Annotated in this window: 47 protein-coding genes (2 of these 47 cut by a window edge); 23 read left to right on the top strand and 24 right to left on the bottom strand. The window is 71.1% G+C overall.

The window, feature by feature from the left end:
- The 6 genes from ACJ7VY_RS03240 to ACJ7VY_RS03215 form a co-directional block, all read right to left on the bottom strand.
- On the bottom strand, positions 1-834 hold the 5' portion of the coding sequence (locus ACJ7VY_RS03240) for an O-antigen ligase family protein (RefSeq protein WP_409476359.1). 513 nt of this gene lie to the left of the window's left edge; only the first 834 of its 1,347 coding nucleotides appear in the window; it begins with the start codon at positions 832-834; its stop codon lies off the left edge, out of view.
- The gene (locus ACJ7VY_RS03235; RefSeq protein WP_409476358.1) at positions 815-1,927 is read right to left on the bottom strand and encodes a glycosyltransferase; all 1,113 of its coding nucleotides are present in this window, start codon (positions 1,925-1,927) and stop codon (positions 815-817) included. Before ACJ7VY_RS03235 ends, ACJ7VY_RS03240 begins: the two co-directional genes overlap by 20 nt.
- An 8-nt stretch (positions 1,928-1,935) precedes the next feature.
- Positions 1,936-2,133 carry a zinc-finger domain-containing protein gene (locus ACJ7VY_RS03230; protein WP_054663138.1) on the bottom strand — a complete coding sequence of 66 codons (198 nt, stop codon included), beginning with the start codon at positions 2,131-2,133 and terminating at the stop codon, positions 1,936-1,938.
- A gap of 318 nt (positions 2,134-2,451) precedes the next feature.
- A complete protein-coding gene (locus ACJ7VY_RS03225) occupies positions 2,452-2,586 on the bottom strand; it encodes a hypothetical protein (RefSeq protein ID WP_312348319.1) in 135 nt (44 codons plus the stop codon).
- Between the two features lie 156 nt (positions 2,587-2,742).
- Positions 2,743-3,384 (bottom strand): acyl-homoserine-lactone synthase, encoded by a 642-nt coding sequence (locus ACJ7VY_RS03220; protein WP_313228917.1) that lies wholly within the window; start codon positions 3,382-3,384, stop codon positions 2,743-2,745.
- A 151-nt stretch (positions 3,385-3,535) separates the two neighbouring features.
- The gene (locus tag ACJ7VY_RS03215; protein WP_313249227.1) at positions 3,536-3,907 is read right to left on the bottom strand and encodes a DUF4902 domain-containing protein; all 372 of its coding nucleotides are present in this window, start codon (positions 3,905-3,907) and stop codon (positions 3,536-3,538) included.
- Positions 3,908-4,052: 145 nt separating this feature from the next.
- On the opposite strand from ACJ7VY_RS03215, the gene ACJ7VY_RS03210 reads away from it, so the two are divergent.
- Positions 4,053-4,772 carry an autoinducer binding domain-containing protein gene (locus tag ACJ7VY_RS03210; protein WP_293765371.1) on the top strand — a complete coding sequence of 240 codons (720 nt, stop codon included), beginning with the start codon at positions 4,053-4,055 and terminating at the stop codon, positions 4,770-4,772.
- Positions 4,773-4,867: 95 nt separating this feature from the next.
- Here the strand turns inward: ACJ7VY_RS03210 and ACJ7VY_RS03205 are convergent, their stop codons facing one another.
- Entirely contained in the window at positions 4,868-7,159 is a 2,292-nt protein-coding gene (locus ACJ7VY_RS03205) for an NADP-dependent malic enzyme (RefSeq protein WP_104938090.1), read from the bottom strand.
- A 241-nt stretch (positions 7,160-7,400) separates the two neighbouring features.
- Between ACJ7VY_RS03205 and ACJ7VY_RS03200 the strand changes: the two genes are divergently transcribed.
- The 6 genes from ACJ7VY_RS03200 to gltS all read left to right on the top strand — a co-directional run bounded on the left by ACJ7VY_RS03200 (position 7,401) and on the right by gltS (position 14,511).
- A complete protein-coding gene (locus ACJ7VY_RS03200; RefSeq protein ID WP_409476357.1) occupies positions 7,401-8,636 on the top strand; it encodes an amino acid deaminase in 1,236 nt (411 codons plus the stop codon).
- A gap of 21 nt (positions 8,637-8,657) precedes the next feature.
- The gene (locus ACJ7VY_RS03195) at positions 8,658-10,013 is read left to right on the top strand and encodes a gluconate:H+ symporter (RefSeq protein WP_104938088.1); all 1,356 of its coding nucleotides are present in this window, start codon (positions 8,658-8,660) and stop codon (positions 10,011-10,013) included.
- Between the two features lie 15 nt (positions 10,014-10,028).
- The gene (locus tag ACJ7VY_RS03190) at positions 10,029-10,892 is read left to right on the top strand and encodes a MurR/RpiR family transcriptional regulator (protein ID WP_104938087.1); all 864 of its coding nucleotides are present in this window, start codon (positions 10,029-10,031) and stop codon (positions 10,890-10,892) included.
- Positions 10,893-10,895: 3 nt separating this feature from the next.
- Positions 10,896-12,317 (top strand): N-acyl-D-amino-acid deacylase family protein, encoded by a 1,422-nt coding sequence (locus ACJ7VY_RS03185; RefSeq protein WP_409476356.1) that lies wholly within the window; start codon positions 10,896-10,898, stop codon positions 12,315-12,317.
- A gap of 132 nt (positions 12,318-12,449) precedes the next feature.
- Positions 12,450-12,845, top strand: a complete 396-nt coding sequence (locus ACJ7VY_RS03180; protein ID WP_104938085.1) for a RidA family protein — start codon at positions 12,450-12,452, stop codon at positions 12,843-12,845.
- A gap of 454 nt (positions 12,846-13,299) precedes the next feature.
- Complete coding sequence (gene gltS, locus ACJ7VY_RS03175) at positions 13,300-14,511, top strand: sodium/glutamate symporter (RefSeq protein WP_104938084.1); 1,212 nt, start codon at positions 13,300-13,302, stop codon at positions 14,509-14,511.
- A 160-nt stretch (positions 14,512-14,671) separates the two neighbouring features.
- On the opposite strand, the gene ggt is transcribed toward gltS, so the two are convergent.
- On the bottom strand, positions 14,672-16,408 hold the full coding sequence (ggt, locus tag ACJ7VY_RS03170) for a gamma-glutamyltransferase (protein WP_409476355.1): 1,737 nt from the start codon (positions 16,406-16,408) through the stop codon (positions 14,672-14,674).
- Between the two features lie 296 nt (positions 16,409-16,704).
- Between ggt and ACJ7VY_RS03165 the strand changes: the two genes are divergently transcribed.
- Genes ACJ7VY_RS03165 through ACJ7VY_RS03155 form a run of 3 tightly spaced genes read left to right on the top strand, consistent with a single transcriptional unit; the run spans position 16,705 to position 20,673 of the window.
- Positions 16,705-18,486 carry a gamma-glutamyltransferase family protein gene (locus ACJ7VY_RS03165; RefSeq protein ID WP_409476354.1) on the top strand — a complete coding sequence of 594 codons (1,782 nt, stop codon included), beginning with the start codon at positions 16,705-16,707 and terminating at the stop codon, positions 18,484-18,486.
- Between the two features lie 16 nt (positions 18,487-18,502).
- Positions 18,503-19,711, top strand: a complete 1,209-nt coding sequence (locus ACJ7VY_RS03160) for an FAD-dependent oxidoreductase (RefSeq protein ID WP_313254118.1) — start codon at positions 18,503-18,505, stop codon at positions 19,709-19,711.
- Positions 19,712-19,767: 56 nt separating this feature from the next.
- A complete protein-coding gene (locus ACJ7VY_RS03155) occupies positions 19,768-20,673 on the top strand; it encodes a LysR family transcriptional regulator (RefSeq protein WP_104938081.1) in 906 nt (301 codons plus the stop codon).
- 8 nt (positions 20,674-20,681) lie between these two features.
- On the opposite strand, the gene alr is transcribed toward ACJ7VY_RS03155, so the two are convergent.
- The 4 genes from alr to ACJ7VY_RS03135 form a co-directional block, all read right to left on the bottom strand.
- Entirely contained in the window at positions 20,682-21,923 is a 1,242-nt protein-coding gene (gene alr, locus ACJ7VY_RS03150) for an alanine racemase (protein WP_409476353.1), read from the bottom strand.
- A gap of 46 nt (positions 21,924-21,969) precedes the next feature.
- On the bottom strand, positions 21,970-24,840 hold the full coding sequence (locus tag ACJ7VY_RS03145) for a TonB-dependent receptor domain-containing protein (RefSeq protein WP_409476352.1): 2,871 nt from the start codon (positions 24,838-24,840) through the stop codon (positions 21,970-21,972).
- A 66-nt stretch (positions 24,841-24,906) separates the two neighbouring features.
- Positions 24,907-26,019, bottom strand: a complete 1,113-nt coding sequence (locus ACJ7VY_RS03140) for a serine hydrolase domain-containing protein (RefSeq protein WP_409476351.1) — start codon at positions 26,017-26,019, stop codon at positions 24,907-24,909.
- 456 nt (positions 26,020-26,475) lie between these two features.
- Positions 26,476-27,729 (bottom strand): flavohemoglobin expression-modulating QEGLA motif protein, encoded by a 1,254-nt coding sequence (locus ACJ7VY_RS03135; RefSeq protein ID WP_409476350.1) that lies wholly within the window; start codon positions 27,727-27,729, stop codon positions 26,476-26,478.
- Between the two features lie 86 nt (positions 27,730-27,815).
- On the opposite strand from ACJ7VY_RS03135, the gene ACJ7VY_RS03130 reads away from it, so the two are divergent.
- Positions 27,816-29,129 carry a S41 family peptidase gene (locus ACJ7VY_RS03130; protein WP_409476349.1) on the top strand — a complete coding sequence of 438 codons (1,314 nt, stop codon included), beginning with the start codon at positions 27,816-27,818 and terminating at the stop codon, positions 29,127-29,129.
- Between the two features lie 105 nt (positions 29,130-29,234).
- Here ACJ7VY_RS03130 and rsgA read toward each other — a convergent pair whose 3' ends face one another.
- Positions 29,235-30,332 carry a ribosome small subunit-dependent GTPase A gene (rsgA, locus tag ACJ7VY_RS03125; protein ID WP_409476348.1) on the bottom strand — a complete coding sequence of 366 codons (1,098 nt, stop codon included), beginning with the start codon at positions 30,330-30,332 and terminating at the stop codon, positions 29,235-29,237.
- Positions 30,333-30,461: 129 nt separating this feature from the next.
- On the opposite strand from rsgA, the gene ACJ7VY_RS03120 reads away from it, so the two are divergent.
- From ACJ7VY_RS03120 to ACJ7VY_RS03105, 4 genes are all read left to right on the top strand, one after another.
- On the top strand, positions 30,462-31,733 hold the full coding sequence (locus ACJ7VY_RS03120; protein WP_161613239.1) for a pyridoxal phosphate-dependent aminotransferase: 1,272 nt from the start codon (positions 30,462-30,464) through the stop codon (positions 31,731-31,733).
- Between the two features lie 9 nt (positions 31,734-31,742).
- Positions 31,743-32,393 (top strand): SGNH/GDSL hydrolase family protein, encoded by a 651-nt coding sequence (locus tag ACJ7VY_RS03115; RefSeq protein ID WP_409476347.1) that lies wholly within the window; start codon positions 31,743-31,745, stop codon positions 32,391-32,393.
- Positions 32,394-32,416: 23 nt separating this feature from the next.
- A complete protein-coding gene (locus ACJ7VY_RS03110) occupies positions 32,417-33,088 on the top strand; it encodes a methyltransferase domain-containing protein (protein WP_409476346.1) in 672 nt (223 codons plus the stop codon).
- Between the two features lie 77 nt (positions 33,089-33,165).
- Positions 33,166-33,495, top strand: coding sequence for a DUF6172 family protein (locus ACJ7VY_RS03105; protein ID WP_104938074.1), 330 nt, complete (start codon positions 33,166-33,168; stop codon positions 33,493-33,495).
- 40 nt (positions 33,496-33,535) lie between these two features.
- On the opposite strand, the gene ACJ7VY_RS03100 is transcribed toward ACJ7VY_RS03105, so the two are convergent.
- Positions 33,536-34,795, bottom strand: coding sequence for a DEAD/DEAH box helicase (locus ACJ7VY_RS03100; RefSeq protein ID WP_409476345.1), 1,260 nt, complete (start codon positions 34,793-34,795; stop codon positions 33,536-33,538).
- Between the two features lie 40 nt (positions 34,796-34,835).
- On the bottom strand, positions 34,836-35,627 hold the full coding sequence (locus ACJ7VY_RS03095) for a polysaccharide deacetylase family protein (RefSeq protein WP_202626277.1): 792 nt from the start codon (positions 35,625-35,627) through the stop codon (positions 34,836-34,838).
- Positions 35,628-35,673: 46 nt separating this feature from the next.
- On the opposite strand from ACJ7VY_RS03095, the gene grxD reads away from it, so the two are divergent.
- Positions 35,674-36,600, top strand: coding sequence for a Grx4 family monothiol glutaredoxin (gene grxD / locus ACJ7VY_RS03090; RefSeq protein WP_293760810.1), 927 nt, complete (start codon positions 35,674-35,676; stop codon positions 36,598-36,600).
- Between the two features lie 198 nt (positions 36,601-36,798).
- On the opposite strand, the gene ACJ7VY_RS03085 is transcribed toward grxD, so the two are convergent.
- Positions 36,799-37,338 (bottom strand): DUF924 family protein, encoded by a 540-nt coding sequence (locus ACJ7VY_RS03085; RefSeq protein ID WP_056931999.1) that lies wholly within the window; start codon positions 37,336-37,338, stop codon positions 36,799-36,801.
- Between the two features lie 199 nt (positions 37,339-37,537).
- On the opposite strand from ACJ7VY_RS03085, the gene ACJ7VY_RS03080 reads away from it, so the two are divergent.
- From ACJ7VY_RS03080 to ACJ7VY_RS03060, 5 genes are all read left to right on the top strand, one after another.
- The gene (locus ACJ7VY_RS03080) at positions 37,538-38,947 is read left to right on the top strand and encodes an amidohydrolase (RefSeq protein WP_321989968.1); all 1,410 of its coding nucleotides are present in this window, start codon (positions 37,538-37,540) and stop codon (positions 38,945-38,947) included.
- Positions 38,944-40,209: an amidohydrolase family protein gene (locus tag ACJ7VY_RS03075; RefSeq protein WP_409476344.1), complete on the top strand. Its 1,266-nt coding sequence runs from the start codon at positions 38,944-38,946 to the stop codon at positions 40,207-40,209. The genes ACJ7VY_RS03080 and ACJ7VY_RS03075 overlap by 4 nt, the downstream gene beginning before the upstream one ends.
- 100 nt (positions 40,210-40,309) lie before the next feature.
- Entirely contained in the window at positions 40,310-41,254 is a 945-nt protein-coding gene (locus ACJ7VY_RS03070) for a DegV family protein (RefSeq protein ID WP_321989966.1), read from the top strand.
- A gap of 69 nt (positions 41,255-41,323) precedes the next feature.
- Positions 41,324-41,662, top strand: coding sequence for a hypothetical protein (locus ACJ7VY_RS03065; RefSeq protein WP_313228880.1), 339 nt, complete (start codon positions 41,324-41,326; stop codon positions 41,660-41,662).
- Positions 41,663-42,349: an ATP-binding protein gene (locus ACJ7VY_RS03060; RefSeq protein WP_409476343.1), complete on the top strand. Its 687-nt coding sequence runs from the start codon at positions 41,663-41,665 to the stop codon at positions 42,347-42,349.
- Between the two features lie 541 nt (positions 42,350-42,890).
- On the opposite strand, the gene fghA is transcribed toward ACJ7VY_RS03060, so the two are convergent.
- The 3 genes from fghA to ACJ7VY_RS03045 form a co-directional block, all read right to left on the bottom strand.
- Positions 42,891-43,721, bottom strand: coding sequence for an S-formylglutathione hydrolase (fghA, locus tag ACJ7VY_RS03055; RefSeq protein WP_409476342.1), 831 nt, complete (start codon positions 43,719-43,721; stop codon positions 42,891-42,893).
- Positions 43,722-43,772: 51 nt separating this feature from the next.
- A complete protein-coding gene (locus ACJ7VY_RS03050; protein ID WP_161613229.1) occupies positions 43,773-44,882 on the bottom strand; it encodes an S-(hydroxymethyl)glutathione dehydrogenase/class III alcohol dehydrogenase in 1,110 nt (369 codons plus the stop codon).
- Positions 44,883-45,018: 136 nt separating this feature from the next.
- Positions 45,019-45,294 carry a metal/formaldehyde-sensitive transcriptional repressor gene (locus tag ACJ7VY_RS03045; protein ID WP_104938063.1) on the bottom strand — a complete coding sequence of 92 codons (276 nt, stop codon included), beginning with the start codon at positions 45,292-45,294 and terminating at the stop codon, positions 45,019-45,021.
- 804 nt (positions 45,295-46,098) lie between these two features.
- On the opposite strand from ACJ7VY_RS03045, the gene ACJ7VY_RS03040 reads away from it, so the two are divergent.
- Both ACJ7VY_RS03040 and ACJ7VY_RS03035 read left to right on the top strand, forming a co-directional pair.
- Entirely contained in the window at positions 46,099-47,640 is a 1,542-nt protein-coding gene (locus ACJ7VY_RS03040; protein WP_313249264.1) for a ShlB/FhaC/HecB family hemolysin secretion/activation protein, read from the top strand.
- Positions 47,641-47,651: 11 nt separating this feature from the next.
- The gene (locus ACJ7VY_RS03035; protein ID WP_409476341.1) at positions 47,652-54,398 is read left to right on the top strand and encodes an MBG domain-containing protein; all 6,747 of its coding nucleotides are present in this window, start codon (positions 47,652-47,654) and stop codon (positions 54,396-54,398) included.
- Between the two features lie 283 nt (positions 54,399-54,681).
- Here ACJ7VY_RS03035 and ACJ7VY_RS03030 read toward each other — a convergent pair whose 3' ends face one another.
- The 5 genes from ACJ7VY_RS03030 to ACJ7VY_RS03010 all read right to left on the bottom strand — a co-directional run.
- Entirely contained in the window at positions 54,682-54,954 is a 273-nt protein-coding gene (locus tag ACJ7VY_RS03030) for a hypothetical protein (protein ID WP_409476836.1), read from the bottom strand.
- A 154-nt stretch (positions 54,955-55,108) separates the two neighbouring features.
- A complete protein-coding gene (locus tag ACJ7VY_RS03025; RefSeq protein WP_409476340.1) occupies positions 55,109-55,432 on the bottom strand; it encodes a hypothetical protein in 324 nt (107 codons plus the stop codon).
- Between the two features lie 254 nt (positions 55,433-55,686).
- Entirely contained in the window at positions 55,687-55,929 is a 243-nt protein-coding gene (locus ACJ7VY_RS03020; protein ID WP_240213438.1) for a hypothetical protein, read from the bottom strand.
- Positions 55,930-56,082: 153 nt separating this feature from the next.
- On the bottom strand, positions 56,083-56,718 hold the full coding sequence (locus tag ACJ7VY_RS03015; RefSeq protein ID WP_104938061.1) for a glutathione S-transferase family protein: 636 nt from the start codon (positions 56,716-56,718) through the stop codon (positions 56,083-56,085).
- 54 nt (positions 56,719-56,772) lie between these two features.
- Positions 56,773-57,326: the end of a glutamate--cysteine ligase gene (locus ACJ7VY_RS03010; RefSeq protein WP_409476339.1), read on the bottom strand. 826 nt of this gene lie beyond the right edge of the window; the window shows 554 of its 1,380 coding nt (coding positions 827-1,380); its start codon lies off the right edge, out of view; it ends in the stop codon at positions 56,773-56,775.

The raw sequence follows: 57,326 nt of genomic DNA, 5'->3' as shown, positions 1-57,326 counted from the left end.
GCGCACCTGGGTGGACAGCCCCGCCAGCAGTGCCGCGCCAAGCACCCCGGACAGCAGCACCAGGGCCATGCCCTTCCTGCCCAGCAGCCGCCAGCCGGAGAACAGCAGCACCAGCGCATAGGTGATCCAGGACGCGCGCGAACCGGCGAGCACGATCACCACCCCGGTCGGCACCGCCACCAGCAGCCAGCCCCAGCGTCCCCAGCGCGCGGCCGCGGCGAACAGCGCGAACGGCGTCAGGCTGGCGAGCACCTGCCCGAACTTGAGGTTGCACGGCCCGAACACGCCGCTGAGCCGGTCCGCCTGCGCCGCTTCCGCCGCGCTGCACAGGCCATGCCCGCTGGCCAGCCATTTCACCTGGTCCATCGACCAGAACAGCGGACTGCTGCCGGCCAGCGCCTGCACCAGCGCGTCGCCCACCCACAGCGCGACGACCACGCCCAATCCGGTGAACGTGACCCGGCGCCGGGCGTCGGTCGCCACGGCGGTGGCCACCAGCCACATGAAAGGCAGGTACCGCAGCCCGGCCGCTACCCGGCCCCAGGCACGGCCGGGATCGTCGGCATCCACCGCCGAGACCAGCTGCGGCAGCCAGTAGGCCAGGAACAGCGTGCATGTCAGCGCCCAGGCCGGAACGCTGAGCAGGGTGCGGCCGTCACCGGTGAAGCGGCGCCACAGCAGGGTTCCCACGGTGACCAGCGCGCCCAGCGACAGCAGCGCTTCGGCGATGCCCGGCGCCGGCCACGCCGCAACGCAGGCGATCACCCAGGCCGGGGCCCACCGCATCGGCAATGTCGCGGGCAGCAGGGAGGATTCAGCCGATGAGTTCGCCATAGACGTCCAGCGTCGCGCGCTGCATGGCCCGCAGGGTGTAGGGGAGGCGCCGCGGCAGCGACGGCGGATGCCGCAGCAGCTCCAGCGCGCGCGCCGCCAGGGCCGTGGCGTCACCCGGCGGCACCGCCCCGCTGGGCTGTAGTTCGGCGAGCAGTTCGCCGACCCCGCCGTGGTCCCAGCCCAGCACCGGGCGGCCTACCGCCAGCGCTTCGAGCACGGTGCGGCCGAATGCCTCGGGTTTGTCCGACAGCTGCAACACCAGGTCGGTGGCCGCATAGGCCTGCGCGATCCGGGGGGTCGGCTCGGTGATGGCGACCGCGTCGGCGATGCCCAGCGCCGCGGCCTGCTGCTCGAGTTCGCGCACGTACGCCTCGCGTCCCGGCTCACGCGCGCCGGGCATCCACAACCGTGCCGCCAGCCCCTGCCGCCGCAGTGCGGCCAGCAGGTGCAGCGCGTGCGCATGCCCCTTGAGGCGGGTGCCACGGCCCGGCAACAGCAACAGCGGCCCGTCACCGGCCAGCGACGGGTGCAGCGCATCCACCGCCTGCCGCGGGCGCCGGTCGGACGCCGCCACCTGCGGGAACTGCGCCGGGTCCACGCCGCGCGGGATCACCCGCAGGCGCTGCGGGTCGGTCGCCGGGTAATGCGCCAGCAGGTAGTCGCGCACGGTGTTGGACACGCAGATCACCCGCTCGCCACTGGCCATGATGGCGCTATAGCGGCCCGGCGAGTTGAGCCCGTGCATGGTCGTGACCCAGTGCGGGCGCCGTTCCCGCGGCAGACCGCGCAGCGCATGCCAGCCCAGCCATGCCGGCAGCCGCGAGCGCGCGTGCACGATGTCGGCACCGGTTTCGGCGAACAGCCGCCGCAGCGCCACCACGTGGCGCAGGGTCAGCAGCGACTTGCGGCCGATGTCCAGCGCCAGGTGTTCGGCGCCGCTGTCCAGCAGCGGCGGTACCAGGCGGCCACCGGCCGAGACCACGATGGCGCGGTGCCCTGCCGCCACCAGCGCCTGGGCGACCTCCAGGGTCGAGCGCTCGACGCCGCCGGAGTGCAGCGCCGGCAGCAGCTGCACCACGGTCAGGCGGCGCATGCGGGCGTTCAGTCGACCAGCACGAATACCGCGCCGCAATACGGGCAGGCGGCTTCGCCGTTGGGTTCGTTCTCGATCGGCAGGTAAACCCGCGGATGCGAGTTCCACAGCGCCATTTCCGGCGTCGGGCAGCTCAACGGCAGGTCGGCACGGTGCACGTTGTAGCGCTTCTCGGCGTTGGCGGGCGCGGCGGCGGTATGGCTCATGGCGTCATTCACACAGGAAAACCGGGACCGGCCAATTCTAGCAGCGCAGGCAGGGCATGGACCTCGCCGGATATGACCACGTGCCCTGCCCGGCGCCACTGTTTTCGACTGCCGGCGCCGCGCACCCGTCCGGGGTGGCCCGGCAGCCGTCGCGACGGCGGGGAGTCGCCGTGGCCCGCACCTTCGCTCTCACCGCGCTGTCGCCGCGCCGCCGCGCACGGGCCCCGGCCGCGTGCCGCGGCATTGGCCACCGCCCGGGAGTGGACCCTGACCGCGGTGCGGGTGTGGTCCGCCTGGTGCCGCCGGCGGACGCCCGGCTCAGGCCAGGATGCCGAGCAATCCCCCGACACCGATACCGACGACGGCACCGACGAACAGACCGGCCAGGAACTGCATCCGCAACGAATCGGAGACGCCGCGCCTGGCATCGTGCCCCGAAATCTTCTTGAACATGCCCCTTCTCCCGATATGAAAGAACGCGGAGGGGCGCGCCGAACGCGCACGAAGCGGGACCGCGCCCGCCTGCAACCTCCCTGTTCCCTCCGCATGGCGTTCCACGCCGGCCGGGAGGACGCGCCCATTGCCACGGCTCCCGAAGGCACTCCGGCCTCACGTCGATTTCACCCGAGATGTCCGTTTCCCGTAACTGTCAGAATTGACAGGTCCGGCGCGTTCCCCCGGCATCCACGGCGGCCGCCCCGCCAGTTCGATCCAGCAGGCGAAGGTCGGGTGGCCTTCGATCATCTGCGGCGGCGCGGCACGGTGGACATGAAAGCCGGTGCGCCGCAGCAACCGCTCCATCGCCAGCGGCGAAACGGTGATCAGCCGCTTGCCGCCGCGGCGTTCCACGTAGTCGGCCGCCAGCTGCAGGATGTCCACCGCCAATGCCGACGGGCGCTGTGGGCAGACGCCGGTGCGCGCGCCGCGCAGGTCCATCACCGCGAAGCGCGACAGCTCCCACACGTCGTCCGAGCAGGGCGGCGGCTGGCCGTTCATCAGCTGCGGGAACATCTCTCCCAACAGATACGGACCGGTGGTCGGCAGCAGGCGCGCGTAACCGACGATGTCGAGCTGGTCGTCGCGGACGATCACGTGCACGGTCTCGGGCCGGTCGAAGCGGTCGCGCTCGATACCCGGCGGCGTATCCAGCTGCCAGCCCAGGGTTTCAATGAAGACCCGGTGGCGGTAGCGGCCCAGTGCCTGCGTGAGCAGTGGCGACAGATCGCCCGCGCTGGCGAGGATGAATTCCATGACCCGCACCCCGGTTGCTGAAGGACGGGGACGAGTCTTGCAATGCAGCAATGGCGTGATAACTGTCAGGATTGACAGGTCGCGAAGGGGGCCCGGCGCGACCGCGCGGGCGTGCGATGCAGCGCATCGGGAGCGCCTGCCGCGCGGCGCGTCAGCGGAATCCGATGGCGTCGAGCACCACCGGCTTCCATTCCAGCGCATCGACCAGTTGCTTCAGGCAGCGCGCGGTATGCTGCGGGCCGATGTCCCGCCCCTGCTCATCGACCAGCATCACGTTGCTGCGCGGCGCGTCCCGGCAGGCGGCGGACAGCGGCCGGGCCAGTGTGTCGATGTGCCAGTCCCAGCCGATCGAGACGGCCGGCACCGAGGTGGTGGCCCATTCGGTGTAGCCGCTGATGTCGGTATGGACCGCGCCCGCGCCGGTACTGTCCGCTTCCGGGTCCAGCCCCGATACCAGGTGCACGAGCCGGATCTGGCCCAGGGCCCGCCGCGATAGGCGGATGTAACCGTCGTCCTCTGTCATTATGATGCGGCCTATGGCAGTGCAGGCGGCGGTACGCCGCGCCGGGCGGTGGGAGCCGCCAATCTAGAGGCAGGTCGCGGGCACGGGAAACTGTCAGTGCTGACAGTGGCCTCCGGCCGGGATCACGATTTCATCGAGGGCGGAAATGGAGGCGTGGCGGGAAGACCAACTCAATGCGCTGCTGGCCCCCGGGGGGCAGGACGACCTGTTCGGCACCATCGCCGGAATGGTGCGCGCGCTGGGCTTCGAGCACTGTGCCTATGGGGTGCGCGCGCCACTGCCGCTGGCGCAGCCGGAAATCGTGATGCTCAACGATTACCCGGAAGCCTGGCAGAAGCGCTACCAGGACAACGACTACCTGTCGGTCGACCCCACGGTCCACCGGGGCGCCACCTCGCTGGATCCGTTCGCCTGGACCAATGGCGAGGATCCGTTCGATCCGGCCGCCGGCTTCTGGGAGGACGCACGCCTGCACGACATCACCTGCGGGGTGTCGCTGCCGGCCCTGGCCGCCAACAGCGTGCGCGGCATGTTGACCGTGACCCGCGGCGGCGATGGCCTGGATGCGCAGGAACTGCAGGCGCGGTGGCCGCAGCTGCTGTGGCTGGGCCAGGTGGCCCACCACGGCCTGGCGCGGGAAATGCTGGCGCGCTGGCGCGCGACCTCGCGCGAGGCGATGAGCGAGCGCGAGATCGAGATCCTGCGCTGGGTCGCCGAGGGTCACACCAACCGCCAGATCGCCGCCCGCTTCAACATCACCGAGCGCACGGTCAACTTCCATCTCAACAACGCCATGACCAAGCTCGACGTCGGCAACCGCACCGCCGCGGCGGTACGCGCGGTGGTACTGGGCATCATCGCCTGACCCGGCGCCGGCGCTGCCGGTAGCCGCACCCGGTGCCACGGATGCGACAAGGCCGGCATGCGCCGGCCTTGTCGTGGATACCTGGGCGACACCGCTCAGGTGCCGCGTTCGGCTTCCATCTGCTTGCGGATCTGCGCATCGACCGCGGCGATGGCGGTCATGTTCAGCACGCGGCGCGAACTGGCGCTGCTGGTGAGGATGTGGACCGGCTTGGAGATGCCCATCAGGATCGGGCCGATCGCCACGCCGTCGGTGAACACCCGCACCAGGTTGTAGGCGATGTTGGCCGCCTCCAGGTTGGGCAGCACGAACAGATTGGCGCGCCCCTTGAGCGTGCTGTTGGGCAGCAGCTTCTCGCGCAGCGCCTCGTCCCACGCGGTGTCGCCCTGCATTTCGCCGTCCACGTTCAACCGCGGGTTGCGCTTGAGCAGCTGCTCGCGCACCTGGCGCATCTTCAGCGCGTCCTTGGAATCATGGCTGCCGAAGTTGGAGTGCGACAGCAGCGCCACCTTCGGCTCGATGCCGAACAGCTTCATGCGGTAGGCCGCCTGCAGCGTGGATTCGACGATCTGCTCCACGCTGGGGTCTTCCTGCACGTGGGTATCGACGAAGAAGAACACGCCCTGCGAGTTGATCACCCCGGTCATCGCCGAGGTCGAGCTGACCCGCGGCTCCAGCGGGATCACGCTGCGCACGTAGCCGAGCTTCTTGTGGAAGCGGCCGACCACGCCGCTGAGCATGGCGTCGGCCTCGCCGCGCGCCACCATCACCGCGGCGATCAGGGTCGGGCGCGAGCGCAGCAGGTTCTTGGCCGCGGCCACGGTGACGCCACGGCGGCCGGTGAGGCCGTGGTAGTACTGCCAGTACTCGTTGAAGCGCGGATCATCGTTGATGTTGGTGATCTCGAAATCCACGCCCGGCTTCATGCGCAGGCCCAGCCGCTCGATCCGCGATTCGATCACGTCCGGGCGGCCGATCAGGATCGGGAAGGCCACGCCCTCGTCGATCACGTTCTGCACCGCGCGCAGCACCACTTCCTCCTCGCCCTCGGCATAGACCACGCGCTGCTTGTCGGCGCGCGCCTGGTCGTAGACCGGCTTCATGAACAGGCTGGTGCGATAGACGAACTGCGCCAGCTTCTGCCGGTAGGCGGCCATGTCGGCGATCGGCCGCGTGGCCACGCCCGAATCCATCGCCGCCTGCGCCACCGCCGAGGACAGTTCCACCAGCAGGCGGCGGTCGAACGGGCGCGGGATCAGGTAGTCGCGGCCGAAGCTGGGGGTGTCGCCGCCGTAGGCTGCGCCGAGGTCGGACGCCTCCTTGCGCGCCAGCGCGGCGATGGCACGCACGCAGGCGACCTTCATTTCCTCGTTGATGCCGGTGGCGCCGACGTCGAGCGCGCCGCGGAACAGGTACGGGAAGCACAGCGCGTTGTTGACCTGGTTCGGGTAGTCCGAACGGCCGGTGCCGATGATGGCGTCCGGGCGCGCCGCACGCGCCACCTCCGGCATGATTTCCGGGGTCGGGTTGGCCAGCGCGAAGATCACCGGGTCCGGCGCCATGGTCTTGACCATCTCGGCGGTGAGGATGCCCGGGGCCGACAGGCCCAGGAAGATGTCCGCGCCCTCGACGATCTCGGCCAGGGTGCGCTTGTCGGTGTCGCGCGCATAGCGCGCCTTCTCCGGGTCCAGCCCTTCGCGCCCGGCGTAGATCACGCCGTCGCGGTCGAAGGCCAGCACGTTTTCCGGCTTGACGCCCAGCTCCACCAGCATGTTCACGCAGGAAATGCCGGCCGCGCCCATGCCGGTGGTGGCGACCTTGACCTCGCCGATCTTCTTGCCGGTGATGTCCAGCGCGTTGAGGATGGCCGCGCCGACGATGATCGCGGTGCCGTGCTGGTCGTCATGGAACACCGGGATGTTCATGCGCTCGCGCAGCTTGCGCTCGACCACGAAGCACTCCGGCGCCTTGATGTCCTCCAGGTTGATGCCACCGAAGGTCGGCTCCAGCGAGGCGATGATGTCGACCAGCTTGTCCGGGTCGTTCTCGTCGACCTCGATGTCGAACACGTCGATGCCGGCGAACTTCTGGAACAGCACGCCCTTGCCTTCCATCACCGGCTTGCCGGCCAGCGGGCCGATGTTGCCCAGGCCCAGCACGGCGGTGCCGTTGGAGATCACCGCGACCAGGTTGCCGCGCGCGGTCAGCTCGCTGGCCGCGGCCGGGTCGGCGACGATCGCTTCGCAGGCATAGGCCACGCCCGGCGAGTACGCCAGCGACAGGTCGCGCTGGGTGAGCATCGGCTTGGTGGCGGCGACCCGGATCTTCCCCGGCGGCGACATGCGGTGGTAGTCGAGGGCGGCCTGCTTGAAATCTTCTTTGGACATCGACGGGACTTGCTGTGGCTGAATGCCCGATTCTAGCGACTCGGCGACGACATGAACCGTTTCATCGGGGACTGCATTCAGGACCCGGCGCCCGATTTGGGATGCTGCTTCGCAACATTTCACGAAAATATTTTTCATTGTGCCGGTTATCTGCTACATAGAACGCTCTCCAGCGGGGAACATGGGGACATCATCAAAGTGATCCGGAATGGATAAAAAACAATTTCAGGACATGCCGGCCATGCTCCGGGGCAAGGGCCTGGGTGGCAACGGAGGCATGCTGCCGGCCACCACGGCCGGGCAACAGGGGTGGTCCATCCTGCACGAGCAGGTGAGCCTGCCCGCCGCGGTCCTGCTGCGTTCGGCGCTGCGGCACAACCTGGAATGGATGGGTCGCTTCGTCGCCGCTTACGGCGTGCAGCTGGCGCCGCACGGCAAGACCACGATGAGCCCGGAACTGTTCCGGCTGCAGCTCGACGCCGGCGCCTGGGGCATCACCGTGGCCACCGCACCGCAGGCACGCGAGGCCTGGCACGCCGGCGCACGCCGCATCCTGATCGCCAACCAGCTGGTCGGCCCGGCCAACATGGCGCTCATCGCCGGCCTGCTGGAAACCGGCGACACCGAGGTGTTCTGCCTGGTCGATTCGGCCGCCAACGCCGACGCATTGGGGCGCTGGTTCGACGCCCGCGGGCTGCGCCTGGACGTGCTGCTGGAAATCGGCATTGCCGGCGGCCGCACCGGTGTGCGCGACGAGGTACAGGCGCAGGCGGTGGCCGCGGCCGTCGCACGCTGGCCGCGGGCGCTGCGGCTGGCCGGCGTGGAGGTCTACGAAGGCGTGGCCGGCGACGAGGCCGGCGTGCGCGCGGTCCTGCGCCGCAGCGTGGAGACCTTCCAGCGCCTGCGCGACGGCCATGCCTTCGGCCGCGTGCCGGCGCTGCTGACCGGCGCCGGTTCGGCGTGGTTCGACGTGGTCGCCGAGGAGTTCGCCGCGCTGTCCGCCGACGCCGCGGCCGAGATCGTGCTGCGCCCGGGCTGTTACCTCACCCATGACGTCGGCGCCTACCGCCAGGCCGCCGCCCGCATCCAGGCCAGCAACCCGGTCGCGCGGCAGATGGGCACGAGCCTGCGCCCGGCGCTGCGGCTGTGGGCCTACGTGCAGTCGCGGCCGGAGCCGGACAAGGCCATCGTCGGGCTGGGCAAGCGCGACGCCGCGTTCGATGCAGGCTTCCCGGTGCCGGCGCTGCATTACCGCCCCGGCGATGCCATGCCCGGCGACGCGGCCGCGCACTGGCAGGTGACGGCGATGATGGACCAGCACGCGTTCCTGCAGGTACGGCCCGACGACGACCTGCGCGTGGGCGACATGCTGTGCTTCGACATCTCCCACCCCTGCCTGACCTTCGACAAGTGGCGCCACCTGCTGGTGGTCGACGACGACCACGTGGTGGTCGATGCGGTCACCACGCAGTTCTGAGCCGGCGCCGGACCGACACGCATGAGCCATGGACACCTGCTGCTGATCTACGCCGTGCTGGCGATCGTCGCGCTGATCGTGCTGATCGCCCGTTACCGGCTCAATCCCTTCATCAGCGTCACCCTGGTCTCGATCGGGCTGGCACTGCTGGCCGGCATGCCGGCGCCGGAGATCCTGCCCGCCTACGAACAGGGCGTTGGCAAGACCCTGGGCCACATCGCGCTGATCGTGGCGCTGGGCACCATGCTCGGCAAGATGATGGCCGAGTCCGGCGGCGCCGAGCGCATCGCGCGCACGCTGATCGCGCGCTTCGGTCCCGGCAACGTGCACTGGGCGATGATGCTGATCGCCTTCTGCATCGGCCTGCCGATCTTCTTCGAGGTCGGCTTCGTGCTGCTGATCCCGATCGCGCTCAACGTGGCCCGCCGCACCGGCGTGCCGCTGCTGCTGGTCGGCCTGCCGATGGTGGCCGGGCTGTCGGTGGTGCATGGACTGGTGCCGCCGCATCCGGCGGCGATGCTGGCCGTGCACGCCTATGGCGCGGACGTGGGCCGCACCGTGTTCTATGCGCTGCTGGTCGGGCTGCCGACCGCGGCGCTGGCCGGACCGGTGTTCGCCAGGGTGGTGGCGCCGCGGGTGGCGCTGCCGGCGCACAACCCGATGGAGGCCGCGCTGCTGGACGAGGGCCACGGCCGCATTCCCGACGACCAGCTGCCCGGCTTCGGCATCACCCTCGCCACCGTGCTGCTGCCGGTGGTGCTGATGCTGCTGGGCGGCTGGGCCGACCAGATCGCCACGCCGGGCTCGGCGCTCAACCACGGCCTGCGCTTCATCGGCCACTCGGTGGTGGCGCTGCTGCTGGCCACGCTGCTGAGCTTCGTCACCCTGGGGCGGATGCGCGGCTTCAACCGCGAGCAGATCCTCAGGTTCTCGCAGGAGTGCCTGGCGCCGACCGCCGCCATCACCCTGCTGGTCGGCGCCGGCGGCGGCCTCAACGGCATCCTGGTGCATACCGGCGTGGCCAGCCAGATCATCGACCTGTCACGCCAGTTCCAGCTGTCGCCGCTGCTGATGGGCTGGACCATGGCCGCGCTGATGCGCATCGCCACCGGTTCGGCGACGGTGGCGATGACCACCGCCTCGGGCATCGTCGCCCCGATCGCCGCCGCGCTGGGCTACCCGCACCCGGAACTGCTGGTGCTGGCCACCGGCGCCGGCTCGGTGGTGCTGTCGCACGTCAACGACGGCGGCTTCTGGCTGGTCAAGGAATACTTCAACATGTCCGTGGCCCAGACCTTCAAGACCTGGACCGTGCTGGAAACCCTCATCTCCGTCACCGCGCTGGCGCTGGTGGCGGCCCTTGCCGCCGTGCTCTGAACCGAAGAACCCACCATGTTCGACATCGTCTACGAACTGCGCCAACGGCTGCACGAATTCAGCCCGGTCGAGGTCCGCATCGCCAACACCATCCTCGCCGACGTCGATGCCGCCGCCCAGTACGGCGTGACCGAGCTGGCCGAGCGCGCCGAGGTCAGCGCCGCGGCGATCTCGCGCTTCGCCAAGACCCTGGGCTGCGAACACGTGCGCGAGCTGCGCGCGCGGCTGGCGTCGGCCAGCGCGGTCGGCAAGCGCTTCCTCGAACAGCAGAACGCGCCGCCGGTATCGGCGCTGTTCGCGCAGATCTGCGACGACATCCAGGCCAGCCTGCGCCACAACCTGGCCAACCTGCAGGAAGAGGTGGTGCAGCAACTGGCCGATGCCATCTGCCAGGCACGGCGCATCCACGTGTTCGGCATCGGCGGCTGTTCCACCGTGTTCTCCCAGGAACTGCAGAACCGGCTGATGCGCTTCGGCCTGCCGATCACCGCCTGCAGCGACGCGGTGGTGATGAAGATGACCGCCGCCATCCTCGGCCCGCAGGACCTGGTGCTGGCGTTGTCGGTCAGCGGCATCACCCCGGAAGTGATCTCGGCGGTGGAGATCGCCCGCACCTACGGCGCGCGGGTCGGCGCCATTACCCGCGCCGGCACTGCGTTGGCGGAACGCAGCGACTGGCTGCTGCCGATCAGCATCGAGGAAACCGATTTCGTGTTCAAACCCTCCGCCTCGCGCTACGCGATGATGCTGGCCATCGACGTGCTCGCCACCACCACCGCGCTCAACGGCGCCAGCGAGAACCACGAGCACCTGCGCCGCATCAAGCTGGCGCTGGACCGCTACCGGGGCGGCGACTCGCGCCTGCCGCTGGGCGACTGATCGATGCACGACGTACTGATCCGCAACGCGCTGGTGCTCGATGGCAGCGACCGCCCCGGCCGCCATGCCGACGTCGCGGTACGCGACGGCCGCATCGTCGAGGTCGGCGCCGTGGACGGCGGTGCCCGCCAGGTGATCGACGCCGGCGGCCGCGCGCTGGCGCCGGGCTTCATCGACGTGCACACCCACGACGACCTGGAAGTGCTGCGCAACCCGGGCATGGCCAGCAAGCTGTCGCAGGGCGTGACCACGGTGGTGGTCGGCAACTGCGGCATCAGCGCCAGCCCGGTGCGCATCCGCGGCGAGGTGCCGGACCCGATGAACCTGCTCGGCGAGGCCGCCGATTTCCGCTTCGCCGATTTCGCCAGCTACCGCCAGGCGGTGGAAGCGGCGTGCCCGGCGGTGAACGTGGCCGCGCTGGTCGGCCATACCGCGTTGCGCCAGAACCACATGGAGCGGCTGGACCGCGCCGCCACCTCCGCGGAGATCGCGGCGATGCGCGCGCAGCTGCGCGCCAGCCTGGCACAGGGCGCGCTGGGCCTGAGCAGCGGGCTGGCATATGGCTCGGCGTTCCACGCGCCGTCCAGCGAGGTGACCGAACTGGCGCGCGAACTGCCGTCCGGCGGGGTGTACGCCACCCACCTGCGCGACGAGTTCGGCGGCATCCTCGGCGCGCTCGACGAGGCGTTCGATGCGGCGCGTGCGCCACGGGCGGCGGTGCGCGTGTCGCACCTGAAATGCGCCGGCGTGGACAACTGGGGCCGCAGCCGCGAAGTACTGCACCGCCTGGACGCCGCGTCCGCCGACCAGGACGTGGCCTGCGACTGCTACCCGTACGCCGCCAGCGCATCCACCCTGGACCTGAAACAGGTCACCGACGCCTACGACATCCTGATCACCTGGTCCGCGCCGGAACCGGCGCAGGGCGGGCGCCTGCTGGCCGCCATCGCCGCCGACTGGGGGGTGACGCTGGCCGAGGCCGCGGTGCGCCTGCAACCGGCCGGCGCGGTCTACCACTGCATGGACGAGGCCGATGTGCGCCGCATCCTGGCGCATCCGCTGACCATGATCGGCTCGGACGGCCTGCCGCGCGATCCACGCCCGCATCCGCGCCTGTGGGGCACCTTTCCACGCGTGCTCGGCCACTACGCGCGCGACCAGGCGCTGTTCCCGCTGCATACCGCCGTGCACAAGATGACCGGCCTGCCCGCCGCGCGCTTCGCGCTGGGCGCGCGTGGCCGCATCCACGCCGGCGGCAGCGCCGACCTGGTGCTGTTCGACCCGGCGCGCGTGCGCGACACCGCCAGCTTCCACGATCCGGTGCGCGCGGCCGAAGGCATCGACGCGGTATGGGTCAACGGCAAGCTCGCTTATGACGGCAACGAAGTAATCGCGCGTCCGGGCCAGTTCATCGCGCCGAATTGAGGCCCCTCCCCCGATGGGAGCGGGGTCGGGGTGACGGCGCCGGGCTGCGCCGGAACCCGCGGCCGCGCCTGCGCGGCACCGTCTCCCAGGGCGGGACGGGGACAACATTTCCCTTCAACACAAAGGAATCCCATGAGCGACATCAAGCGTTACGGCGCCGAAGGCGGCGTCGGCCAGGGCCGGCAGCACATGCCGTTTTCGCGCGCGGTCGAGGCCGACGGCTGGCTGTACGTCTCCGGCCAGGTGCCGATGCGCGATGGCGAACTGGTCGGCGGCACCGTGACCGAGCAGGCGCATGTGGCCATCGGCAACGTGATGGCGATCCTGGCCGAGGCCGGTTACGGGCCGGAGCACGTGGTGCGCTGTGGCGTCTGGCTGGATGACGCGCGCGATTTCTACGCCTTCAACAGCGTGTTCAAGCACTACTTCGGCGAGCACCCGCCGGCGCGCGCCTGCGTGGAGAACCGCATGGTCGTGGACTGCAAGGTGGAAGTGGACTGCATCGCCTGGAAGCGCCCGCCGCGCTGAGCCCGGGCCCGCCCGGCGCGGCCGCTGCAGCGCCGGAACATCGCCACCGCGGCAGCCGTGCATAACGCGCGGCTATGCCGCCGCGCGCGTTTGCGACTGGCGCCGGGGGCGGCTCCGCGGCTATTGTGCAGGCAGCCGCCCCGCGCCACGTTTTGTGCTGCGGCGCAGCAGACCGGCCCGCTCGTCATGGAGATCCCCATGCCTGCCTGCTTGCGTCCCTGCCGGCCGCAGCCCTTCCCATCCGCCGCGACTGGCGGAAAAGCCGCCTCCGGGCATCGAACCGTCTGCCACCCGTCATGCGCACGGGCCGGCACCGCCGGACTGCCCGTGGCTCCGTCCCCTCCCCCGTGCCACGGAGCCCGCCCCCACGCGGCAGTCCTTCCACGGCGGCGCCGGCCCTGCGCCGGACACCGCCCCAGCTCCCTGCACTGGCAGGGCACGAGGTACTGATTCGATGATCCAACTTGATGCCGTACAGACGATCGCCTTCGGCGGCCTGACCCTGTTCGCCGGCTATGCGCTGTGCCGCGCGATCCCGGTGCTGCGCCGCTACAACCTGCCCGAACCGGTCGTCGGCGGCCTGCTGGTGGCGTTGCTGGTGTGGGCCGCGCATGCGCGCGACACCACCCTGTTCGAGCTGGACACCAGCCTGAAGGTGCCGCTGATGGTGGCGTTCTTCACCACCCTGGGCATCAACGCCAGCCTGCGCCTGCTGCGGGTCAGCGGGCGCCAGGTGATGATCTTCCTGGTGCTGGCCAGCCTGTTCGCGGTGCTGCAGAACCTGGTCGGCATCGGCGTGGCGTGGATGTTCGACCTGCACCCGATGTTCGGCGTGCTCGCCGGCTCGGCCACGCTCACCGGCGGCCCGGCCACCGGCATGGCGTTCGCGCCGCTGTTCGAGGAAGCCGGGCTGCAGGGCGCCGAGACCCTGGCCATCACCGCGGCGATGGCCGGCATCATCTGCGGTGGCGTGATCGGTGGGCCGACCATCACCGTGCTGATGCGCCGGTTCGGCATCAGCGGCCCGGCCGGCAACGGCGCCAGGGCCGATGGCGGCGCCGTGGACGATGAAAGCGTGCACGTGCATTTCCCCAACGAATCGGCGCGCGAGTTCGACGCGCTCAAGAGCATCGTGGTGCTGCTGATGGCGATGTGGCTGGGGGCGTGGGTCAGCCAGGGCTTCGCCGGCCTGGGCCTGACCCTGCCCTCCTACATCGGCGCGATGCTGGTGGGTGCGGTGATCCGCAACATCGACGACTACACCGGGCTGATCCGGCTGTCGGTGCCGACCACCGACCTGATCGGCAACATCTGCCTGGCGCTGTTCCTGGCGGTGGCGCTGATGGACCTGAAGCTGTGGGAACTGGCCGGCATGGGCCTGCCGCTGGTGGTCAACCTGGCCATCCAGGTGGCGCTGGTGGCGCTGTTCGCGATTCCGATCTTCTACGTGATGGGCCGCGACTACGACGCGGCGGTGATGGGCGGCGGCTTCATCGGCTTCATGCTCGGCACCACCGCCAACGCCATGGCGGTGATGCGCCGCCTGGTGCAGCGCTACGGGGTGGCGCCGCGCGCGTTCCTGGTGGCGCCGCTGGTGGGCGCGTTCTTCATCGACTTCGTCAACGCGCTGATCATCACCGGCTTCCTCAACTTCTGGCCGCACTAGCCCGGCGCCGAGTTCGCGGCGTTCCGCGCCCCCGCCCCGCGCCGTCAGGGGCGGGGATGCCGTAGATGCGGGGCTTGCCCCGCATGCACACCCGCATGCACACCCGCATGGGCATTGGCGCGCCTCGTGCGGGGCAAGCCCCGCACCTACCGGGTGCCGGTCATTGCGCCGCCGCACCCGCGCCGGGCCGGCGCGGGTCGGCGGCACCCTGCACGCCGCCGTCCTCGTCGACCAGCAGGGTCTGCGTGCTGCCGATGGTCTCGTCGCTTTCGATGCGGTGGCCCAGCCCGCGCAGCAGGCGCAGCGTATCGGGACTGAAACCCGGTTCGATCTGCAGCATGCCGCTGCCCATGTCCTGGTGGATGCGCGGGCGGTGGGCGGCCTCGGCGATGTTCATGCCGAAATCGACCACGTCCACGATCGTCTGCATCACCGTGCCGGGGATGGTGTTGCCGCCCGGGCTGCCGGTGACCAGCCACGCCTTTCCGTCGCGCAGCACCAGGGTCGGCGACATGCTCGAGACCGGGCGGCGCCCGGGCTGCAGCGCGTTGGCGACCGCACGCCCCGGCTCCTTGCGCGCGGCCAGCTGCGCGCGCAGCGAGAAGTTGCCGATCAGGTTGCCGAGCAGGAAGCCGGTGCCTTCGGCCATCACCCCGGCGCCGAAGTCCGAGCCCAGGGTGAAGGTGTTGCTGACCGCGTTGCCGTCGGCGTCGACCACCGAGAAATGCGTGGTCTGCGGGCTTTCATGGGGCAGCGGATCACCCGCCGCCAGCGTGGTGGCGTCAAGCGCGCGGTCCGGCGAGAACAGCGTCCAGCGCGCGTCGGCATAGGCCTTGGACACCAGCCCGGCTACCGGCGCGTTGACGAACGCCGGGTCGCCGGCATGGCGCGCGCGGTCGGCCCAGGCCAGCTTGATCGCCTCGGCCATGGCATGCAGCGCCGCGGCCGAGCCGGCGCCGTGCGCGGCCAGGTCCTCGTGTTCGAGCAGGTTGAGCATCTCCAGCACGCTGGCCCCGCCGCCGCTGGAAGGCGGCATGCTGACGACCTCGAGGCCGCGGTAAGTGGTGCGCAGCGGCGTGCGTTCGAGCGCGCGGTAGCGGGCCAGGTCATCCGCCGCGATCAGCCCGCCATGGCGCTGCATAGCCGCCACCAGCCGCTGCGCGATCGGCCCGCGGTAGAACGCATCGGCGCCGTCGCGCGCGATCAGTCGCAGCGACCACGCCAGGTCGGCCTGGCACAGGCGCTCGCCGGCGCGCAGCGCGCTGCCGTCGGGGTGCAGGAACACGCCGGCGCCGGCGGGGCTGCGCGCCAGCCGCTCGCGCCCCCAGTCCAGCGCGAACGCTTCGTCGCGGCTGAGCACCACGCCGTCGTCGGCCAGTTCGATCGCCGGCTGCAGCAGCCGTGCCCACGGCAGGCGCCCATGCCGGCGATGCGCCAGCGCCAGCCCGGCCACGGTGCCCGGCACCCCGGCCGCCTTCCATCCGGCGGTTTCGCCCTCGATCCCGCCGTCGGCGCCGATGAAGCGCTCCAGCGTCGCTGCCGCCGGGGCCATCGAGCGGTAATCGATGGCGACGCTGCGGTTCTCGCCGGCCAGGTGCAGCAGCATGTAGCCGTCGCCGCCGATGTTGCCGGCACGCGGCAACAGCACCGCCAGCGCGAACGCGGTGGCCACCGCCGCGTCCACCGCGTTGCCGCCGTCGCGCAGCACCTGCGCGCCGATCTCGCTGGCGCGCTGGTTCTGGCTGACCACCATGCCGCGGTCGCCGTGCTCCGGCTTCTGGATCGCCTGGTAGTTGAGCAGTTCGCGCGCGCCGGCCGGCGGCGCCAGCGCCAGCAACGCGCCCAGCAGCAGCGCCAGGCCACGGCCAGGGAGGGATACGCGGGGTCGCAGGGTCATGCCTATCTCCGGTTTGCGGTTCGCGGGCGCATTGCCGGCCGTCCGCCCGCGGCAGTACCGGGGGCGGCGGTCGCACTGGCCCATCCCTGAGCATGGCCGGCAGCGGCGCGGCTGTCGCCCACCTTTGATGGCCGACGGTATAGCCCGCGCGCATGGAAGCCCGCGGCAACCACCGCATGGCCGATCGCCGGCCGCGGCATGCCATAGCTGCCGGTTAACGCCTGCACCGCGATTGTGATCCCCGCCGCGCCGGGCCCGACGGTAATCTGCCGGCCATGCAGACGCCCGCCCGCCACATGCCCTCCCCCACGGCCGGTGCGTCCGCCGTCGCAGCGCGCCGGCGTCGCCTCGGCGCGCTCCTGCTGCTGTGCGTGGCGGTGGTCGGGTGCGGCACCGCGCCGGACCCACGCGCGCCGGCAACCCCTTCCCCTGGCGCACCGCCCTCGCCCGCCATCGTCGTGGCCGCGCACCCGCTGGCCGCGCGGGCCGGCGCCGCGGTGCTCGAACGTGGCGGCAGCGCGATGGACGCCGCCCTGGCCGTGCAGCTGATGCTGGGGCTGGTGGAACCGCAGAGTTCGGGCATCGGCGGCGGCACGGTGCTGCTGGCCTATGACGCCGGCAGCGGCGAGGTCAGCGGCTACATCGGCCGCGAACAGGCGCCGGCCGCGGCCGGTGCCGGCTGGTTCGACGACGCCGACGGGCAACCGCTGGCGCGCAGCGACGCCATGCTCTCCGGCCGCGCCACCGGCGTGCCCGGCACGCTGGCCGTGTTCGCGCTGGCGCTGCGCGAACACGGCCGGCTGCCCTGGGCGCGCCTGTTCGACGACACCATCGCCACCGCCGAGCAGGGCTTCACCATCACCGCGCGCCTGCAACGGCACATCGACGGCCGCTTCCCGCAGGCGGCGGAGGAGGACGTGCGGCGGCTGTTCGACGACGGCCACGGCGGACGCCTGCGCGCCGGCGACACCCTGCGCAACCCCGCCTACGCGGCGACGCTGCGTACGCTGGCCGCGGGCGGCGCGCAGGCGTTCTACCAGGGCGCGCTGGCGCGGGCGATCGTCGACCGCACCGCCGCGGCGCCGCGCCCGGGGGCGATGACCGTGGAGGACCTGGCCGGCTACCGCGCCGAGAAAGTGGCCCCGCTGTGCCGGCCGCTGCGCGGCTACCGGCTGTGCTCGTTGCCGCCGCCGGCCAGTGGCGTCGGCCTGCTGCAGTTGATGGCGCTGCTGGACGGCACCGATATCGACCGCCGCGATGCCGGCGACCCGCAGGCGTGGCTGCTGTTCGCCGAGGCCAGCCGGCTGATGTACGCCGACCGCGACCATTACGTCGGCGATCCGCGCTTCGTCGACGTGCCGGTCGACGGCCTGCTGGCGGCCGGCTACGTGAACGCACGCCGCGCGCTGATCGGCCCCCGGGCCGCGCCGCGGCCACCGCGGCCGGGGGTGCCGGCCGGCGCGCCGGCGATGGCCGGGGACGCCACCGACGAGCCCGGCGGCACCAGCCATTTCGTGGTCGTGGATCACGACGGCAACGCGGTCTCGGTGACCACCACCGTGGAATCGTTCTTCGGCTCGGGGCGCATGGTCGGCGGCTTCTTCCTCAACAACCAGCTCACCGATTTCGCCTGGGACCGCGTCGACGGACGCCCCGGCATGGCCAATGCCATCGCCGCCGGCAAGCGCCCGCGCTCGTCGATGGCACCGCTGCTGATGCTCGACGGCGACGGCCGCCTGGCCGGCGCGCTCGGCTCGCCCGGTGGCCCGGCCATTCCCGCCTACATCGGCAAGACCCTGGTCGGGCTGCTCTACTGGCGCCTGCCGCTGGACCAGGCCGTGGCGCTGCCCAACCTGGTCGCGCGCGGCGCGCGCTTCGACGGCGAGGCCGACCGCTTCCCGGTGCCGCTGCGTACCGCGCTGCGCGAACGCGGCGTGGACATCCGCGGCGGTGCCGGCGAGGATTCCGGCCTGCATGGCGTGTTCCTGCGCGACGGGCGCTGGCAATGGGCCGCCGATCCGCGCCGCGACGGCACCGCCGCCTTTCCTGCCCACCGGACCCCCGATGCATCCCGTTGAACCCCATGACGAACCCGTGCGCGCCGACCTCGTGGTCCTCGGCGCCGGCGTCGTCGGCCTCGCCACCGCCTACGCCGCCGCGCGCCGCGGCCTGTCGGTGCTGCTGCTGGACCGCGCCGACGGCCCGGTGCAGGGCACCTCGTTCGCCAACGGCGCGCAGCTGAGCTACGCCTACACCGACGCCATGGCCGGCCCGTCCACCTGGCGCCAGCTGCCGGCCATGCTGCTGGGGCGCAACGGCCCGTTCCGCACGCGCTGGTCGGCCGACCCCGATTTCTGGCGCTGGGGCCTGGGCTTCCTGCGCCAGGCCGGCAGCGCGCGGCTGCGCGCCAACACCCTGGCGACGCTGGAGCTGGCGCTGGAGTCGCGCAGCGCGCTGCATGCGCTGCTGCAGCGCCACCCCATCGCCTTCGACCACGCCGTCTCCGGCAAGCTGCACGTCTACCACGACGCCGCCGCGCTGCAGGGCGCGGCGCCGATGATCGCGCTCAAGCAGCCGTTCGGGGTCGCGCAACAGCTGCTCGACGCGCGCCAGGCCATTGCCGCCGAACCGGCGCTGGCGGCGATGCCGGGCCTGGCCGGCGCGGTGCATTCACCGCAGGAGGAAGCCGGCGATCCGTTCCGCTTCGGGGTCGGCCTGCTGCAGGTGCTGCAGCAGCAGTACGGCGTGCAGGCGCGCTTCGGCGTCGATATCCGCCGGGTGATGCGGCAGGGTGACGGCTGGTGCCTGCAGCCGCATGCCGGGGCGGCGCTGCAGGCGCGGCGGCTGGTGGTGTGCAACGGCATCGACGGCGCGGCGCTGCTGCGGCCGCTGGGCGTGCGCGTGCCGCTGATGGCGATCAAGGGCTATTCGTTCACCGCGCCGTGCGGCCCGCGCGCCCCCACCGCAAGCATCACCGACACCTCGCGCAAACTGGTGTTCTGCCGCCTGGGCGAGCGCATGCGCGTGGCCGGGCTGGCCGACCTCAACCACTGGGACCCACGCCCCGACCCGGCGCGCATGGCGCAGCTGGTGGCGATGGCGCGCGCCTCGATGCCCGAGGCGGTGGACTACGACAACATCGACAGCCGCTGGGCCGGCCTGCGCCCGGTCACCCCCTGGTCCTCGCCGGAGATCCGCGCCATCGGCGACGGGCTGGTGTGCAACCTCGGCCACGGCATGCTCGGCTGGACCCTGGCGATGGGCAGCGGCGAACGCGCCGTGGCCCTGGCGACGCAGGCATGACGGCGGCGGCGCCGCGCGCGGTCGCCGGCAACCTCCGCATCGACTAGGATCGGGCCATGCGTCTGCGCCAGATTGAAGTCTTCCACGCGGTCTACACCACCGGCTCGATCAGTGCCGCGGCCCGGTCGCTGCACGTTTCCCAGCCGTCGGTCAGCAAGGTCCTGCACCACACGCAGTACCAGCTGGGTTTCGAGCTGTTCAAGCTGGTGCGCGGCCGGCTGGTCGCCACCGACGAGGCGCATGCGCTGTTCGTCGAGGTCAAGGACATCTACGACCGCCTGCTGTCGCTGCAGAAGGCGGTCAGCCACATCCGCGACATCGGCGGCGGGCATATCCGCCTGGCGGTGGTGCCCTCGCTCGGCCAGCACGTGGTGCCGGCGGCGATCACCCACTACCGGCGCCAGCACCCGGAAGTCACGTTCGACGTGCAGACCCTGCACCACGGCGACCTGTTCCAGGCGCTGTACGAGCGCGAATGCGACATCGCCATCGCCTACAACCCGCCGCAGCACCCGCGCATGCAGCGCCGCGTGCTGGGGCACGGGCAGCTGATGCTGCTGTTCGACGCCGCGCAGTGGCCCGACCCGCCGGCGGCGATCCCGCTGCGCTGGCTGCAGGACCGCGACATGGTCGGCTTGGCCAGCAGCGGCCCGATCGGCGACCTGTTCACCAACGAGCTCAAGCGCCAGGGCGTGAGCATGCGCGAGGTCGTGTCCAACCAGACCTATTCGCTGGCCGCCGCGCTGACCCGCTGCGGCGCCGGCATGAGCGTGCTGGACGAATTCACCGCCTGCGCCAATGCCGGCGGCAACCTGCTGGCGCGGCCGCTGGAACCGGAAATCGGCTTCCGCGTCGAGTGCGTGTACCTGGAGGACCGGCCACCGTCCAAGGCCGCCACCGAGTTCGTGCGGCATTTCCAGCGCAGCCTGGCCGAAACCCGCGGCGTGCCGCCCGCAGCGTAGCCGCGCCCCTAGCGGGCGCGCGGGAACTTCGGGTTCAACGCGCCCCAGACGCTGTACTGGTCGGCCAGGATGACCCCGTTCCAGGCCTCGATTTCGGCCTGGGTGATCTGCTCCCCGCCCTGGCGCCCGAACAGCACCACCTCGTCGCCGGCCTGCACCCCGGGGATGTCGGTCACGTCCACCATGGTGGTATTCATGGTGACCCTGCCGAGCACCGGCGCGCGGCGGCCGCGGACCAGCACGCTGCCCTTGTTGGAATAGGCGCGGCGGTAGCCGTCGGAATAGCCGACCGGCAGGTTGGCCAGCAGCGAATCGCGTTGCAGGGTGAAGGTGCGGTCGTAGCTCACCGTGTTGCCGGCGGGAAACGCCTGCACCGACGCGACCCGGGTCTTGAACGCGGCCACGTGCGCGAACGGCGGCTTCGGCGTGCCGCCGTATCCGTACAGCGCACCGCCCGGGCGCACCATGTCCAGCCGCGATTCGGGCACATGCTGCAGCGCGAACGAATTGGCCGCATGCAGCTGCACGTCGCCGCGCCGCAGCGCGGTGTTGGCGAACAGCCAGTCGGCCTGCTGCTGGAAGACACGCACGCCCGCCAGCACGTCGTCCGGGGCTTCGCCCGGGAAGTGGGTCATCAGGCCGACCACGCGCAGGCCGTCGCTGCCGACCAGCGCCAGCGCGTCGCTCCGGCCCTGCGCCGTGGCCAGTTCCAGCCCGTTGCGGCTCATGCCGGCCGAGTTCAGGGCCAGGTGCACCGGCAGCGGCCGGCGCCGACGCACGGCCAGCGCCGCCATCGCCTGCGCCACCGCGAGATTGCCCGCCAGTTCCTCGACCCGGTACGGCAGCGCCGCCTCGATCTCATCCAGCGTCGCCGCGCGCACGCGCAGCACGCGGCCTTTGTAGCCACAGGCGCGCGCCATGCGTGCCTCCTCGGTGCTGGCGATGCCGATGCAGGGCACGCCCGCGGCGATGATGCGCGGCATCACCAGGTCGATGCCGGTGCCGTACGCATCGGCCTTGAGCACCGCGCACAGCTGCGCGTCGCCGGCCAGTGCGCGCACGCGCTGCAGGTTGGCATCGAACACGTCCAGGTCGATCTCCAGCCAGGCGTTGGCCGCGGCCAGCCGCACGGTGCCCGGCACGCCCAGCAGCGGCGCGGCGCGCGCATCGAGCGCCGCGGCCAGTGCCGTGCCCAGGGTCGCGGCGATGAAGCCGCGGCGGCCACTGCAGGCGATGTCCGTATCGGTCATGGTGGGTCCCGATGCCGCCGGTGGCCCGGCGGCGTGGTTGGCAGGATCAGTCGAAGCGGTACTCGACCTGCAGGTTGAACGAACGCCCGCGCGGATCGGCCACGCGCGGCTCCCAGGCCGCGCCGGAGGCGAAATCGACCTGGTGCGCGGTGAACGGCGGATCGGTGTCGAGCAGGTTGCGCACCGCCAGGGTCAGCCGCGTGTTCTCCATCCCGGTCCAGGTCAGGCTGTAGTTGTAGGTGATGTAGTCATCGACGTCCGGGTTCCAGTTGGCCGGGGTGTAGAAGCCACCCTCGACGCTGACCGGCTCCTCGTCCTTGTAGCCGGAGCGGTAGACCTGGGTGAGCAGGTGCGCCCAGTCGCCGCGGGCCCAGCCGACGCCCAGCGTGTGCTTCCACTTGAGCGGCAGGTTGTAGAAGCGCACGTACTCGCCCACCTTGTTGTCGCCATACGGCTCGTTGGCCAGCGACTTCTCCTTGAAGGTGTCGATGTAGCTGCCGTTGAGGTTGACGTGCCAGCGCCCGCCGGCCAGCTCGCCGCTCAGGTTGGCATCCAGCTCCACGCCGCGGGTCAGGGTGCCGCCGGAGTTGATGTAGCGCTGGTCGATCGCGGTGACCTTGCCGCTGCTGTCGCGGATCCAGTTCTCGGCGAACAGCGCGTAGTTGGCGGTCAGCGTCGCCAGGTTGGGCACGCGGATGGTGTTGGTGCGCTCGATCTCCCACCAGTCCAGGCTCAGGTTGAAGTTGTCGGTCGGCGAGAACACGAAGCCGACGCTCCGCTGCGAGGACTCCTCCGGCTGCAGGTCGGTCTTGCCGCCGGTGATGATCACCGGCTGGATCAGGTCGCAGCCCGGTATCGACGAGTTGACCGAGCCGCTGGGGCAGCTGGCCGGGTCGACCAGGTCGCGGCCGAAATAATCCAGGCGGTTGACGCCGGCGAACAGCTTGGTGAACTCGGGCACCTTGAAGCCGGTGCTGTAGGCGCCGCGGAACGCCAGCGATTCGATCGGCTGCCACTTGAACGAGTACTTCGGGTTGGTGGTGCCGCCGAAGGTGTCGTAGCGGTCGTGGCGCACCGCCACGGTCACGTCGAGGGTGTCGATGATCGGCAGGTACATCTCGGCGTATACCGCGTTGACGTCGCGACGCACCTTGGGCAGGTCGCTGGTCTCGTCGAACGGCGCCTGGTAGATGGTGGTGTAGTTCAACGGCACGCCGTCGAGCACCTGCACGCCGCCGAACTCGAACTCCTCGCGCCGCGCCTCGACGCCGGTGGCCAGCTGCGCCTCGCTGCCCCACAGGCTGAAGCCGAGCCCGCCGCTGAAGCTGGCGTCGGCCGTGGTGACGGTGGACTCGCCGCCGTACAGGTGCACGCCACTGGCCGAGGCGCTCTGCAGCGCGGCCATGGCCGCCTCGCTCTGCTGCTGCCCCGGCATCAGGAACGGGTTGAGCAGGCCGCTGCCGAGCGCGGCGCGCAGGCCGCTGGAGAAGTAGTAGCCGCCGCGCAGGACCGATTCGGCCTTGTTCGAGGCGCGCGACAGGCCGATGTCGTAGTCCCAGCTGCCGATACTGCCTTCCAGGCCGGCCAGCAGGCGGTAGGACTTGGTGGTGGTCTCGATCTGGCGCGGCCCGCAGGCCATGCACCGCCAGCGGTAGGGAATGGGGTTGCCGTAAGTGAGGTTGGCGGTGCCGAAGTACGCGGCCAGCGCGTTGTACACCTTGTCGTAGGTGTCCTTGGTGTTGGGGTTGAGCGGATACCAGGTGCCCGGGCCCATCACCGAGGTGAGCGATGCGCTGGAGGTCAGCTGCAGCGGCTCGTACTCGCGCTCGGACTTCACCCGCGAGCCCATCGCCTCGGCGTAGAAACGGTGGTTGTCGCCGATGCGGAGGGTGGCACGGCCGAGGAACTGCAGGCTGTCCTGCGGCTGCTGCAGCGCCTGCGCGGCCGGATAGTCCCAGGCGCAGGCGTACTTGGAGCTGCCGCTGTCCCACAGCCGGTAGTCGTAGGGCCCCATCGCCGGGCCGCCGTTCTCGCAGCCGGCGCCGCCGGGCAGGTTGAGGATGTTGACGTAGTTCTGCCTGCTGCCGCCATCGGGGTCGATGAGCGAGCCGTTGATGATGCCGCCACTGGCGTTGGTCACGGTGGCGAACGGGGTGCCGCGCGTGTCCGGCGACACCCCGCGGTCGGGCTGGAAGCTGTTGGCGAAATCGCGCTGGTGGCTGCGCAGGAACTCGCTGCGCCGCCAGTTGATCGTGCCCCACACGTTCCAGCGGTCGCTATCCAGGTCGCCGGTGCCGCCCAGCAGGCTGTAGTTGTAGATGTCGCCGCCGCCGTGCTGGGTCACGTCGAAGCCGGCGTTGACGGCGATGCCCTGGTAGTCGGTGCGGGTGATGAAGTTGATCACGCCGCCGATGGCGTCGGTGCCGTACATGGCCGAGGCGCCGTCGCGCAGCACTTCCACCCGGTCGATCGCCGCGAACGGGATCGAGTTCAGGTCCACCGCCTGCCCGCGCAGGCCATGGGTGGCGACGCGGCGCCCATTGAGCAGCACCAGCGTGGCGTCGCTGCCCTGCCCGCGCAGGTTGGCGCCGGACACGCCGGCGGTGCCGCGCAGCTCGCCCAGGTCCATGTCCACCGACGCCGAGACCATACCGTCGGCACCGTTGCCGGCGATGTTGAGGAAGGACAACAGCTGCTCGGCCGAGGTGATGCCCTGCGCCTCGATCTCGGCCTTCTGCACGATGGTGACCGGCAGCGCGGCTTCCACGTCCACGCGCTTGATGCGCGAGCCGGTGACGTTGACCTTGTCCAGGGTGGTGGCGGCCGGTGCGGGCTCCTGCGCCATGGCCGGCACGGCCATGGCCGCCAGCAGCGCACTGCACAGGAGTTTCAATCGAGGGTCTGGCTGGCTACGCATGATCTCTCCAGGGGAACGACGGGGACGGACAACCCAGCAGGTACAGCGGCGGAGCGGGCAGCGCGGTCACGGCCGCGCCGGTGGAATCTCGTCGAGGAACAGTGCGCCGATCGCCTGCGCGGTCGCATACGGCGTCGGGTCGTTGCGGTTGCTCAGCAGCACCACCGTCAGGTGCTGCTGCGGCCAGCGCACCAGGGTGTTGCGGAAGCCGATGCTCTCGCCGTTGTGCCATTGCCGGCCCTCGGCGATACGCCAGCCGAAGCCGTACCAGGTCGCTTCCGGGGTGGTATCCACCTGCACCTGGCGGCCGAGCGCCAGCGCGCGGGTGGCGTCATCGAACAGGCGGCCGTCGTACCAGGCCGCGTCCCAGCGCGCCAGGTCGTCGATGCTCGAATAGATGCCGCCATCGCCGAGCACGGCGCTGTAGCTGTTCTGGTCGGTGCGTTCCCAGCCCTGCGCGGCCTGGCTGTAGCCCCAGGCGCGATGCGGCACGTCGCGGCCGCCGGCGACGTAGGCCAGGCTGTCGCGCATGCCCAGCGGGGCGAAGATGCGGGCGTGCAGGAACGCGGGGAAGTCCATCCCCGAGGCGCGCTCGACCACCAGCGCCAGCAGCGCATAGCCGCTGTTGCTGTAGCGGTAGGCGGTGCCCGGCGGGAAGTACAGCCGGTTCTCGCGTTCCAGCAGCGCCAGCACGCCGGCGTCGCGGATCTGCCCCTGCCAGGAGGCCCCCATCAGGTCCTCGTAATCGAGTAAGCCGGAAGTATGCGCGAGCAGCTGGCGCAGGCTGATGGCGTCGGCCACGGCCGGCAGCGAAGGCAGCCAGCGCTTGACCGGGTCGTCGATGGACAGCGTGCCGTCCTGCGCCAGCAGCAGGATGGCCGCGGCGGTGAACTGCTTGCTCACCGAGGCCAGCCGGTAATTGGTGTCGGTGCCGGCGGCGATGCCGCGCTCCAGGTCGGCACGCCCGTAGCCGCACCGGACCAGCGCCTTGCCATCCTTGAGCACCAGCAGCGAGGCGCCCGGAACGTCGCCGTCATAGGGCTGCATCAGCTGGTCGATCGCGGCCTGGCGGCTGGCGGCATCGGCCGCGCTTGCCAGCAATGGCAGCGCCAGGCATGCCAGCAGCAGCGCCACATGCCACACCACAGGAATCCACCGCGGGCAAAAACGGTTGCGCATGCGTCCCCCGGACGAAGAAGGCAGGAATGATGGGATGCCACCGATGGCGGGCCCGCGGGCCGGCGGGCCGGAACCCCGGCATGCCTGCCTTCCGCCTCCCTGCGTCTGCGCCGGTTCCCCCGGTGCGGCCTCCCCGCCGTACCGCCCGTCGCGTCTTCACCTTGGCGCGTGGCAACCCGCAGCGTCAACGCCGGACACATGCCCCGCGGACCGCCTGCGCCCATACCCGCAGGCAACGCCACGGGCCGGTGCCGTGGCCGCCCACGAGCGCCCCGGTTCCGGCAAAAACACCCGCTGAATCCGCGACTTGGCGATGGCCAGCGCTACCCGCACGACGGCGCCGGCCAGCAGCGCGGCATGCGCGTACGCCACCCCGACCCATAGCCTGTGGCTGTGGTTCACGCAATCAATGCGAGGGCGAGGCCGTTGCAGTGGCAACCAATATCTGCGCGCGTGCTATTCGCCGATGCGGTCCATGCGGATGCGGTTGGCGAACAGCGAGAACGCCAGCGTGCCGGCCAGCCGGTTGGCGCGCTGCAGCCACGGCGGCAGCCAGCGCGGTGGCGCCAGCACGCCGCTCTCGAACAACGGCGCCAGCGCCTGCGCGTCGCCCAGCGTCATCTTGCCGGCGAACAGCCAGTGGCAGTAACGCAGCTTCTCGTCGCGCAGCATCTGCCGGAAGAAGGTATGCACCGACACCAGCCCGCGCAGGTACACGGTGTCCTTGGTGAAGGCGCCGCCGCCGCTCACCGGCACCCCGCGGAACACCCGCTGGGCCGAGGCGAAGCTTTCCTCCGCGGCCTGCCCGGCATCACGGAAATAGCGGAACACCTCGATGAAATCGGCACCGTCGCGCGCCATCGCGACCGCCTCGATGCGCAGGCTGATGCGCTTGAGCCGCTGGATGTCGATGCTGCCGGTGATCTGCTCGGCGAACGTCGCCAGCCCCTCCTGGGTGGCGGTGACCCGCGGCGACGCCAGCGCCAGGCTCGGCAGCAGCGCCTGCCGGCGCCCGTTGAGCGCGGTCAGCGAATGCACCAGCGCCTCGTGGTGGAACAGCTGCGCGCGGTCATACACGCTGAAGCAGGCACCGCTGCGCAGCCGGATCTGGGTGGCGCCGGCCGCGGCCTTGGCGATCAGGTCCGGGTCCAGCACCACGTTGATCACGCGCGACTCGAAGAAGCCGTCCAGGTCGTTCTGCAACTGCAGCTGCAGCGCGGTAGCCGACACCGGCACCTGCTCCTCGGGCGCCAGCAGTTCGTGGTCCAGCTCGTTGGCGATCTGGATGAAGTGCCGCGCCGCCTCGCGCACGGTCGGCCCGTGGCCGGGCATCGGCTGTTCCGGGGTACCGAACAGCTGCGCCGACAGCGCATCCACCTCGGGCGTGCCCAGCGCTTCCAGCAGGCGCGCGGCCAGGTCCCAGCTGGCGACCGAATCGCGCAGGTAGCGGCCCAGCGGATGCGCCGGGTCGGCGGCGGTGGCGATCGCCGCCAGTTCGCGCCGCGCCGCGCTGAAATCGTGCCGCGGGTAGACCACCTGCGGCAGCTGTGGCGCACCGCGGGCCATGCTGTCCAGGAACGGCGCCCGCGTCGATGCCGGCCAGCTGGCCAGGGTCAACAGGCGGATGCCACGTACCGCCGCGACCAGCCGGGCGTCGAGCGCGACATGGTGGGCGATGGCCGGATCGGAAGGGGCGCGGGACAGGCTCATGCGCACACCATAGCAACCCATCGCCGGCTGGTTGCGCCCACCGGTTTGCGGCCTCTACAGTCAGCGGACGCTTAACGGAGGAATGGATGCTTTCCCCGAAACGGCACGGCCGCCGCTCCCTGCTTCGTCTGTTGCTTCCCGTCTGCCTGGCGGCGCTCGCCGGCTGCCATTCAGTGCCCTATGCGCGCGATGGCGTGCTTCCCGCGCGCATCGACGTGGCCGACGGGTCCGCGCAGCGCGCCGCACTGAACGCCCGCACCTACGATGCGGCCATCGGCCACGCCCGGCGGCTGTTCTACCGCGATACTGCCAACTTCACGCCCCTCGCACGCAGGCGGCGCGCCAGCGTGATCGCCAGGCCCGACGAAGGCAGTTTCTACAGCGCGCTGAATGAGGTGCTGGGCACGCTCGATGACGCGCACAGCCATGCAATGGGGCCTGCCGAACGCGCGATCAGCGAGCAGATCATGCGCAACAGCGGCGAGGAATCCGGAAACGGCTACGGCTTCATCAAAGCAGTGTCCGGGAGAGGTGAATCCGTCCTCGCGGTTGTTCCCGGCAGTGCCGCGTCCGAGGCCGGGATATTGCCGGGCTGGCAGTTGCTGAGCATCGACGGACGGCCCCTTTGGATGCACCAGGAACGCGAGGGGCAACCGGCCCGTTTCCTGTTCATGGACCGGGAAGGCAGACCGCACGAACATGACCTCATCCCCGTTCCTTCGCCAGCTGTGCGTATGCGGGAAAGTCGCTACCTGTCGGGCGGCCTGCTTTACCTGCATTGGAGATCCTTCGACGACGATAGCCTGCAATGGCTGCACGCCGCATTCGCAGCCGCACATGATGGCGACAAGCTGAAAGGGATGGTGATCGACCTGAGGGGGAATGCAGGCGGTCTGGCACGGGTCGGCGCGGAGGTCTACGCGATGCTGGATGGCAAAGGCGTTTTCGCCTGGCTGAAGTCCCGGCAGGGACAGGATGCCGTAGGCCCGGCCTCGCCGCCATTGCGATATGGCGGCGCGCTGCTGGTACTGGTGGATGCCGCGTCGGTAAGTACCGCGGAATTGCTTGCCGCCCGCCTGCAGGAGACCGGGCGCGCAGTGCTGATCGGTGAAACCACCGCGGGGGTCGCGGTTGCCTCGCGCGGAATCAACCTGCCCGATGGTGGCTGGCTTTCCATCGGTATGCGGGAAATCCGCACAGGGGACGGCCGGCTGCTGGAAGGCACAGGGGTCACGCCCGATCTTCCCGCACCCTGGACTTCGGAAGCTATCAGGGAAGGCCGGGATCCCGCCATGGAAGTGGTCACGATGTTCGCCGAACAACTGGCGAAATCACGCGCCGGCAATGGAAAAATCGAAAACGCCGGTGAAAATCCAGCAGCGGACGACAACGGCATCTGATTCCCCTCCGGGCCTACCTCCGTTACCAGTCCCCACTGGCCGGCGTTCCCGTATTCCCTCCATCTGCACTCGCCCGACATGCCCCGGCATTGGCCGGGCGGCGCCTCAGCGCCGCTTCGGTTTCCCCGCCGGCCGCCACTGCGCGCCGCGGCCGCTGCTCCTGCGTTCGGTGGCCTGCTCGGCCTGGCGCTGCGCCAGCTTGGCCGCGGCCGCGGCCACTTCCTCGCGCAGCTTGAGGTAGTTGAGCAGGCGGCTTTCGTCGATCTCGCCACGCTCGATCGCCGCGCGCACCGCGCAGCCGGGCTCGTGCTGGTGCGAACAGTCGCGGAAGCGGCACTGCGTGGTCAGCGCCTCGATGTCGGCGAAGCCGCCTTCGGCCAGGGTTTCCTCGCCGGTGGGCTTGAGCTCGCGCATGCCCGGGGTATCGATCAGGCAGGCGCCGCCGGGCAGCGGCAGCAGCGCGCGGTGGGTGGTGGTGTGGCGGCCGCGCGAATCGCTGTCGCGCACCGCGCCGGTCTTCATCCGGTCCTCGCCCAGCAGGGTGTTGGTGAGCGTGGACTTGCCGGCGCCGGAGGAGCCGACCAGCACCACGGTGCGGCCCGGCCCCAGCCACGGCGCCAGCGCGGCGACGCTGGCCGGGTCCCTGCCGTTGATCGCCAGCAGCGGGATGTCCTGCGCGGCCAGGTCTTCCAGCACCGCCAGCGCGTCGGCGCCGTACTCGGTCTGGTCGGCCTTGGTCAGCACCACCACCGGCGCCGCGCCACCGCTGCCGGCCAGCATCAGGTAGCGCTCGATCCGGCGCGGATTGAAGTCCGCGTCCAGCCCGCAGACGATGAACACCGTATCGATGTTGGCGGCGATCACCTGCTGGTGGTAGTGCTCGCCTGCCGCGCCGCGCTTGATCGAAGTCCGCCGCGGCAGCAGCGCGACGATGCGTGCGTCCTCCAGCAACACCCAGTCGCCGACCGCCGCGCGCTCGTGGCTGGGGAAGCGCGGGCGCTGCCACTCCGGCAGCGACTCGGCCTTGAGCGCGGCGTCGGGCGCGTCGGCCACCACGTAACCGGAACGGTGCTGCTCGATCACCCGCGCCGGCCGCGACCGCGGATGTGCGGCGAAGGCGGCCTGCCAGGCCGGGGCTTCGGGTGGGCCCGGCCAGGGCCAGCCGATGGCGCGCAGCGCGCTGAAATCGATGGTGTCGGTCATCGGCCAATTCTAAGCGGCGCGGCGTTCGCGGCCGCCTGCCGGGGCCGATTTCCGTTCCGCCCGGAACCATCGCCCCGCATCGCAGCAATTCCGCTACCATGCGGTTTCCCGCCCATGATGGCCCCACGCATGTCAAGCCCTGCCAAGCCGCTGCCCACCCGCGAACGCCTGTCCGAAGTGCGCTACGAGATCCGTGGCGAACTTGCCCGGCGAGCCCGCGAGCTGGAGGCCCAGGGCCGCAGGCTGATCAAGCTCAACATCGGCAACCCGGGCAACTTCGGCTTCCGCGCGCCCGAGCACCTGCAGCACGCCATCGCCGACGACATGGGCCGCACCGACCCCTATACCCACCAGCAGGGCCTGCCGGTGGCGCGCGAGGCCATCGCCGCGGCATATGCGCGGCGCGGCGCGCCCGATGCCCACGCCGACCGTGTGTTCCTCGGCAATGGCGTGTCCGAACTGATCGACCTGTCGCTGCGCGCGCTGCTCAACCCCGGCGACGAAGTACTGGTGCCCTCGCCCGATTACCCGCTGTGGTCGGCGGCCACCATCCTCAACGACGGCCGCCCGGTGTATTACCGCTGCCGGCCGGAAAACGGCTTCCAGCCCGACCCGGTGGAGATCGAGACGCTGGTGTCCTCGCGGACCCGCGCCATCGTGCTGATCAACCCCAACAATCCCAGCGGCGCCAGCTACCCGCGCGAGCTGCTGGAAAAGATCGTCGCCGTGGCCCGCAGGCACAACCTGCTGCTGCTGGTGGACGAGATCTACGACCAGATCCTCTACGACGGCGCGCAGTTCCAGCCGGTCGCGCCGCTGGCCGGGGACCACCCGTGCCTGACCTTCAGCGGCCTGAGCAAGGTGCACCGCGCCTGCGGCTGGCGCGTGGGCTGGATGCTGCTGTCCGGCGACGCCGCGCGGCTGGGCGAGTTCCGTGCCGCGCTGGACCTGCTCAGCGCGCTGCGGTTGTGCGCCAACGTGCCGGGCCAGTACGCCATCGAGGCGGCGGTCAACGGCCCGGACACCATCTCCGCGCTGTGCGCGCCCGGCGGCCGCCTGTACGAAACCCGGCGCGCGGTGATCGAGGCCTGCGCCGCCAGCGAGCACCTGCAGTTGGTGGCGCCAGCCGGCGCGCTGTATGCGTTCCCGGCGGTGGTCGGCCCCGCCGCGCAGGGGTTCGACGACCACGAATTCGCGCTGGAGCTGATGAACGACGAGGGCGTGCTGGTGGTGCCCGGCTCCAGCTTCAACGTGCCCTACCGCCACCACTTCCGGGTGACCCTGCTGCCCGAGGCCGCGACCATGCGCGAGGTATTCGGCCGCATCGACCGGGTGCTGGCGCGCCGTGCCGAGCGGATCACCAAGGTGGTGCCGCTGAAGACGCGCAGCGCGGTGGCCTGAGGCGCGGCGATGGGCAACAGCGGACCGGCCACGGCCAGCAGCGCGCGCTACCTGGCGCTGGGCGATTCCTACACCATCGGCGAAGGCGTGCCCGCCGCGGGCACCTGGCCGTTCCAGCTGGCCGCGGCGCTGCGCGCGCGTGGCCTGGCACTGGCCGACCCGGAGGTCATCGCCACCACCGGCTGGACCACCGACGAACTGGCCGCCGCCATCGACGCGGCCGCGCCACGTGGCCCGTACGCGCTGGCGAGCCTGCTGATCGGGGTCAACAACCAGTACCGCGGTCGCCCGCTCGCCGAATACCGCCAGCAGTTCGAGCAGTTGCTGCAACGCGCGGTGGCGCTTGCCGCCGAAGACCCGCGGCGGGTACTGGTGCTGTCCATTCCCGATTGGGGGGTGACCCCGTATGCGGCCGCGCACGGCCGCGACGCCGCCGTCATCGCCTGCGAGATCGACGACTTCAACGCCGCCGCACGCGCCTGCTGCGGCGATTACGGCGTGGCGTTCGTCGACATCACCCCGGCCAGCCGCGCGCAGGGTGCCGAGGCGGCGATGCTGGTCGACGACGGGCTGCACCCTTCGGTGGCGATGTACCGGCTGTGGGTGGAACAGGCGCTGCCGGTGGCAGCCGACCTGCTGACCGGCACGACCGCCGCGTGAGCAGGCCGTCCGGGACCGCGGCCATGGCCGCCCAGGATGCCCGGGCCATCGCCCGCGCGTTCGCCCCGCGCCACCCGCTGGGCAACCGCTGGGACTACTGCTACGTGCTGTCCAAGCTGCGCAGCGATCCGCTCTACCCCGGCGTGCTGGAGGCGCTGCGCGGCAGCCACGCGCCGCTGCTGGACATGGGCTGCGGGCTCGGCCTGCTGGCGCATGCGCTGCGCCACGACGGCCAGCCGCAGCGCTACCGCGGGGTGGACAACGATGCCGCCAAGATCCGCCGCGCCGATGCCGTCGCCCGCCGTGCCGGCCTGGCTGCCAGCGGTTTCGAGGTGATGGACCTGGCCACCACCCTGCCCGAGCACCGCGGCAGCGTGGCCATCCTCGACGTCCTCCAGTACCTGCCGGCCGAGGCGCAATCGGCGCTGCTGCGGCGCGCCGCGGCGATGCTCGATGGCGATGGCCGGCTGGTCCTGCGCATGGCCCTGGCCGACGACAGCCGCCGCGGCCGCATCTCGCGCATCGGCGACCGCGCCGCCAACTGGATCGGCTGGATGCAGTTCCGCCCGCGCCACTACCCCGACGCCGCCAGCCTGCGCGCGCTGCTCGAGCAGACCGGCCTGCAGGTCAGCCTGTCGCCGCTGTACGGCAACACGCCCTTCAACAACTGGCTGCTGGTCGCGCGCCGCGCCTGAACCACGGCGGCACCGTTTGCGCGGATAATCGTGGCATTGCCCCGCCCGTCCCGGGCCGGCACCCTGACGAGAGTCCCGTGAGAAGAACCTACCGCCTCGATATCGAAGGCAAGCATCCCGAGCGCCTGCTGGAAGCCAGCAAGCACGACATCCGCAAGTACGTCAGGCGCGAGCGCGGCAAGCCGCTGCCGGCCGGCGCCGATTTCTGGGATTTCGACAGCAAGGCCGGCGTCGATGAGGCCAGCGCGCAGCCGGTGCCGTTTCCCGAGCTGATCCGTGCGGTGGACGCGCTGGTGGCCGCCGGCAACCGCCAGTTCTACGTGGAAGTGCTGCGCAAGCCCGGCAAGCGCACGCCGCGCCCGGCGGCCGCCGCGGACCTGCCGCCGGAAAGCGACTTCGAGGATTGACCGCGCCTGCGCTGCCGGGCCCCGCCCGGCCCCGCGCAGTTCAGCCGGCGGTCTTGTCCGCAGCCGCCGCGGCGCGCAGCCGGTCCTTCCGGCTGGGCCGGCGGCCCTTGATGCCGCCATTGCCATCGCCGGCCGGCACGGCGGCCGGCGCCGCCTCGGCCGGCTCGAAACCCGGCACCACTTCCGGCTCCAGGCGCAGGCCATGGCGCCGGCAGATCACCCGCCAGTGCGCCAGCGCCGCAGCCTCGACCAGGCTCACCGCCAGTCCGCTGGCGCCGGCACGGCCGGTGCGGCCGATGCGGTGCAGGTAATCGGCCGGCGAGCGCGGCAATGCGTAATTCACCACCACCGGCAGGCCGGCGATGTCGATGCCGCGCGCGGCCACGTCGGTCGCCACCAGCACCTGCAGCTGACCCTCCTTGAACGCCTGCAGGGTGCGCACCCGGCGGCCCTGCGACAGGTCGCCATGCAGTGCCTGCGCGGCGATGCCGTGCCCGCGCAGCGCGCCGGCCAGGCGGTCGCCCTCGCGGATGCTGGCGACGAACACCAGCACCTGCCGCCAGCGCGGATCGGCCAGCAGCGCCAGCAGCAGCTCGATGCGGCGCGCGCCATCGACCCGCAACGCGCGCTGTTCGATCCGCGCGGGGGCTTGGGCATCGACCTGCAGGCGCGCGGGCGCGCGCAGGCCGGCGGCCGCCAGTGCCGCGATCGGCTCAGGGAAGGTGGCCGAGAACAACGCCGTCTGCCGCTGCACGGGCAGTTCGGCAAGGATCCGGCGCAGCTCGTCGCCGAAGCCCAGTTCCAGTAGCCGGTCGGCCTCGTCCAGCACCAGCAGTTGCACCTGGCGCAGCGACAGCGCGTTGTGCGCCAGCAGATCGAGCAGGCGCCCGGGGGTGGCCACCACCACGTCGGCGCCCCCGCGCAGCGCCATCATCTGCGGGTTGATCGACACCCCGCCCACCGCGCACACCACCCGCGGCTGCCGCGGCAGTTCGCGGCCCAGCGTCGCGAACACGTCGGCCACCTGCAGCGCCAGTTCGCGCGTGGGCACCAGCACCAGTTGCCGCAGCACCCGCGGCCTGCGCGGCGGTGCCAGGAACAACTGCTGCAGGGCCGGCAGCACATAGGCGGCGGTCTTGCCCGAGCCGGTCGGGGCCAGCGCCAGCACGTCCTGGCCCTTCAGCAGCACCGGCAGCGCCTGCTGCTGGATCGGCGTGGGCGCGGCGTAGCCCGCCTGCTTCAGCGCGCGCGCCAGTGCGGGCAACACGTAGGGAGACAGGCCGAGTCGGGAAAAGGGCATGCGGGGGGTCCAGGCGCCGCCGGCAGGGCGGGCGGCGAGTCTACGGGGTTTCCGGCAGCCGCGCGGGCAACCCGCGCATCTGCAGCTGTTGCAGCACCGATTCGACGATGGCGGCATTGTGGCCATGCGCGGCGCCTTCGTGCAGCAGCACGATCGCGCCCGGCGCCAGGTCGCGGACGATGCGCGCCACCACCGTCTGCGGCTGGCAGTGGACGCCGTCGAAGCCGCGCGCGCTCCAGCCCACCCGCGCCAGCCCGTGCCGGCGCAGCGCCGCGGCGACGAACGGGTTGGTCATGCCCACCACCGAGCGGTACCAGCGCGGCGGCGTCCCGGCGATCGCCGTCAACACCTGCTGGCAATGCCCGATCTCGCTGGCCATGCGCCGCGGCCCCAGGCGCCAGAACCAGGCCTGCGGATGCGAATGGCTGTGGTTGCCCAGCCCGTGGCCGCGGCGCAGCACCTCGCGCACCAGTTCCGGGCGTGCCGCCGCGCGCTCGCCGACCATGAAAAAGGTGGCGCGGGCGTCGTAGCGGTCGAGCAGGTCGAGGATCGCCAGGGTGTCGTCGGACGGACCGTCGTCGATGGTCAACCACACCGCCGGGCCGGGCAGCCGCGACAGCACCGGCGCGTAGAAGCGGCTGTTGGGCAGGAACACCGGCACCACGAACAGCGCGTGGCTGGCCAGCAGCAGCGGCAGGCCGGTGGTCCAGCCCAGCGCGGCCCAGGCCAGCGCCACCAGCGCCTGCGACAGCAGCAGCCAGCCGACCCAGCGCCAGGGATGGCTGGGCGTGCGATGCAGGGTTCCCGTGGCGGTCATGTCCCATGATGCCATGCGGCGTAGAATCGCCCTTGTCACAGACCAACTTCACGAGTTCACGATGTCCCTGGATCCCGCCCTGCGCGAACGCATCGAATCCCTCCTCGGCGCCAACCGCGTCGTCCTGTTCATGAAGGGCCAGCCGGCCATGCCGCAGTGCGGCTTCTCGGCCAAGGCCGTCGGCGTGCTGCAGGACCTGGGTGTCGATTTCGCCCACGTCAACGTGTTGGCCGACGCGGAGATCCGCGAGGGCATCAAGGCCTACGGCGACTGGCCGACCATCCCGCAGCTGTACGTGGACGGCGAACTGGTCGGCGGCAGCGACATCATGCTGCAGATGGCCAACAGCGGCGAACTCAGCGCCCTGCTCGGGGTGGCGCCGCCGGACCGCACCCCGCCGTCGATCACCATCACCCCGGCCGCGGTGGAAATGCTCAAGGGCGCGCTGGCCGACGCCCCGGGCGCCGCGCTGCAGCTGAGCATCGACGCGCGCTTCCAGCCGAATTTCCAGCTGGCCCCGCTCGACGCCAACGCCATCGCCGCCGAATCCAACGGCCTGCGCGTGCAGTTCGACGCGGCCAGCGCGCGCCGCGCCAACGGCATCACCATCGACTGGGTGGACGACATCCGCGGCCAGGGCCTGGCCATCGACAACCCCAACGCGCCCAGGCCGGTGCAGGAACTGGACGTGCGCGGCGCCGACGACCAGCTGCGCGCCGGCAGCCTGACCCTGGTGGACGTGCGCCCGGCCGACGAGCGCGCCATCGCCGCCATCAACGCCCCGTTCGAGACCTTCGACGGCGACAACCGTGCCCGCCTGGAGGCGCTGCCCAAGGACACCGCGCTGGCGTTCCTGTGCCACCGCGGCGGACGCAGCGCGCAGGCGGCCGAGCAGTTCCGCGCGCTGGGCTTCACCCGCGTCTACAACGTCACCGGCGGCATCGACGCCTGGGCGCAGGACGTGGACAACAGCGTGCCGCGCTACTGACCGCGCAGCAGCGACCATGCAGGCAGGCAGACACCGGCGCAAGCCGGTGTCTGCGTTTCCGGTGGCCGCAACCGAGCCGGTGGCAACGCCTGCGGGAGCGAGGTCAGTCGCGAGGGGCCATGCGCAGGGAGCATTCGCAGCAACGCCGCGTTCGCGACTGGAGGGGCACCCGCGACGACAGCACCCGCCGCGCCGCCGTCAGCCGGCGAAACCGCCCTCGGCCAGGAAGTGCAGTTCCTCCGGCGTCGGAATCCGGCCCAGTACCGCGTTGCGGTGCGGGAACCGGCCGAAGCGGCGGATGATGTCGCGGTGCAGCTCGGCGAAGCGCAGGTACTCCAGGTCGCCGAGCACCTCGAACATCGCCACCGAGCGCTCCTGGTCCTGCGGGTCTTCCGAGTGTTCGAACGGCAGATAGATGAAGGCGCGCAGCTGCGGCGTCAGTTCGCGGTCCAGCCCTTCCTCGATGGTGCGCATGGCGTAGTGCCGCGCCAGTCCGTCGGTGGCGAAGGAATGGGCAGTGCCGCGGAAACAGTTGCGCGGGAACTGGTCGAGCAGGATCTGCAGCGCCAGCGCGCCGTCGGCGCTGTGCAGCCACTCCTCGCAGCCGCGGCGCGCGGCCAGGTAATGCAGGTCCAGGAAGCGCCGGCGGAACTCCTCGTCGAAGGCATCGTCGCGCGCGAACCACCGCCGCGGCCCCGCCGAACGCCAGAAATCCACCACTGTCTGTACTGCTTCCATCACTCCAGTCCCTGATCGTTCGGCCGCCCGCGGGGCGACGCTGGCCCGCGACGGTGCAGCTTAAGCGGCCGGCACCGCTCTGGATACCACCACGGCCGCGCGCCGGATCGCGCCTGCAACCCCGCCAGTCCATGCACTTGGCAAATCCCGGGGCCACGGCTAGCGTGCGGGCACCTTCCACGCCGCCTATGGAGAACCCATGCGACACCGACTGCTGGCCGGGCTCGGCCTGGCGCTGGCCTGCGCGCACCCCGCGCCTGCCGACGCCACCTCGCGCTTCGTGCAGGACCCCTACCCCAGCACCTATAGGCCGCTGCCCTCCGCGCCGGTGCTGATCAGCCACGCCACCGTGCTCGACGGCACCGGGCGGCGCCTGGACGACGCCGACGTGCTGCTGGCCGACGGCCGCGTGGTCGCGGTCGGCAACGCGCTGCAGGCACCGGCCGACGCGGTGCGCGTGGACGGCCGCGGCAAGTGGGTCACGCCGGGGATCATCGACGTGCATTCGCACCTGGGCGTGTATCCCAGCCCCGGCGTGCAGGCGCATGGCGATGGCAACGAGATGACCGCGCCGGTGACCGCCAACGTCTGGGCCGAACATTCGGTGTGGCCGCAGGACCCGGGCTTCGCCGCGGCGCTGGCCGGCGGCGTGACCGCGATGCAGGTACTGCCCGGCTCGGCCAACCTGGTCGGCGGCCGCGGGGTGACGTTGAAGAACCTGCCGGCCACCACCTACCAGGCGATGAAGTTCCCCGACGCGCCGTGGGGCCTGAAGATGGCCTGTGGCGAGAACCCCAAGCGCGTGTATGGCGGCAAGGGCACCGCGCCGGCCACGCGCATGGGCAACGTCGCCGGCTACCGCGCCGCCTTCATCGACGCCAGCGAGTACATCGCCAAGAACACCGCCGCGCCGGTCAAGCGCAAGCGTCGCTTCGGCCGCGACGACAACGGCGACAGTGCCGGCGACAGCGGCGGCAAGCGCGACCTCAAGCTGGACACCCTGGCCGGCGCCATCCAGGGCGACATCCGCGTGCACATCCACTGCTACCGCGCCGATGAGATGGCGACCATGCTCGACCTGGCCAGGGAATTCGGCTTCAAGGTGGCCGCGTTCCACCACGGCGTGGAAGCCTACAAACTCGCCGACCGGCTCGCCGCCGAAGGCGTGTGCGGCGCGCTGTGGGCCGACTGGTGGGGCTTCAAGATGGAAGCCTTCGACGGCATCCAGGAGAACATCGCGCTGGTCGACCGCCCGGCCAACAGCTGCGCCATCGTGCACTCGGATTCGCCGGAGGGGATCCAGCGCCTGAACCAGGAAGCGGCCAAGGTCATCGCCAGCGCACGCCGCGCCGGCATGGGCGAGATCGCGCCGGAACATGCCATCCGCTGGCTTACCGCCAACGCCGCGCGCGCACTCGGCATCGAACAGCGCACCGGCACCCTGGAGCCGGGCAAGATGGCCGACGTGGTGGTCTGGAACGGCAACCCCTTCAGTTCCTACGCGCTGGCCGAAAAGGTCTATGTCGACGGCTTCCAGGCCTACGACCGCGGCAACCGCGCGCAGCAGCCACTGAGTGATTTCATGCTCGGCCAGGAGGTGCAGCCATGAGCGCGTCCCTCGTGTTCCTGCGCCGCCTGGCGCTGTTGGCCGCGGCCGTGCCGGGCATCGCCTGCGCCCAGGACGTGCTGGTCCGCAATGCCACCGTGCACACCGCCACCGCGCGCGGCACGCTCAATGCCAGCGACGTGCTGGTGCAGGGCGGGGTGATCCGTGCCATCGGCCCGGGGCTGGCCGCGCCGGCCGGGGTGGAGGTGGTCGATGCCGGCGGCCGCCCGCTGACCCCGGCGCTGTTCGGCGGCATCACCGACATCGGCGTGGAGGAGATCTCCGGCGAGGCCGCGACCGTGGACAGCGCGGTCAAGCTGGAGGACCAGCCGCAGCGCCCCGAGTTCGACGTCACCCTGGCCTACAACCCGGACTCGGTGCTGGTGCCGGTGGCGCGGGTGGAAGGCATCGGCTTCACCGCGCTGGGCGCCAACAGCGGCGGCGGCTTCATCGCCGGCCAGGGCGGGGTGATGCGCCTGGACGGCAGCGCCGACCCCATCGGCCCGCGCATGCTGTTCGTGCGCCTGGGCGCGGCCGGCGCGGAACTGTCCGGCAGCTCGCGTGCCGCGCAGTGGATGCTGCTCGACCAGATGGTGGCCGAAGCGCGCGGTCGCGTCGCCGCCGATTCGCCGCATGCACTGCTGACCCCCGCCGGGCGCGCGGTGCTGGCGCGCTACCTCGGCGGCAACGGGCGCATCGTGGTGCGCGTGGACCGCGCCGCGGACATCCGCCAGCTGCTGCGCTGGGCCGGGCGCGAGCAGGTGCGCGTGGCCATCGCCGGCGGCGCCGAGGCCTGGCGGCTGGCGCCGCAGCTGGCCGCGGCCGGGGTGCCGGTGTTTGTCGACGCGCTGGCCAACCTGCCGGCCAGCTTCGACCAGATCGGCGCCACCCTGGAGAACGCCGCACGGCTGCACGCGGCCGGCGTGCCGGTGGCCTTCAGCCAGGACGGCGACGCCTCGCACAACGCGCGCAAGATCCGCCAGCTGGCCGGCAACGCGGTGGCCCACGGCCTGCCCTGGGAGGCGGCGCTGGCCGGGCTGACCCGGGTCCCGGCGCAGGCGTTCGGGGTGGCCGACCGCATCGGCAGCATCGCGGTGGGCCAGCAGGCCGACCTGGTGCTGTGGGAAGGCGACCCGCTGGACGTGGGCCACTATGCCGAGCGCATGTGGCTGGGCGGGCGCGCGGTGCCGATGCGCTCGCGCCAGACCGAACTGCGCGACCGCTACCTGCGCGGCAGCACCACCCCGCCGGCCTACCGCCGCTGAGGTCCCCGCATCCGGCGCCGCTGGCAGGGTGGCACCTGCCGCGGCGCCGGTTTTGGGTTAGTGTGACCGCAGCCACACAACGCCCCGGGGGGACTCGAGCATGCGCATCGGAATCGTCGTGGATTCGGCCTGCGACCTGCCGGCCGACTTCATCCGCGAACACAAGCTGGTCCTGCTGCCGATCACCGTGCGCATCGGCGAAGCGGTGCTGGCCGACCACCGCGAGGAAGACGCCACCCTCAACTTCCTCGATACCCACGTCGCCGAACGCGGCGCCGAGGCCGAGACCATCCCGTTCAGCGTCAACCAGATCCGCGACCTGTTCCTGCAGCACCTGGTGATCGACTACGACCACGTGTTCTGCCTGACCATCACCAAGACCCGCAGCCCGATCCACGACAACGCGCTGCAGGCCAGTTTCGCCATCCTCAACGAGTACCGGCCGATCCGCCAGGCCGCCGGGCACAACTCGCCGTTCGCCCTGCGCGTGCTCGACACCCAGAACCTGTTCGCCGCGCAGGCGGTGACCGCGGTGGAGGCGGTACGGCTGCGCGATGCCGGCGCCGGCGTGGCGCAGATGCGCGAGCGGCTGGAAGAACTGGCCGGCAACGTGCACGGTTACATGGTCACCCGCGACCTGTACTACATGCGTGCCCGCGCCCGCCACAAGGGCGACCGCAGCGTCGGTCTGCTCACCGCCGCGCTGGGCAGCGCGCTGGACATCAAGCCGGTGCTGCACGGCTACCGCGGCGAGACCGCGCCGGTGGCCAAGATCAAGGGCTTCGACAACGCGGTGCAGCGGCTGTTCGGCTTCGTCGGCCAGCGCGTGGCTGCGGGCCTGCTGACCCCGGTGGTGTGCGTCAGCTACGGCGGCCCGCTCGACGAACTGCGCGCCCTGACCGGCTATGCCACCCTGCGCGACACCTGCCTGGCGCACGGCGTGACCCTGCTCGAAACGGTGATGAGCCTGACCGGCATGGTCAACGTCGGCAAGGGCGCGGTGACGGTTGGCTTTGCCGACCAGCCGCACGCGTTCGAGAGCTGATCGGCGCCGGCGTGTACGCCGGCACCACGCCCGTTGCGCCACACTGGCCCCCACCCAAGGAGACCCCGCATGCCCGTGCACTATTCGATTTCGTTGCCCGATCCCGCCGCCGCGCGCGGCAGCGACCCGCGCCTGTCGTTCACCGCCAACGGTGCCGACACGTTCGCCGAGCAGTTGCAGGATGCCCTGCGCACGCCGGCGCTGTTCGAGCGCTGGCGCGCCACCCAGGAGGATCCCGACGACGTCGACCCGGGCTGGGGCGTGACCGATCCCGAGGCGACGGTCAGCGGCAGGCAATCGGACCTGCGCATCGACCTGGTCGCCATCACCCGCATTCCCGGCGACGTGCTCAAGCAGCGCCTGCGCTGGCTGGCGGGCAGCCACTGGGAACTGCGCGACGTACGCTGAGTGGCCACCCCGGTCCTGCTTTCCTGGAGCGGCGGCAAGGATGCCGCCTGGGCGCTGCACGCCCTGCGCCAGCGCCCGGACATCGAAGTCGTCGCCCTGCTGAGCACCCTCACCGAGGGCTACGAGCGCGCGTCGATGCAGGGCATACGCGAGGAAGTGCTGCGGCAGCAGGCGCACGCCGCCGGCCTGCCGCTGCTGCGCGCCTGGATCGCGCAGGACTGCGACAATGCCGGCTACCTGCAGCGCATGGGCCAGGCGCTTGAAGCCGCCCGCCTGCGCTGGCCGGCACTGCGTACCCTGGCCTTCGGCGACCTGCTGCTGGAGGACATCCGCCACTGGCGCCAGCAGCAGTACGCCGCGCTGGACTGGGACTGCCTGTTCCCGCTGTTCGGGCGCGATACCGCCACCCTGGCGCGGCAGATGATCGACGGCGGCCTGCGCGCGCAGTTGTGCTGCGTGGATACCCGGGTACTGGACGCCGCCTTCGCCGGCCGTGCCTTCGACCACGCCCTGCTCGACGCGCTGCCGGCCACCATCGATGCCTGTGGCGAGAACGGCGAGTTCCACACCTGCGTCAGCGCCGGCCCGATGTTCGCCGCGCCGCTGCAGTTGCGGCAGGGCGATACCGTGCTGCGCGATGCGCGCTACGCCTACACCGACTTCGTGGTGGACGAGACAGCACCGTGATCGCGGCCATCACGGCCACCGCGGCGCCGCGGCACCTCCGCGGCGCCTGACCCGGCCGCATCCCGCCAGGCCGACAGGAACGTCGGCGCAGACACGCACGGAGCGGCCGGCGGCGGACGCACAGGCGCGCGGTCCTCGCCCCGCAGCTGGCAGCGCTGCCGGACGAACGAACCGGCCGCGCCGGTACCCGGGGCCCACGCACGCGCCCACAGGGCACGGGCGGCGCAACGGTCGCGCATCACCGGCCAACCGCTCCCGCAGGCCCGGCCGCTCTGCGGCAACGTCGTCCGCAGGCACCGCGCAGGAGTACGTGGCCGCTGGTCGCGCTGGCGGCCGTCACATGCGTCCCGCACCTGCTCCGGCAGCTGTTGCCGCGACTGCCTGCGGCCACTGCAACCTCGTCCACGGCTCCGCCTGCGACGGCGACGGCGACGGTGGGCAGGCGGGGGCCGCGGCCACAATCATGGCCGGCCCGGAGGCCGCGGATCAGGCGCCGCAGCGGACCGCCGCGGCCACACCGACGCCCCGCTCCCGCGGCCGCTCAGGCCAGCGCGCGGGCGTGATGGGCGATGTGCTCGCCGATGAAGCTGGCGATGAAGTAGTAGCTGTGGTCGTAACCGGGCTGCATCCGCAGCTGCAGCGGATGGCTGGCGGCCGCGCAGGCATCGGCCAGCAGCTGCGGGCGCAGCTGCGGCTCGAGGAACTCGTCGGCGTCGCCCTGGTCCACCAGCAGCGGCAGCCGCTCCGCGGCCCCGGCCACCAGTGCGGTGGCGTCGTACTGCCGCCACGCATCGCGGTCCTGGCCGAGATAGGCGGCAAACGCCTTCTCGCCCCACGGCACCTGCGACGGCGCCACGATCGGCGCGAACGCCGACACGCTGCGGTAGCGCCCCGGGTTGCGCAGCGCGATCACCAGCGCACCGTGCCCGCCCATCGAATGGCCGCTGATCGCGCGCGCGTCGCTGGCCGGGAACTGCGCCTGGACCAGCGCCGGCAGCTCGCTGACGACGTAGTCGTACATGCGGTAGTGCGGCGCCCACGGCGGCTGCGTGGCATTGAGGTAGAACCCCGCGCCCTTGCCCAGGTCGTAGCCTTCGGCATCGGCGACGTCGTCGCCGCGCGGGCTGGTGTCGGGCGCCACCAGGATGATGCCGTGCTCGGCGGCGTAGCGCTGCGCGCCGGCCTTGGTGATGAAGTTCTGCTCGGTGCAGGTCAGCCCGGACAGCCAGTACAGCACCGGCAGCCGGGCCCCGTCCTGCGCCTGCGGCGGCAGGTAGACGCCCAGCGTCATGTCGCAGCCCAGCACCTCGGAGCGGTGCCGGTATACGTCCTGCCAGCCGCCGAAGCAGGCGCGGTGTTCGATTCGTTGCATGGTTCTCTCCAGTCGCGCGGAGGCATGGCCGGGGCGTGCCCCGGCCGCCCGTCAGAAGTGGACGACGCTGCGGATCGACTTGCCTTCGTGCATCAGGTCGAAGGCGTCGTTGATCTGCTCCAGGCCCATGGTGTGGGTGACGAACGGCGCCAGTTCGATATCGCCCTTCATCGCGTCTTCGACCATGCCCGGCAGCTGGCTGCGGCCCTTCACGCCGCCGAAGGCGGTACCCATCCACTTGCGCCCGGTGACCAGCTGGAACGGACGGGTGGAGATCTCCTGGCCGGCGCCGGCCACGCCGATGATCACGCTCTGGCCCCAGCCGCGGTGCGCGCACTCCAGCGCCGCGCGCATCACGTTGACGTTGCCGATGCACTCGAAGCTGTGGTCCACGCCCCAGCCGGTCATCTCCACGATCACCTGCTGGATCGGCTTGTCGTGCTCCTTCGGGTTGACGCAGTCGGTGGCGCCGAACTGCCGGGCCAGGGCGAACTTGGAGGGATTGGTGTCGATGGCGATGATGCGCCCGGCCCTGGCCTGGCGCGCGCCCTGGATCACCGCAAGGCCGATGCCGCCCAGGCCGAACACGGCCACGCTGTCGCCTTCGGCCACCTTGGCGGTGTTGTGCACGGCACCGATGCCGGTGGTGACGCCGCAGCCCAGCAGGCACACGTGCTCCGGGTTGGCCTGCGGGTTGACCTTGGCCAGCGACACCTCGGCCACCACGGTGTACTCGGAGAAGGTCGAGCAGCCCATGTAGTGATGGATCGGCTGGCCGTTGTACGAGAAGCGGCTGGTGCCGTCGGGCATCACGCCCTTGCCCTGGGTGGCGCGCACGGCGGTGCACAGGTTGGTCTTGCCGCTCTTGCAGAACAGGCACTGCCCGCACTCGGCGGTGTACAGCGGGATGACGTGGTCGCCCGGCTTCACCGAGGTCACGCCCTCGCCGACCTCGACCACGATGCCCGCGCCTTCATGGCCGAGCACGCACGGGAACAGGCCTTCGGGATCATCGCCTGACAGGGTGAACGCGTCGGTGTGGCAGACGCCGGTGTGGGTGATCCGGACCAGCACCTCGCCCGCCTTCGGCGGGGCGACGTCGATCTCGACGATCTGCAGCGGCTGGCCGGGGCCGAAAGCGACGGCGGCACGTGACTTCATGGTTTTCTCCTGTAGCGGTTGTTCGGGTTCGGCGGTTGCAGTGGGCTGCCGGGGGGCGATGCGGCGCATCCATGCCCGGCCGCCATGCGGTCGGTGCGCAGCTGCGCAGGCAGCGCCGTCGTCGCCGGCGCTGCCCCTACTTGAGGTAGGAACGGATCAGGCCGGACATCTCGGCCACGCGCGCGGCGCGTTGCGCGTCCGACTGCGCCGGCTGGCCGAATTCCTCGCGCAGGTGCGCTTCCATCACTTCGGACATCAGCCCGTTGACGGCACCGCGGATGGCCGCGATCTGCTGCAGCACCGGCCCGCAGTCGGCCCCGGCCTGCAGCGCGCGCTCCAGCGCATCGCATTGCCCGCGGATCCGCCGCACCCGCGCCAGGACCTTTTTCTTTTCCTCGGGTGAATGCGGCACGCGCGGGCTCCTATCCTGTACTGGGGGACAGTATATTGAACGAAGGCCCGGCTGTCAGCGCTGCTGCGCACGCGTGCGGGCCGGCCTGGCCCGGGGCTGACCTGCGGAGCGGGTCCAGCGGGACGCCACGGAGCGGGACCCATGCCGTTCCTGGCACCCGGAGGGCACGGACGCGGACGGCAGGCGCCAGCGCGCAAACACATGGGGGGCAGCCGCAGCGATGGGCGGCGCATCCGGCCATCGCTGCGGCCGCCGGACGCGCGGGTCCGCAGTGCCCGATCCACGCCAGGCCGCGCGCCGGTGCCGGCGTGAACGAGCGGCCCACGCGCTCCCTCCGCGTCTCCGGGGACGCAACGCCCGGGCACCCCGGGGGCGGCAATGCTCCGTGGAATTCCGCGCCTGCGATGACACCTGCAGGGCGGGGTCTGATGGCCCCCGGCCGACGGGCCCTGCGCGCGCATGGACCGCGGACGGCGGCCGTTCTCAGGGCCGGTCCCGACCCTGCCGGGGAGCGGGTAATTCAAATTGCGATAGGGGTCACATATGATCCCGCCCACCTGCAAATCGGGTGATGCCATCGGGCCACTTTTCCCGGTTAGAAAGTAAGCCGGTCGCGTTCCCAGACAAGCGCACTCAAAACCACTGACGGATACCACGCTGATGCCTCTCAATGGCAGCAACACCCCGATTCGCGTCCCCCGTATCCACCCACTGCGTTGCGCCGTACTGGCCGCCGCGCTGGCGTGCGTCCTCAGCCCCTGCGCATGGACGCAGGATGCCGCGCCCACCACGGCGCCTGCCACCGTGCATATCGCCCGCATCGCGGTCGAAGGCGTCGGCGAACATCCGGACAGCGGCATCAGCCGCACGGCGATCGATGCGGTCGCCAACCAGGCCCTGCGCGACATCAGCCCCACGCTGCCGGCAGCGCTGACCTTCGAGCAGATCAAACAGATCACCGCGCGCATCACCCAGGCCTACCGCGAGGCCGGCTTCCTGGTTTCGGTGGCCTACGTGCCGCCGCAGCAGATCGACGACAGCCAGACACTGACGCTGAAGGTGATGGAAGGCCGGGTCGGGCGGGTGCTGGTGCAGGGCAGCCGGCGCTATCGCGACGACCAGCTCGGCGCCAGCAGCCTGGGCCTGATCGGCCGCCCGCTGCGCCAGGCGGAGCTGGAACGCGCCCTTCTCTACGCACGCGACCTGCCCGGGGTGTCGGTCACCTCGGTGCTGCAGCCGGGCCAGAACGAAGGCGAGACCGACATCATCCTGGTCGCCCGCGACAGTGAACGCCCCTATGAAATCACCGCCGGCCTGAGCAACCACGGCACCGACAGCACCGGCCAGTACCGCGCCGAGCTGGGCGTGAGCGCGTTCAATGCACTGGGCCTGGGCGACGTGCTCGCCGCAAGCGTCGGCTACGGGCTGGACCCGGCCAACAGCTGGCAGGCGGCGCTGTCCCTGAGCGCTCCGCTGGCAACGGTCGATGGGCTGAGCGCCATTGTCGGCGCCAGCCGCAGCGAGATCGAGCTCAACTCCGGGCCGTTCGCCGCCATCGGCATCAAGGGCCCGACCACGCTCTTCTACGCGGGCAGCGACTGGAAGTTCATCCAGCGCCCGGACCTGCAGGTCCAGGCGTCGGCGCGCTGGGTCCATGAGGAATCCAGGCTCGAGGGCCTGGACATCGAACTCTCGCGCCACACCTTCGACGTGGTCGAGGCCGGAGTGAGCCTGCGCCACACCGACCGCCGCTGGCGTGGCATGAACCTGGCGCAGCTGTCGGTGCGCAAATCCGTCAAGGATGGTTCCCCGGCCTTCAATTGGCTGTATGCCGCGCACGACTCCTACTTCTGGGTGAGCCGGCTGGCGCTGGCGCGCCTGCAGGCCCTGCCCGGCAACCAGCGCCTGCTGCTGCGCGGCAACGCCCAGTTCAGCGATGACGCGCTGACCCCGGTGGAGCAGTTCAGCATCGGCGGACCGACCAGCGTGCGCGCCTATCCGCTGTCCACCGCACTGGGTGACCGTGGCGTGCAGGCGACCTTCGAATACCAGGTCAGCGCGCCGGGCTTTGCCGACACGCCCTCGCCGTTCAATGGCCGTCGCTGGGGCGACCTGGTCGAGCTGAACCTGTTCTACGACTGGGGCCGCACCTCGCCGGCACCCGACAACCGCCGCATCGGTTTCCAGCCCACGACGCTGGAAGGCGCCGGTGTCGCGATCGGCCTGCGGCTGCCCTGGAAGCCGGAACTGCGGCTGGAGGTGAGCGGCGCCCGGCCTACGGGCAGCTACCGCGCCGCCGATGGACACAGCACCCAGTACTGGGCACGCATCAGCACCACTTTCTAAGGACACCGGCCATGAATCGCATCTACCGTCTCGTGTTCAACCGCGCCCTGGGCCAGGTCCAGGTGGCCTCCGAACTGGGTGCCTCTCCCGGCGCGACGAGCGGCGCCACGCGCCGCCTGCCGGCCGGCCCGCGGCTGACGCCACTGGCGCTGGGCCTGCTGGTGTCCATCAGCAGCCAGGGGTTGATGGCGCAATCGCTGCCGACCGGCGGCAACATCGTGTCCGGCAGCGGCCAGATCGGCGCGCCCGGCGGCAACCAGCTGGTCATCAACCAGGCCAGCGACAAACTGGCGATCAACTGGCAGAGCTTCAACATCGGTGCCGGGCAGAAGGTCACCTTCAACCAGCCCGGCGCGAACGCGATCGCGCTCAACCGCGTACTCGGCGTCGACGGCTCCCTGATCATGGGCCAGCTGGACGCCAATGGCCGGGTCTTCCTGGTCAATCCCAACGGCGTACTGTTCGGCGCCAGCGCCCAGGTGAACGTCGGGGGCCTGGTCGCCTCCACCCTGGGCATCAGCGACGCCGACTTCGCCGCCGGCAACTACCGCTTCAAGGGCGACGGCCGCAATGCGGCGGTGATCAACCACGGCTCGCTCAACACCGGCGCAGGCGGCGCCATTGCCCTGCTCGGTGGCAGGGTCAGCAACCACGGCGTGATCGTCGCCAACCAAGGCAGCGTGACGCTGGCCGCCGGCGATGCCATGACCCTGGACTTCGCCGGCAACGGCCTGCTCAACCTGCGGGTCGATGAGGCCATGGTCGATGCCCTGGTGGAGAACCACCAGCTGATCAAGGCCGATGGCGGCCAGGTGCTGCTCACCGCCCACGCCGGCGATGCCCTGCTCAAGACCGTGGTCAACAATACCGGGGTGATCGAAGCCCGCACCGTGGGCGAGAAGGACGGCAGGATCCTGCTGATGGGCGACTTCGATGGCGGCGTGGTGAACGTCGCCGGCACCCTCGATGCCAGCGCCCCGGACGGCGGCGATGGCGGCTTCATCGAGACCAGCGGCGCCCACGTGAAGATCGCCGACGACGTCAGGATCACCACCCTGGCGCCCAACGGCAAGACCGGCGAGTGGCTGATCGACCCGTACAACGTGACCATTTCCAACGGCACAAGCTCCGGCATGGGCGGTTTCAACGGCAACGCCAACGACAGCGTGCTCAATGTCACCACCCTCAGCAACGCCCTGGCCAGCACCGGGGTGACGGTGACCACCGGCGTCGGCGGCAGCCAGGCCGGCAACATCACCGTGGACGCGCCCATCAGCTGGAGCGCCAACACCGTGCTGGCGCTCAACGCCGCCGGCAGCATCATCATCAACAAGGACATCACCGCCACCGGCAACAACGCCGGGCTGTCGCTGTCCTACAGCGGCAGCTACAGCCTGAACAAGGGCGCCCGCGTGACCCTGTCCGGCAGCAATGCCAGCCTCAGCCTGGCGGGCACCGGCTACGTCCTGATCCATGACATCGGTGCGTTGCAGAACATCACCAGCACCGGCTTCTACGCCCTGGGCAACGACATCGACGCCAGCGCCACCGCCAGCTGGAACGGCGGTGCCGGCTTCAACCCGCTGGACGGGGCGAGCACCAACTTCGCCGGCCTTGGCCACAGCATCGACAAGCTGACCATCAACCGCGGGCTGGAGAACGACGTCGGGCTGTTCCGCACCGTGAGCGGCAACGTCCGTGACCTGACCCTGTCCAATGCCCGCATCACCGGCCAGATGAACGTCGGCGGCATCGCCGCCACCCTCGGCGGCACCCTCAGCAACGTTCACATGACCGGCAGCGTGTCCGGCTCCAGCGCCTTCGTCGGCGGCCTGGCCGGCACGGTCAACAACGGCATCATCCGCTACTCGTCCTCTGCCGCCGACGTGACCGGCCTGACCGTGGTGGGTGGGCTGGCGGGCAGCGTGCAGAGCATTGCCATGGCCGACTCCTATGCCACCGGCTCGGTCACCGCCACGGTCAGCAACACCAGCGCGTTTGCGGGCGGGCTGCTGGGCGAGGTGATCTCCAGCGCGACGCTGACCAACACCTACGCCAGCGGCAAGGTCACCGGCTACACCACCACCGGCGGCCTGATCGGCGGCGGCTTCCTGCCGACCATCATCGTCAACAACAGCTACTGGGACATCAACAGCACCGGCCAGTCCAGCTCGCTGGGCGGCGGCACCGGGCTGTCCAGCGGAGTGCGCAACCAGTCGACCTACACCGGCTTCGACTTCACCAACATGTGGGTGATGTTCGAAGGCGATACCCGGCCGATGCTGCGCAACGAATACTCCACGACCATCTTCACCCCCCACGCCCTGCAACTGATGGGGCTGGACCTTAATGCCAATTACCGGCTGGGCACCGACCTGAGCCTGGCCAGCGCCATGGCCGCCAGTGGCGGCTACTACGGCGAGGTGTGGGGCGCGTCGGGCTTCCGCCCGGTCGGCAGCAACGCACAGCAGTTCACCGGCAGCTTCAACGGACAGGGCCACAGCATCAGCGGCCTGGTCATCAACCGCGCGGCCACCGACTATGTCGGCCTGTTCGGCTACACCTCCGGCGCGACCCTGGCCAACGTCAGGCTGGTGGGCGGCAACGTCACCGGCAGAGACAACGTCGGTGCCCTGGTCGGCTACATGCAGGGCGGCACCCTCGGCAACGCGTCGGCCAGCACCACGGTCAGCGGCACCAGCACCAGCGAAGCCAACACCGGCGGGCTGGTGGGCACCAACGACAGCGGCGCCATCGCCGATGCCTCCGCCACCGGCAATGTCACCGGGGCCGGCTACCAGGTCGGTGGCCTGGTCGGCTTCAACGTCAACGGCGGCAGCATCACCCGCTCCCATGCCACCGGCAACGTCACCGGCACCAACACGACCGCCAACCTCGGCTATGTCGGTGGCCTGGTGGGCGCCAACGGCTACAGCGGCGATGGCGGTTCCATCAGCCAGTCCTACGCCACCGGCACGGTGCGGGCGTCGTCGGGGCCGGTCGGCGGCTTCGTCGGCCACAACGAAGGCAGCATCACCGACTCCTACGCCACCGGCGCGGTGATCGGCCAGGGCTCTGCGAGCAACATCGGCGGCTTCGCCGGGGTCAATTTCATCAACGGCACCATCAGCAACAGCTACTCCACGGGCTACGTCGCGGGCGGCAGCCAGACAGGCGGGTTCGTCGGCTACAACAACGGCACCAATGGCGCCATCAGCAACGCCTACTGGAACACCCAGACCAGTGGCCAGCCGCTGGCCGCAGCCGGTGGCCTGGTAAACGGGATCACCGGGCGTACCACCGCCCAGCTCCAGGGGGGCTTGCCGGCCGGTTTCTCCTCGTCCATCTGGGGCACCGGCGCCAACCTCTACCCGTATTTCAGCTGGCGCTACGGCACCACGCCCATCGCTATCAGCGGCAAGGCCTTCGGCAATGCCGGTGCCGCCGCCCTGGCGGGCGCGACGCTGACCGCCGTGTCCGGCGGCGTGGCCATCGGCAGCGCCAGCAGCGGGGCGGACGGCTACTACTACATCCTCGGCGATGCCAGCAGCCTGGACGCCAATGGCGCCATCGCCTACCTGGACGGCAACCTCGACACCGGTGCCGGCTTCGGCGACGTGATCGGCACCAACGGCATCCAGGGGCTGGACGTCTACAGCGCCGCCATGCGTCTGTTCACCGGCCAGGGCAGCCTCTCGGCGACCCGCAGCCGCTACCTGGCCGCGCGCGGCAGCCATGCCGACAGCGACCTCGCCTTCCTCTCGTACGGCGACTTCGCGAACCTCACCAGCAGCGGCTACGGCCTCTACCTGGCGGCCAGCGCGGCCAGCTACAGCCTGGACACCAACCTCGGTTCCGGCGGCCTGCTCAGCCTCGACAGCGGCGGCACCTTCAGCATCAGCGGCACCCGCCAGCTGTCGGCAGGCGGCAACCTCAACGTTGCCGACCGCCTGGCCTGGGGCGACAACGCCGGCCTGACCCTCAGCACCAGCAACGGCGGCAACGTCGTGCTGGGCGATGGCATCGATGCGGCCAACGGCAGCCTGGCCCTGTCCGCTGCCGGCACCGTAACCAGCAACGGGGGCGTCAACCTCGGTGTGCTGGATTTCACCGGCGGCACCTGGCGCCAGCTGGCGGCCAGCCTGCCCGGCTTCAGCGTCACCGACTTCCGCCTCGGCCCCGGCGCCACCTTCGTGCGCGCGCTGGGCGGCGATGGCAGCACCGCCACGCCGTACCGCATCACCGATGTCTACGGCCTGCAGGGCCTGGCGTCGACCAGCCTGGCGGGCAGCCGCTTCGTCCTGGCCAACGACATCAACGCCTCCAGCAGCGCGCTGTGGAACAGCGGCACCGGCTTCCTCTCCATCGGCAGCCTGGCCACCCCCTTCAGCGGCCGGCTCGACGGACAGGGGCATCGCATCAGCGGCCTGGTCATCAACCGTCCGGGCAGTACCTACAGCGGCCTGTTCGGCTACAACGCCGGCTACGTCGGCAACCTCAACCTGGTGGGCGGCAGCGTGGCCGGCGGCAGCTACAGCGGCGCCGTGGTGGGCTACAACGCCGCCGGCGGGGTTATCGAGCGGGTCAGCAGCGACACCACCGTCACCGGCACGGGCAACGTCGGCGCCCTGGTCGGCAGCAACGCCGGAACCCTCAGCGAGTCGCTGGCCACGGGCAGCGCCGGCGGCGGCCTCAATGGGGGCGGCCTGGCCGGCAGCAACGCCAGCACCGGCACCATCCGCGACAGCTACGCCACCGGCAGCGCCCAGGGCAGCGCCACCGCGGGCGGCCTGGTCGGGTTCAACGACGGCAGCCTGCTGCGTGTCTATGCCACCGGCACGGCCAGCTCCAGCGTCGGCGCGGTCGGCGGGCTGGTGGGCAGCAATGTCGGCACCGCCACCGGCAGCTTCTGGAACACCACCACCAGCGGCCTGGCCCAGGGCGCCGGAGCCGGCAACGGCAGCGGCATCTCCGGATTGACCAGCGCCCAGCTCACCAGCCTGGCGCCCTTCGTGGCGGCCGGCTGGAGCATCGACGACGCCGGTGGCACCGGCGCCACCTGGCGCATGTATGAGGGCCACAGCGCGCCGCTGCTGCGCAGCTTCATGACCACGCTCAGCGTCAACGTCGGCAACGCCAGCAAGACCTACGACGGCAGCGCCACCAGCAGCACCGGCGCCCTGGTGTTCCCCATCGGCTACGACCCGGCCCTGGTTTCCGGCAGCGCCCTCTACACCGCCAACAGCGCCAACGCCGGCACCTACACCGGCGCCAACCTGCGTGCCAGCGGGCTCTATTCCAGCCAGTTCGGCTATGACATCGAGCTGGTCGCCGGCACCCTGACCATCGGCAAGGCCGGCCTGACCATCGCCGCCAACAACGGCAGCAAGACCTACGGCCAGGCGGGCGGTGTCAATGGCTTCAGCGCCAGCGGCCTGGTCAACGGCGACACCGTGTCCTCGGTCCAGCTGGACTCGGCCGGCACCGCGGCCACCGCCAACGTCGGCAACTACACCATCACCGCCAGCAATGCCGCGGGCAATGGCCTGTCCAACTACGACATCACCTACGTCAACGGCACCCTGAGCATCGGCAAGGCCGGGCTGACCATCACCGCCAACAACGGCAACAAGACCTACGGCCAGGCAGGCGGTACCAACGGCTTCACCGCCAGCGGCCTGGTCAACGGCGACACCGTGTCTTCGGTCCAGCTGGCCTCGGCCGGCACCGCGGCCACCGCCAACGTCGGCAACTACACCATCACCGCGAACAATGCCGACGGCAGCGGCCTGTCCAACTACGACATCCGCTACGTCAACGGCACCCTGACCATCGGCAAGGCCGGGCTGACCATCACCGCCAACAACGGCAGCAAGGCCTATGGCCAGGCGGGCGGGATCAACGGCTTCACCGCCAGCGGCCTGGTCAATGGCGACACGGTGTCCTCGGTCGAGCTGGCCTCGGCCGGCACCGCGACCACCGCCAGCGTCGGCAACTACATCATCACCGCCAGCAACGCCGACGGCAGCGGCCTGTCCAACTACGACATCACCTATGTCAACGGCACCCTGACCATCGGCAAGGCCGGGCTGACCATCACCGCCAACAACGGCAGCAAGACCTATGGCCAGACCGGCGGCATCAACGGCTTCACCGTCAGTGGCCTGGCCGACGGCGACACGGTGTCCTCGGTCCAGCTGGCCTCGGCCGGCAGCGTGGCCACCGCCAACGTCGGTGACTACACCATCACCGCGAGCAATGCCGATGGCAGCGGCCTGTCCAACTACGACATCACCTACGTCAACGGCACCCTGAGCATCGGCAAGGCCGGCCTGATCATCACCGCCAACAACGCCAGCAAGACCATTGGCCAGCACTCACCGCTCAACGGCTACACGGCGCAGGGCCTGGTCAACGACGACACCATCGACGCGGTCAGGCTGTTCAGCGACGGCAGTGGCGTGAGCGCGCAGCCCGGCAGCTACGCCATCGTCGCCAGCGATGCGCAGGGGGCACGGCTGGGCAACTACGACATCACCTACCGCGAAGGAACGCTGGAGGTAAAGGGCCTGTCCGTCGCGCAGAACCTGCAGGTGGGCCGTGAAGTGGCCGCCAGCGTGCGCACGCCCGCAACCCGCCCGCCCACCGCTTCGTCCGCCGCCGGCTTGTACCGCCTGGCCGATGCGGCCATCGCCCCGGCCAGCGACGCCTGCACGTCCCTGGAGGAGGTGCGCTGTCCCATCCGCCAGCCGGAATGACGGCGGGCCGGTGAAGGGGAAAGGCGCGTCTGTCGACGCGCCTTTTTTCTTTGTCCCGGGCAGTGCCGCTGCCGTTCCCCGGCGGCTTGCGCGGCGATCCCGCCCGCCGCCATGGCGATGCCGGCCGCAGCGTCCGACGACGCGGCGCCAGCGGCCATGGCATCCACCGGAGCGGCACATGACAACGCGCCGCCCGGGCAATACACCGCGCAGGCGCGGGGGCATCCTGTCGCCGCCACCTGCGCCATCCCATCGCCAGGGCGGCACCACGCCGCCCAGACGATCACTTCGGCTGGCGCAGCAACCGGGTCAAGGACACCACCTGGGCATCGTTGCGCGCCATGCACAGGTAGCGGCCGTCCGGATGATCGACGATCAGTTCGGCGGCCTCGTCGTTCACCGGCACGCGCGTGACCAGCGCGCCGGATGCGCGCGCACGCCGATTGCAGGCGCCCAGCAGCCCGGCACCGTCGGCGGCGGCCACGGGCGCCACGTAACCGCGGTGCTGGCCGTGGTCGGCCTGGTGCCCGCCGTCCCCCGGCGTGTTGCGGAACACCGCGCGGCACCCGTCCTTGACCCGGACGGAACTGCGCGACGGCCCCCGTTCCGGCCCTCCACGCATTCGGTGCGGCTCAGCCGGCGCACGAGCTCGACATCACCGCGGGTGTCCATGTCGCACCCGGCCAGGGTGTTGCCCTGCGATTCGCAGGTCACGCCCCGCCGCAGACCGGCGCGTCGTGCGATCCGCCGCGCGCGTCATGGCGGCCGACCGAACACCCCCCGTTCGCGCCGCCCTGGCCGGTATGGGACATCTGCACGCCGCCGCCGGCGGACGTGGTGATCGACAGGGTCACGTCGCGGGCCGGGTCGTGCGCCTCGACGTAATCGTCATTGAAGCGCTTCAGCCGGGTTTCCTTGCCGTTGACATAAACCGGTCCGCCGTCGTCGGCATGCACCTCGCGTCCACCGGGGCAGGTGCCGTTGACCATCGGGAGGGCGGCCTGCGCCTGCAAGGCGCAAGGCAGCGCGAGCAAGGCGGTCGCGGCGAGCAGGGACGACGTCTTCCACGGGAAGCCCCACGGTCGGGTCGCGGGCGCTTACGCTGGCCGATGCAGGGCGCACTGCATGGAAAACATCACGCCGCGGCCGGCGGCGCATCCGCCACGCCGGCCGGTGGCTTTGCCGCCAGGCCATCCCCTCCACATCGTCGCGCCTGGCCGGGAGGGAAGGCCGGCACGCGGGGCGCCCACGTGCCGGCTTCCCCCCGGGGACTGCGCGCCGCGACGGCTCAGCCGCCGCAGCCGCCGCAGCATTCCGAAGGCACCCGTTCCAGCTGCGCGGCGGAAACCGGCAGGCCGCCGCGGCCCAGTGCCGGCAGCAGGCTGTGTTCGTCGAGCAGGGTGGAAATGCGCAGCACCCGGCTGAGCGGTTCGATATCCAGCAGCACGGATGGGTCGGCGTCCTGCAGCGCGTCTTCCAGCAGCTGCAGGTCCGGCGCCGGGCCGGACAGGGGAATCCTGAATTGCGTCATCGACATACTCCCGGGGCGCAGCACGCGACCGGCGACCCGCCCCGTGGCCGTTCCGGCGGCGGGCGACCGTGCCCGCCGGCCGGATACTGCGTGCCCGCGACGCGGGCCGCCCTGACCGGGGTCAAGCCGCGGCGTGATCGCCGCCGGCGCCGCTCACTGCGGCGCCGCCAGCGCGTCGTCCAGCGCGGACGCGCGCTGCCAGGCCGGACGCGCGCGCAGGCGCGCGGCGTATTCGGCGAACGCCGGGCGCTCGGGCAGGGTCTTGAACATCGTGCCCCACAGCACCTGGCTGCCCAGGTAGACGTCGGCGGCGCTGAACCGCTCGCCCAGCAGCCACGGCGCGGCGCCGGCAGCGGCCTTCTCCAGGGTGTCGGCCATCCGCTCGAAACTGCCATAGCCGACCATGCCGGCCTTGTCCGGCGGCGCCAGCAGGCCGAACGCCTTGGCGCTGACCGCGGCCTCCACCGGCCCGGCGGCGAAGAACAGCCAGCGGAAATAACTGCCGCGCAGCGGGTCGTCCTGCGCCGGCGCCAGCCCGGCCTGCGGGAACGCATCGGCCAGGTAGCCGCAGATGGCCGCGGCCTCGGTCACCACTACCCCGCGGTGGACGATGGCCGGTACCTTGCCCATCGGGTTGATGGCCAGGTAGGCCGGCGACTTCATGTCCTCGCCGTAGCCCAGCACCTCGGTGCGGTACGGCTGCCCGACTTCCTCCAGCATCCAGCGCACGATGCGGCCGCGCGATTGCGGGTGGGTGTAGAAGACGATCTCGTCCGTCGTGTTGCCCATGCGCCTGCCTCCATCAAGGGAGCCGGCAGTCTAGCAACGCGCCGGCATGCCGGCTCAGTAGGCGAATTCGCGGAACACCGGGTCGACGCTGCCGTTCCATGCCCCATGGAACAGCTCCAGCTTGCGCTCGGCGGCGGTCTTGCCCGAGTCCACGATTTCCTGCAGCACGTCGAGGAAGCGGGTCTCGTCCTGGCCGTCGGCGTTGAGCGCCGCGCGGCGGCGCAGGCCCTCGCGCGAGATCTCCAGCGCGCGCCGCGCCAGGTCGCGCACGCTGCCGCCGCGGAACGGCAGGTGCAGCGCCTGCCGCGGCACGCCGTCGCGCAGCGCGTGGCGCTCGGCGAGGCTGAAATCCTTGACCAGGTCCCAGGCCGCATCCAGCGCCGTGTCGTCGTACAGCAGGCCCACCCAGAACGCCGGCAGCGCACAGATCCGGCTCCACGGGCCGCTGTCGGCGCCGCGCATTTCCAGGTACTTCTTCAGCCGCACCTCGGGGAAGGCGGTGGTCATGTGGTCGGACCAGTCGCGCAGCGTCGGCAGCGCACCCGGCAGCACGTCCAGTTCGCCCTTGAGGAAGCGGCGGAACGACTTGCCGCTGGCATCGTGGTAGA

The organism is Stenotrophomonas sp. Y-13, assembly GCF_046267925.1.
GTDB lineage: Bacteria > Pseudomonadota > Gammaproteobacteria > Xanthomonadales > Xanthomonadaceae > Stenotrophomonas > Stenotrophomonas acidaminiphila_A.
The sequence above is the reverse complement of the archived record's forward strand: the minus strand, read 5'-3'. Positions and strand labels throughout refer to the sequence as shown.

What these genes read in the sequence shown, in the direction of transcription:
- ACJ7VY_RS03065 (WP_313228880.1), top strand. Translation starts at nt 41,324, where the DNA reads ATGCCCGTGCACTATTCGATTTCGTTGCCCGATCCCGCCGCCGCGCGC.
- ACJ7VY_RS03185 (WP_409476356.1), top strand. Translation starts at nt 10,896, where the DNA reads ATGCACGACGTACTGATCCGCAACGCGCTGGTGCTCGATGGCAGCGAC.
- ACJ7VY_RS03215 (WP_313249227.1), bottom strand. Translation starts at nt 3,907, where the DNA reads ATGACAGAGGACGACGGTTACATCCGCCTATCGCGGCGGGCCCTGGGC.
- ACJ7VY_RS03200 (WP_409476357.1), top strand. Translation starts at nt 7,401, where the DNA reads ATGCTCCGGGGCAAGGGCCTGGGTGGCAACGGAGGCATGCTGCCGGCC.
- ACJ7VY_RS03085 (WP_056931999.1), bottom strand. Translation starts at nt 37,338, where the DNA reads ATGGAAGCAGTACAGACAGTGGTGGATTTCTGGCGTTCGGCGGGGCCG.
- ACJ7VY_RS03015 (WP_104938061.1), bottom strand. Translation starts at nt 56,718, where the DNA reads ATGGGCAACACGACGGACGAGATCGTCTTCTACACCCACCCGCAATCG.
- ACJ7VY_RS03075 (WP_409476344.1), top strand. Translation starts at nt 38,944, where the DNA reads ATGAGCGCGTCCCTCGTGTTCCTGCGCCGCCTGGCGCTGTTGGCCGCG.
- ACJ7VY_RS03220 (WP_313228917.1), bottom strand. Translation starts at nt 3,384, where the DNA reads ATGGAATTCATCCTCGCCAGCGCGGGCGATCTGTCGCCACTGCTCACG.
- ACJ7VY_RS03070 (WP_321989966.1), top strand. Translation starts at nt 40,310, where the DNA reads ATGCGCATCGGAATCGTCGTGGATTCGGCCTGCGACCTGCCGGCCGAC.
- ACJ7VY_RS03165 (WP_409476354.1), top strand. Translation starts at nt 16,705, where the DNA reads ATGCCCTCCCCCACGGCCGGTGCGTCCGCCGTCGCAGCGCGCCGGCGT.
- ACJ7VY_RS03155 (WP_104938081.1), top strand. Translation starts at nt 19,768, where the DNA reads ATGCGTCTGCGCCAGATTGAAGTCTTCCACGCGGTCTACACCACCGGC.
- ACJ7VY_RS03120 (WP_161613239.1), top strand. Translation starts at nt 30,462, where the DNA reads ATGTCAAGCCCTGCCAAGCCGCTGCCCACCCGCGAACGCCTGTCCGAA.
- ACJ7VY_RS03100 (WP_409476345.1), bottom strand. Translation starts at nt 34,795, where the DNA reads ATGCCCTTTTCCCGACTCGGCCTGTCTCCCTACGTGTTGCCCGCACTG.
- grxD (WP_293760810.1), top strand. Translation starts at nt 35,674, where the DNA reads ATGTCCCTGGATCCCGCCCTGCGCGAACGCATCGAATCCCTCCTCGGC.
- ACJ7VY_RS03130 (WP_409476349.1), top strand. Translation starts at nt 27,816, where the DNA reads ATGCTTTCCCCGAAACGGCACGGCCGCCGCTCCCTGCTTCGTCTGTTG.
- ACJ7VY_RS03205 (WP_104938090.1), bottom strand. Translation starts at nt 7,159, where the DNA reads ATGTCCAAAGAAGATTTCAAGCAGGCCGCCCTCGACTACCACCGCATG.
- ACJ7VY_RS03190 (WP_104938087.1), top strand. Translation starts at nt 10,029, where the DNA reads ATGTTCGACATCGTCTACGAACTGCGCCAACGGCTGCACGAATTCAGC.
- ACJ7VY_RS03225 (WP_312348319.1), bottom strand. Translation starts at nt 2,586, where the DNA reads ATGTTCAAGAAGATTTCGGGGCACGATGCCAGGCGCGGCGTCTCCGAT.
- ACJ7VY_RS03110 (WP_409476346.1), top strand. Translation starts at nt 32,417, where the DNA reads ATGGCCGCCCAGGATGCCCGGGCCATCGCCCGCGCGTTCGCCCCGCGC.
- ACJ7VY_RS03115 (WP_409476347.1), top strand. Translation starts at nt 31,743, where the DNA reads ATGGGCAACAGCGGACCGGCCACGGCCAGCAGCGCGCGCTACCTGGCG.
- rsgA (WP_409476348.1), bottom strand. Translation starts at nt 30,332, where the DNA reads ATGACCGACACCATCGATTTCAGCGCGCTGCGCGCCATCGGCTGGCCC.
- ACJ7VY_RS03180 (WP_104938085.1), top strand. Translation starts at nt 12,450, where the DNA reads ATGAGCGACATCAAGCGTTACGGCGCCGAAGGCGGCGTCGGCCAGGGC.
- ACJ7VY_RS03080 (WP_321989968.1), top strand. Translation starts at nt 37,538, where the DNA reads ATGCGACACCGACTGCTGGCCGGGCTCGGCCTGGCGCTGGCCTGCGCG.
- ACJ7VY_RS03035 (WP_409476341.1), top strand. Translation starts at nt 47,652, where the DNA reads ATGAATCGCATCTACCGTCTCGTGTTCAACCGCGCCCTGGGCCAGGTC.
- alr (WP_409476353.1), bottom strand. Translation starts at nt 21,923, where the DNA reads ATGACCGATACGGACATCGCCTGCAGTGGCCGCCGCGGCTTCATCGCC.
- ACJ7VY_RS03135 (WP_409476350.1), bottom strand. Translation starts at nt 27,729, where the DNA reads ATGAGCCTGTCCCGCGCCCCTTCCGATCCGGCCATCGCCCACCATGTC.
- ACJ7VY_RS03140 (WP_409476351.1), bottom strand. Translation starts at nt 26,019, where the DNA reads ATGCGCAACCGTTTTTGCCCGCGGTGGATTCCTGTGGTGTGGCATGTG.
- ACJ7VY_RS03095 (WP_202626277.1), bottom strand. Translation starts at nt 35,627, where the DNA reads ATGGCATCATGGGACATGACCGCCACGGGAACCCTGCATCGCACGCCC.
- ACJ7VY_RS03230 (WP_054663138.1), bottom strand. Translation starts at nt 2,133, where the DNA reads ATGAGCCATACCGCCGCCGCGCCCGCCAACGCCGAGAAGCGCTACAAC.
- ACJ7VY_RS03050 (WP_161613229.1), bottom strand. Translation starts at nt 44,882, where the DNA reads ATGAAGTCACGTGCCGCCGTCGCTTTCGGCCCCGGCCAGCCGCTGCAG.
- ggt (WP_409476355.1), bottom strand. Translation starts at nt 16,408, where the DNA reads ATGACCCTGCGACCCCGCGTATCCCTCCCTGGCCGTGGCCTGGCGCTG.
- fghA (WP_409476342.1), bottom strand. Translation starts at nt 43,721, where the DNA reads ATGCAACGAATCGAACACCGCGCCTGCTTCGGCGGCTGGCAGGACGTA.
- ACJ7VY_RS03020 (WP_240213438.1), bottom strand. Translation starts at nt 55,929, where the DNA reads ATGACGCAATTCAGGATTCCCCTGTCCGGCCCGGCGCCGGACCTGCAG.
- ACJ7VY_RS03195 (WP_104938088.1), top strand. Translation starts at nt 8,658, where the DNA reads ATGAGCCATGGACACCTGCTGCTGATCTACGCCGTGCTGGCGATCGTC.
- ACJ7VY_RS03145 (WP_409476352.1), bottom strand. Translation starts at nt 24,840, where the DNA reads ATGCGTAGCCAGCCAGACCCTCGATTGAAACTCCTGTGCAGTGCGCTG.
- ACJ7VY_RS03210 (WP_293765371.1), top strand. Translation starts at nt 4,053, where the DNA reads ATGGAGGCGTGGCGGGAAGACCAACTCAATGCGCTGCTGGCCCCCGGG.
- ACJ7VY_RS03235 (WP_409476358.1), bottom strand. Translation starts at nt 1,927, where the DNA reads ATGCGCCGCCTGACCGTGGTGCAGCTGCTGCCGGCGCTGCACTCCGGC.
- gltS (WP_104938084.1), top strand. Translation starts at nt 13,300, where the DNA reads ATGATCCAACTTGATGCCGTACAGACGATCGCCTTCGGCGGCCTGACC.